The sequence below is a fragment of the Castellaniella sp. genome, from assembly GCF_049671645.1.
GTDB lineage: Bacteria > Pseudomonadota > Gammaproteobacteria > Burkholderiales > Burkholderiaceae_B > Castellaniella.
In genome coordinates this window covers 54,929-112,599 of sequence record NZ_JBATVG010000028.1, presented here as the reverse complement: position 1 = coordinate 112,599, position 57,671 = coordinate 54,929, and the positions used below count along the sequence as shown (strand labels likewise).

Annotated in this window: 43 protein-coding genes and 1 pseudogene (2 of these 44 running past the window's edge); 21 read left to right on the top strand and 23 right to left on the bottom strand. The window is 64.8% G+C overall.

Going from position 1 to position 57,671, the window contains the following annotated elements:
• Both WBG56_RS15915 and WBG56_RS15910 read left to right on the top strand, forming a co-directional pair.
• On the top strand, positions 1-531 hold the 3' portion of the coding sequence (locus tag WBG56_RS15915) for a DMT family transporter (RefSeq protein ID WP_424270090.1). The gene continues 378 nt to the left of window position 1, outside the view; 531 of the gene's 909 nt are visible here — the last part of the coding sequence; the start codon falls outside the window, past its left edge; the stop codon is at positions 529-531.
• Complete coding sequence (locus tag WBG56_RS15910) at positions 528-1,448, top strand: DMT family transporter (protein WP_424270088.1); 921 nt, start codon at positions 528-530, stop codon at positions 1,446-1,448. Before WBG56_RS15915 ends, WBG56_RS15910 begins: the two co-directional genes overlap by 4 nt.
• A gap of 9 nt (positions 1,449-1,457) precedes the next feature.
• On the opposite strand, the gene recJ is transcribed toward WBG56_RS15910, so the two are convergent.
• Both recJ and WBG56_RS15900 read right to left on the bottom strand, forming a co-directional pair.
• Positions 1,458-3,158, bottom strand: coding sequence for a single-stranded-DNA-specific exonuclease RecJ (recJ, locus tag WBG56_RS15905; protein WP_424270086.1), 1,701 nt, complete (start codon positions 3,156-3,158; stop codon positions 1,458-1,460).
• A complete protein-coding gene (locus WBG56_RS15900) occupies positions 3,143-4,054 on the bottom strand; it encodes a hypothetical protein (RefSeq protein WP_424270084.1) in 912 nt (303 codons plus the stop codon). The genes recJ and WBG56_RS15900 overlap by 16 nt, the downstream gene beginning before the upstream one ends.
• A gap of 40 nt (positions 4,055-4,094) precedes the next feature.
• Here WBG56_RS15900 and WBG56_RS15895 point away from each other — a divergent pair, with 40 nt between their 5' ends.
• From WBG56_RS15895 to WBG56_RS15875, 5 genes are all read left to right on the top strand, one after another.
• Positions 4,095-5,366 carry a lipoprotein-releasing ABC transporter permease subunit gene (locus tag WBG56_RS15895; protein ID WP_424270082.1) on the top strand — a complete coding sequence of 424 codons (1,272 nt, stop codon included), beginning with the start codon at positions 4,095-4,097 and terminating at the stop codon, positions 5,364-5,366.
• A complete protein-coding gene (locus WBG56_RS15890) occupies positions 5,359-6,057 on the top strand; it encodes an ABC transporter ATP-binding protein (RefSeq protein WP_424270080.1) in 699 nt (232 codons plus the stop codon). The genes WBG56_RS15895 and WBG56_RS15890 overlap by 8 nt, the downstream gene beginning before the upstream one ends.
• 158 nt (positions 6,058-6,215) lie before the next feature.
• Complete coding sequence (locus WBG56_RS15885; protein WP_424270078.1) at positions 6,216-7,046, top strand: TatD family hydrolase; 831 nt, start codon at positions 6,216-6,218, stop codon at positions 7,044-7,046.
• 148 nt (positions 7,047-7,194) lie between these two features.
• The gene (locus WBG56_RS15880) at positions 7,195-8,070 is read left to right on the top strand and encodes an alpha/beta hydrolase (protein ID WP_424270076.1); all 876 of its coding nucleotides are present in this window, start codon (positions 7,195-7,197) and stop codon (positions 8,068-8,070) included.
• Between the two features lie 136 nt (positions 8,071-8,206).
• Positions 8,207-10,981 (top strand): ComEC/Rec2 family competence protein, encoded by a 2,775-nt coding sequence (locus WBG56_RS15875; RefSeq protein ID WP_424270074.1) that lies wholly within the window; start codon positions 8,207-8,209, stop codon positions 10,979-10,981.
• 26 nt (positions 10,982-11,007) lie between these two features.
• Here WBG56_RS15875 and WBG56_RS15870 read toward each other — a convergent pair whose 3' ends face one another.
• From WBG56_RS15870 to zorA, 4 genes are read right to left on the bottom strand one after another with little or no spacing between them, the layout of a single operon-like run.
• Positions 11,008-14,739, bottom strand: coding sequence for an SNF2-related protein (locus WBG56_RS15870; RefSeq protein ID WP_424270072.1), 3,732 nt, complete (start codon positions 14,737-14,739; stop codon positions 11,008-11,010).
• Between the two features lie 9 nt (positions 14,740-14,748).
• Entirely contained in the window at positions 14,749-16,437 is a 1,689-nt protein-coding gene (locus WBG56_RS15865) for an EH signature domain-containing protein (protein ID WP_424270070.1), read from the bottom strand.
• Positions 16,434-17,147, bottom strand: coding sequence for an OmpA family protein (locus WBG56_RS15860; protein ID WP_424270068.1), 714 nt, complete (start codon positions 17,145-17,147; stop codon positions 16,434-16,436). Before WBG56_RS15860 ends, WBG56_RS15865 begins: the two co-directional genes overlap by 4 nt.
• Before the next feature lie 3 nt (positions 17,148-17,150).
• Positions 17,151-19,184 (bottom strand): anti-phage ZorAB system protein ZorA, encoded by a 2,034-nt coding sequence (gene zorA, locus WBG56_RS15855; RefSeq protein WP_424270066.1) that lies wholly within the window; start codon positions 19,182-19,184, stop codon positions 17,151-17,153.
• A gap of 812 nt (positions 19,185-19,996) precedes the next feature.
• Here zorA and WBG56_RS15850 point away from each other — a divergent pair.
• The 10 genes and pseudogenes from WBG56_RS15850 to purL form a co-directional block, all read left to right on the top strand.
• Positions 19,997-20,110: pseudogene (locus tag WBG56_RS15850) on the top strand (ComEC/Rec2 family competence protein); the annotation flags it as partial.
• Positions 20,111-20,114: 4 nt separating this feature from the next.
• Complete coding sequence (locus WBG56_RS15845) at positions 20,115-20,705, top strand: ComEC/Rec2 family competence protein (protein WP_424270116.1); 591 nt, start codon at positions 20,115-20,117, stop codon at positions 20,703-20,705.
• Positions 20,706-20,819: 114 nt separating this feature from the next.
• Positions 20,820-22,052 carry a 3-methyl-2-oxobutanoate dehydrogenase (2-methylpropanoyl-transferring) subunit alpha gene (locus tag WBG56_RS15840; RefSeq protein WP_424270064.1) on the top strand — a complete coding sequence of 411 codons (1,233 nt, stop codon included), beginning with the start codon at positions 20,820-20,822 and terminating at the stop codon, positions 22,050-22,052.
• 2 nt (positions 22,053-22,054) lie between these two features.
• The gene (locus WBG56_RS15835) at positions 22,055-23,092 is read left to right on the top strand and encodes an alpha-ketoacid dehydrogenase subunit beta (RefSeq protein ID WP_424270062.1); all 1,038 of its coding nucleotides are present in this window, start codon (positions 22,055-22,057) and stop codon (positions 23,090-23,092) included.
• A complete protein-coding gene (locus tag WBG56_RS15830; RefSeq protein ID WP_424270060.1) occupies positions 23,092-24,474 on the top strand; it encodes a dihydrolipoamide acetyltransferase family protein in 1,383 nt (460 codons plus the stop codon). The genes WBG56_RS15835 and WBG56_RS15830 overlap by 1 nt, the downstream gene beginning before the upstream one ends.
• A gap of 5 nt (positions 24,475-24,479) precedes the next feature.
• Positions 24,480-25,892: a dihydrolipoyl dehydrogenase gene (gene lpdA / locus WBG56_RS15825; RefSeq protein ID WP_424270058.1), complete on the top strand. Its 1,413-nt coding sequence runs from the start codon at positions 24,480-24,482 to the stop codon at positions 25,890-25,892.
• 119 nt (positions 25,893-26,011) lie between these two features.
• Positions 26,012-26,956: an alpha/beta fold hydrolase gene (locus WBG56_RS15820; RefSeq protein WP_424270056.1), complete on the top strand. Its 945-nt coding sequence runs from the start codon at positions 26,012-26,014 to the stop codon at positions 26,954-26,956.
• A 48-nt stretch (positions 26,957-27,004) separates the two neighbouring features.
• On the top strand, positions 27,005-27,853 hold the full coding sequence (locus WBG56_RS15815) for a PHP domain-containing protein (protein WP_424270054.1): 849 nt from the start codon (positions 27,005-27,007) through the stop codon (positions 27,851-27,853).
• A gap of 2 nt (positions 27,854-27,855) precedes the next feature.
• Complete coding sequence (gene greB, locus WBG56_RS15810; RefSeq protein ID WP_424270052.1) at positions 27,856-28,416, top strand: transcription elongation factor GreB; 561 nt, start codon at positions 27,856-27,858, stop codon at positions 28,414-28,416.
• A 163-nt stretch (positions 28,417-28,579) separates the two neighbouring features.
• Positions 28,580-32,626 carry a phosphoribosylformylglycinamidine synthase gene (gene purL, locus WBG56_RS15805; RefSeq protein WP_424270050.1) on the top strand — a complete coding sequence of 1,349 codons (4,047 nt, stop codon included), beginning with the start codon at positions 28,580-28,582 and terminating at the stop codon, positions 32,624-32,626.
• A 134-nt stretch (positions 32,627-32,760) separates the two neighbouring features.
• Here the strand turns inward: purL and WBG56_RS15800 are convergent, their stop codons facing one another.
• From WBG56_RS15800 to WBG56_RS15775, 6 genes are all read right to left on the bottom strand, one after another.
• On the bottom strand, positions 32,761-35,097 hold the full coding sequence (locus tag WBG56_RS15800) for an acyl-CoA dehydrogenase (RefSeq protein ID WP_424270048.1): 2,337 nt from the start codon (positions 35,095-35,097) through the stop codon (positions 32,761-32,763).
• Between the two features lie 104 nt (positions 35,098-35,201).
• Positions 35,202-36,281: an ABC transporter ATP-binding protein gene (locus tag WBG56_RS15795; RefSeq protein WP_424270046.1), complete on the bottom strand. Its 1,080-nt coding sequence runs from the start codon at positions 36,279-36,281 to the stop codon at positions 35,202-35,204.
• The gene (locus tag WBG56_RS15790) at positions 36,274-38,043 is read right to left on the bottom strand and encodes an ABC transporter permease (RefSeq protein ID WP_424270044.1); all 1,770 of its coding nucleotides are present in this window, start codon (positions 38,041-38,043) and stop codon (positions 36,274-36,276) included. The genes WBG56_RS15795 and WBG56_RS15790 overlap by 8 nt, the downstream gene beginning before the upstream one ends.
• An 87-nt stretch (positions 38,044-38,130) precedes the next feature.
• A complete protein-coding gene (locus WBG56_RS15785; RefSeq protein WP_424270042.1) occupies positions 38,131-39,231 on the bottom strand; it encodes an ABC transporter substrate-binding protein in 1,101 nt (366 codons plus the stop codon).
• Positions 39,232-39,310: 79 nt separating this feature from the next.
• Complete coding sequence (locus tag WBG56_RS15780) at positions 39,311-41,821, bottom strand: extracellular solute-binding protein (RefSeq protein WP_424270040.1); 2,511 nt, start codon at positions 41,819-41,821, stop codon at positions 39,311-39,313.
• Positions 41,811-42,482, bottom strand: a complete 672-nt coding sequence (locus WBG56_RS15775; protein WP_424270038.1) for a response regulator transcription factor — start codon at positions 42,480-42,482, stop codon at positions 41,811-41,813. The genes WBG56_RS15780 and WBG56_RS15775 overlap by 11 nt, the downstream gene beginning before the upstream one ends.
• A 90-nt stretch (positions 42,483-42,572) precedes the next feature.
• On the opposite strand from WBG56_RS15775, the gene guaB reads away from it, so the two are divergent.
• The gene (gene guaB / locus WBG56_RS15770; protein WP_424270036.1) at positions 42,573-44,033 is read left to right on the top strand and encodes an IMP dehydrogenase; all 1,461 of its coding nucleotides are present in this window, start codon (positions 42,573-42,575) and stop codon (positions 44,031-44,033) included.
• A 3-nt stretch (positions 44,034-44,036) separates the two neighbouring features.
• Positions 44,037-45,254, top strand: coding sequence for a M20 aminoacylase family protein (locus WBG56_RS15765; protein WP_424270034.1), 1,218 nt, complete (start codon positions 44,037-44,039; stop codon positions 45,252-45,254).
• Here the strand turns inward: WBG56_RS15765 and WBG56_RS15760 are convergent.
• From WBG56_RS15760 to WBG56_RS15710, 11 genes are all read right to left on the bottom strand, one after another.
• The gene (locus WBG56_RS15760; RefSeq protein WP_424270032.1) at positions 45,209-45,937 is read right to left on the bottom strand and encodes an alpha/beta fold hydrolase; all 729 of its coding nucleotides are present in this window, start codon (positions 45,935-45,937) and stop codon (positions 45,209-45,211) included. The genes WBG56_RS15765 and WBG56_RS15760 overlap by 46 nt on opposite strands.
• The gene (locus tag WBG56_RS15755) at positions 45,934-47,211 is read right to left on the bottom strand and encodes a YbfB/YjiJ family MFS transporter (protein WP_424270030.1); all 1,278 of its coding nucleotides are present in this window, start codon (positions 47,209-47,211) and stop codon (positions 45,934-45,936) included. Before WBG56_RS15755 ends, WBG56_RS15760 begins: the two co-directional genes overlap by 4 nt.
• A gap of 90 nt (positions 47,212-47,301) precedes the next feature.
• On the bottom strand, positions 47,302-48,498 hold the full coding sequence (locus WBG56_RS15750; protein WP_424270028.1) for an ABC transporter substrate-binding protein: 1,197 nt from the start codon (positions 48,496-48,498) through the stop codon (positions 47,302-47,304).
• 29 nt (positions 48,499-48,527) lie between these two features.
• Positions 48,528-49,226 (bottom strand): ABC transporter ATP-binding protein, encoded by a 699-nt coding sequence (locus tag WBG56_RS15745; RefSeq protein ID WP_424270026.1) that lies wholly within the window; start codon positions 49,224-49,226, stop codon positions 48,528-48,530.
• Complete coding sequence (locus tag WBG56_RS15740) at positions 49,223-49,948, bottom strand: ABC transporter ATP-binding protein (protein ID WP_424270024.1); 726 nt, start codon at positions 49,946-49,948, stop codon at positions 49,223-49,225. Before WBG56_RS15740 ends, WBG56_RS15745 begins: the two co-directional genes overlap by 4 nt.
• A gap of 9 nt (positions 49,949-49,957) precedes the next feature.
• On the bottom strand, positions 49,958-50,959 hold the full coding sequence (locus tag WBG56_RS15735) for a branched-chain amino acid ABC transporter permease (protein ID WP_424270022.1): 1,002 nt from the start codon (positions 50,957-50,959) through the stop codon (positions 49,958-49,960).
• The gene (locus WBG56_RS15730) at positions 50,956-51,807 is read right to left on the bottom strand and encodes a branched-chain amino acid ABC transporter permease (protein ID WP_424270020.1); all 852 of its coding nucleotides are present in this window, start codon (positions 51,805-51,807) and stop codon (positions 50,956-50,958) included. Before WBG56_RS15730 ends, WBG56_RS15735 begins: the two co-directional genes overlap by 4 nt.
• A 25-nt stretch (positions 51,808-51,832) precedes the next feature.
• Positions 51,833-52,615, bottom strand: a complete 783-nt coding sequence (locus WBG56_RS15725) for an SDR family NAD(P)-dependent oxidoreductase (protein ID WP_424270018.1) — start codon at positions 52,613-52,615, stop codon at positions 51,833-51,835.
• Positions 52,612-52,959 (bottom strand): NIPSNAP family protein, encoded by a 348-nt coding sequence (locus tag WBG56_RS15720; protein ID WP_424270016.1) that lies wholly within the window; start codon positions 52,957-52,959, stop codon positions 52,612-52,614. The genes WBG56_RS15725 and WBG56_RS15720 overlap by 4 nt, the downstream gene beginning before the upstream one ends.
• Positions 52,960-52,998: 39 nt before the next feature.
• On the bottom strand, positions 52,999-54,711 hold the full coding sequence (locus WBG56_RS15715) for an FAD-dependent oxidoreductase (RefSeq protein WP_424270014.1): 1,713 nt from the start codon (positions 54,709-54,711) through the stop codon (positions 52,999-53,001).
• 8 nt (positions 54,712-54,719) lie between these two features.
• Positions 54,720-55,535: an SDR family NAD(P)-dependent oxidoreductase gene (locus WBG56_RS15710; protein ID WP_424270012.1), complete on the bottom strand. Its 816-nt coding sequence runs from the start codon at positions 55,533-55,535 to the stop codon at positions 54,720-54,722.
• A 99-nt stretch (positions 55,536-55,634) separates the two neighbouring features.
• Here WBG56_RS15710 and WBG56_RS15705 point away from each other — a divergent pair, with 99 nt between their 5' ends.
• Positions 55,635-56,630, top strand: coding sequence for a helix-turn-helix domain-containing protein (locus tag WBG56_RS15705; RefSeq protein WP_424270010.1), 996 nt, complete (start codon positions 55,635-55,637; stop codon positions 56,628-56,630).
• 73 nt (positions 56,631-56,703) lie between these two features.
• Positions 56,704-57,671, top strand: partial view of a glutamine-hydrolyzing GMP synthase gene (guaA, locus tag WBG56_RS15700; RefSeq protein WP_424270114.1) — the 5' portion only. The gene runs 625 nt beyond the window's last position; only the first 968 of its 1,593 coding nucleotides appear in the window; its start codon is at positions 56,704-56,706; its stop codon lies off the right edge, out of view.

Here is a 57,671-nt window from a genome sequence, read left to right as displayed (position 1 = left end):
CTTCTGGGGTCCGTGTTGTCCCTGGTCGGGGTCGCCCTGGTGCTGTCCCATGGCGAATGGGCGCAATTGCGGGCTTTGCACTTTGTGGCCGGAGACCTGCTGATGGTGCTGGCCACCATCATCTGGGCGTTTTACAGCTGGCAGTTGACGCGGGTGCCGGCCGACGCCCCGATCCGCGCGCATTGGGCAGGGTTTCTGCTGGGGCAGGTGCTGTACGGGGCGGCTTGGTCGGGGCTGTTCGCCGCCCTGGAATGGGGATTGGGCGAGCAGCGGATCGTCTGGGGCTGGCCTTTGGCGATGACGGTGGCCTTTGTCGCCATCGGTCCGGCGATCATCGCCTTCCGCTGCTGGGGCGCCGGGGTCCAGCGGGTCGGGCCGACGCTGGCGGGTTTTTTCAATAATCTGACCCCCCTGATCGCCGCGCTGCTGTCCCTGGGGCTGCTGGGAGAGTATCCGCACGGGTATCACGCTCTGGCGTTCATGCTGATCATCGGCGGGATCGTGCTGTCGTCGCGCCGGGGGCGCGCATGACGCGCGGCGGCGCGGATCCGCATCCGGGGTTGGCGTATCTCTGCCTGGGTTCCAGCATGTTCGTGGTCGGGGCCTATGTGGCCTTGAGCAAGCCGCTGGCGGCGATCTTTCCCGTCTTCCTGCTGGGGTGCCTGCGTTTCGGCATCGGGGGGCTGGCGGTGCTGCATTGGTTGCGCAAACCGGCTGCGGAAGCTCCGCTGACGCGCCGCGTGCGCTGGCTGGTTTTCCTGGAGTCCTTCATCGGCAGCTTTCTGTTCACGGTGTTCATGGTGCTGGGCGTCAGCTACAGCAGCGCCGTGGCGGCCGGGATCATCATGTCGGCCATTCCGGCCGCCATCGCGGTGCTCAGCCGCCTGGTGCTGCGCGAGGCGATCCGGCCGCAGGTGCTGGCCGCCATCGCCTGCGCCGCATGCGGAATCGCATTGCTGGCTTTGGCGCAACCGGTCGATGACGGACTGACGCCGGAGCCGGCGACCCGGTGGCTGGGATACGGGCTGCTGGGGGGCGCGGTCCTCTGCGAGGCAGCCTATGCCGTCATCGGCAAGCAGCTGACCGGGGTCTTGTCGGCCAAGCGGATCAGCGTGTTGATGAATGCCTGGGGTTTTGTCCTGATGCTGCCGGCCGGCGCCTACGCGGCCTGGCATTTCGATTTTGCGGCGATCACCGCTCCGGTCTGGGGCCTGTTGCTGTTCTACGGCCTGGCGGCCAGCGGCACCATCTGGCTCTGGATGACGGGATTGCGCCGGGTGCCGGCGTCCCGGGCAGGGGTGTTCACCGTGCTGCTGCCCGTGGGGGCGGCCTGCGTCGGGGTGGGGGTATTGGGGGAATCCTTCAGCCGGCTGCATGCCTTGGCGTTTGCGGCCGCCTTGCTGGGCCTGATGCTGGCGGTCTGGCCGGGGCGCCCGGCCCGGGCCTGATCACCGCCTTCAGGCAGGCTGGGCGTGTTCGATCAGCAGTTGCACGCTGGTTTGCCCGCCCCAGGTGTTGTTGTCCAGTCGATAGACCGCCATGATTTGCGCGGGCAAGGGCTCGGCGTGGTTGAACCAGATGGCGTCGATGCGCCGGCCGTCCCGTTCCAGAAAGAGTTTCAGGTGGCGCTCCTTCAGCACCCGCTGGTGCACGACCTGGAAATGATCCTGGAACAGCGGCGCCGGGAATCCCGCGCCCCAGATCTGTTCCGCCAGCAGCGCGGCCGTGTCGGCCGTGGTGTAGAGCGGTTCCAGGGATCCGTCCGTTTCCAGGCAGGGTTCGAATCCGTCCCGGCCGCTGATCGTGCGCACGGCGGCGTCGAACTGCTGCGCGAAGTCGTCGAATGCCGCCTGGCGCAACGTCAATCCGGCCGCCATGGCATGGCCGCCGAACTGCAGGATGGCGCCGGGCAGGCGCTTGCTGACCAGATCCAGCGCATCGCGCAGGTGGACCTCGGGAATCGAGCGTCCTGAACCGCGCAATGTGTCCGCAGCATCCGGCGCGAACGCCAGGGCCGGGCGCCAGTAGGTTTCCTTCAGCCGCGAGGCCACCAGGCCGATGACGCCCGGATGCCAGCCCGCCTGCCAGACGCAGACGCTGGCTGCCTGGGCGAGGGGCTGGCTGTCCAGGTGGGCCAGGGCCTCGTCGCGCATTTCCGTTTCGCGGCTGCGCCGTTCTCGGTTGATGTCGTCCAGGGCCTGCGCCAGGGCGCGGGCGCGGGCGGGGTCGTCTTCCAGCAGGCAGTGGATGCCCAGGCTCATGTCGGCCATGCGGCCGGCTGCGTTGATGCGCGGCCCCAGGGCGAATCCCAGGTCGTTCGTGCCCGCCTGTCGCGGGTCGCGCCCGGCCACTTCGAACAGGGCCGCGATCCCGGCCTGCATGCGCCCCTGGCGGATGCGTTTGAGCCCCTGCGCGACCAGCAGCCGGTTGTTGGCGTCCAGGCGGACGACGTCCGCCACGGTGCCCAGGGCCACCAGGTCGCTCAAATGGTCCAGACGAGGGCCGCCCTGGGGGGGCACGGCGCCCCGTTCGCGGAACACGGCCCGCAAGGCCAGCAGGACGTAGAAGATCACGCCCACCCCCGCCAGGTGTTTGGAGGGAAAACCGCAACCCGTCTGATTCGGGTTGACGATAGCCAGCGCGGCGGGCAGGTCTTCGCCGGGCAGGTGGTGATCGGTGACGATGACCTGCATGCCTGCGGCCCGGGCGGCGGCTACCCCGTCGATGCTGGCGATGCCGTTGTCCACGGTGATCAGCAAATCCGGCCGGCCCGCGGGGTGCCGGAGGGCCAGCTCCACGACGGCGGGCGACAGGCCGTAGCCGGTTTCGAAGCGGTTGGGCACCAGGAAGTCCACCCGGGCGCCGAAGGCCCGCAGCCCGCGCACTGCCACGGCGCAGGCGGTGGCGCCGTCGCAGTCGTAGTCGGCCACGATCAGCAGCCTTTGTCCCGCGGCAATGGCATCGGCCAGCAGGCGGGCCGCGTCGCTCACGTGCGTCAGTCGGGCGGGCGGGATCAGGGCGGACCAGTCCGTCGGTGTGGATTGCGCCAGGCCCCGGGCCGCCCAGAGCCGGGCCAGCAGGGGATGGATGCCGGCTTCGGCCAGGGCCTGGGCGCGCTGCCGGTTGGCGCTGCGAGGGCGGATCAGCGGCTGCACCACCAGCGCCTCCAGTCCTGGGCGCGCAGCTTTGCGAGCCAGCCGCCCCGGGGGGCCACAGTGACGTAGCGGTCGCGGCCGGTCAGCACCAGCGTCGGCTGTTGCCGGGCCAGGGGGGCGAGGCTGTGCTGTTCCAGCGCGGCCAGCGCCTCGATCCAGTCGCCCCAGTTCTGCGTGACGGCCGCATTCTGCAGCGAGGCGTCGATGCGCAGATCGGCGGGCGCGGCGCGGGTCAGTTGCGAAGGCCGGGCGCCGCCGTACAGCCAGAGGCTGTTGAGCGGGGGCAGGCCGTTTTCCTGGCGGGCCTGGTTGACCGGATGCTCGAACCAGGCCATCTGCAGGGTATTGATCAGGCGGCGCCAGGGGCGTGCCGCCGGATCCTGAGGCCACCAGTCGTTGACCGCGCTGGTCGCCACCAGCGCGGGGCTGGCGCAGGACAGCCGGATGGCCTCGGGCCAGCGCACGCGCCAGGTGCCGGGGCTCATGAATTCCAGTTGCAGGCCGCTGTCGTCCAGGTATTCCCGGGCCGTGTTCAGCAAGGCGGCGGACTGTTCCTCCGTGATGTCCAGCGTGGCGGCGGGCAGCAGCGCGGCGCCGTCGCGCGAGGGCGCCATGTGGATCACTTCGGCCAGCCAGACGGGGTCGTCGTCGGCCGTATCGGCGCGCAGGGGGCCCAGACCTGCGCTAATATGCTCGGCTTGTGCGGCAACAAAACCCCGCGCCTGCAAACACCAGTGTTCCAGGGGCGTGCACCAGGTCTCGGCGGCCGGGCTGGGGGTCGGGACGGCCCGGCCGCGGCTCAGCCAGCGGGCCAGGGTGGGGGCGCGCTGCGCCAGATGGGGCGCCAGTTCGGCGGCCACTTCAGGATCGGGCCAAGCCCCGGAAATCACGATATGCATGTCGGAATTGTAGAGTCAAACAGATCAAAGGGCGGTTCACATGGCCTATGAATGGTGGATCGGCGCGCGGTATGCCGGCCTGGCCCGCGTCGGACGCGGCGGGCGCCGGGGCGACCGTTTCGTCTCCTTCGTGGCGGCCAGTTCCATGGCGGGCATCGGCCTGGGGGTGGCGGCCCTGATCATCGTCCTGTCCGTCATGAACGGTTTTCAGACGCAGGTGCGCGACCGCATGTTGTCGGTGCTGCCGCACATCGAACTCTACGTGCCGGGCGGAAGCCACGAGCAGGTGCTGGAACATTGGCAGGACTTGGCCAAAGCGGCCGAGGCCGACCCCGAGGTCCGAGGGGCCGCGCCCTTCGTGGCGGCCCAGGCCATGCTGGCGCGCGGCCAGTCGCTCAGCGGCGTCCAGGTCCGGGGCATCGACCCCGCCATCGAACCGCAGGTTTCCGATTTGAAGGGGCAGCTGGAATCCGGGTCGCTGGACAGTCTGTCGCCCGGGTCTTTTCGCGTCATCATCGGCAGCCAGATCGCCCAGACCCTGGGCTTGTCGGTCGGCGATACCGTGCTGATGCTGGCCCCTCAGGGGTCGATTTCACCGGCGGGCTTCGCGCCGCGCATGCGGCAATTCACGGTGTCGGGCGTCTTTGCGACGGGCTATTACGAATATGACGCCACCCTGGCGTTCGTGAACGTGCAGGATGCCGCCCGGGTCTTTCGCGACAGCGGCGTCAGCGGGGTGCGCCTGCGGATCGCCGACATGCAGCAGGCCCCGCAGGTGGCCCGGCAACTGCTGGACCTGATGCCGCAAGGGGTGCGCGCCATGGACTGGACGCAGAACAATCGCACCTGGTTTGCGGCTGTGCAGACGGAAAAGCGCATGATGTTCCTGATCCTGACCCTGATCGTCGCCGTGGCGGCCTTCAACCTGCTGTCGTCCCTGGTGATGGCGGTCAAGGACAAGCAGTCGGACATCGCCATCCTGCGCACCTTGGGGGCGACACCGGCGGAAGTCGCCCGGATCTTCCTGGTGCAGGGGGCCCTGATCGGTGTCGTCGGCACGGCAGCCGGGGTGCTGCTGGGGACGCTGGCCGCCTACAACATCGACGTCATCGTGCCCTGGATCGAGCGTCTGTTCGGCATTCATTTCCTGCCCCAGCAGATCTACTTCATCAGTGAACTGCCTTCCAATCCGCAGGTGGGCGACATCACCGTCATCGGCGTGACGTCGCTGGTCCTGTCCTTGCTGGCAACCCTCTATCCCAGCTGGCGGGCATCCCGCCTGCAACCTGCCCAGGTGCTGCGCCATGATTGATGCGGTGAATGATGCCCAGACGGTGCTGCGCGCCGAGCATCTCGTCAAGACCTACGACGAAGGCGCGGGCCGTGTGGACGTTCTGCAGGATGTGAGCCTGTCGGTGCGGGCGCACGAGATGGTGGCCGTCGTCGGCGCGTCCGGCTCGGGCAAGAGCACGCTGCTGCACGTCCTGGGCTTGCTGGATCAACCGGACAGCGGGAAATTATGGGTCGCCGGCGAGGCCGCCGGCGGCCTGAACGAACGCAAGCGCAGCCAGTTGCGCAACCGGGCGCTGGGCTTCGTCTATCAGTTTCACCATTTGCTGCCGGAATTTTCCGCCCTGGACAATGTCGCGATGCCGCTGATCGTGCGCCGCCTGGGGCGCAATCAGGCTCGTGAACAGGCGCACGGTCTGCTGGAGCAGGTCGGCCTGGGGAATCGCGCCACCCATTTCCCCGGGCAGTTGTCCGGCGGCGAGCGTCAGCGGGTCGCCCTGGCCCGCGCGCTGGTGACCCAGCCCGCTTGCGTGCTGGCGGACGAGCCTACGGGCAATCTGGACCGCCACACGGCGGATGTCATGTTTGACCTGCTGCGCAGCATCAACCAGAATCTGGGCACGGCCTTCGTCATCGTGACGCACGATCCGGCCCTGGCGGCGCTGGCGCATCGTCAGCTGCACATGCAGGCGGGGCTGTTGTCCGAAGGCTGAGCGGCGTAGCCGCACGAGGATAGAGCGGCGGGGCCGCAGCGCCCTGCGGCCCGCGCAGGATGTGTCGACGGGCCGCAGCGGCCGGCCGCTCCGGCCCGTCGGTCCGAATCCGCGCGGAGCGCGTGTCGCGGGGTTGTGCTGCTTGGACGGAGACGCTGATGCTTGTTGACACGCATTGCCACCTGGATGCTTCCGAGTTCGATGCGGATCGGCCGGACGTCATCCGCCGGGCGCGGCAGGCCGGCGTCCAGGGCATTGTCATCCCGGCCGTCTGCCGGAGCAATTTCCAGACTGTCCGGGACCTGGCCGCATCGTTGCCGGGCGGCGCCTATGCGCTGGGCATCCACCCCCTGTATGTGCCGCAGGCCGACGAGGACGATCTGGCCGCCCTGGAAGATCGCCTGCATGCCTGGCGGGGCGATCCGCGCCTAGTGGCCATCGGCGAGATCGGCCTGGATTTCTTCGTGCCCGAGGTCAGCGCCCCGGCGCTGCGGGTGCGGCAGGAACGGTTCTACACCCGCCAACTGGATCTGGCGCGGCAGTTCGGTCTGCCCGTGCTGTTGCATGTGCGCAAATCACAGGATGTGCTGCTGAAACATCTGCGGCGGCGCCCGCCGATCGGCGGCATCGCCCACGCCTTCAACGGCAGCGCTCAGCAAGCCGGGCAGTTCCTGGGGCAGGGGTTCGCCCTGGGGGTGGGCGGGGCCATGACCTTCGATCGCGCCCTGCAGATCCGCCGCCTGGCCGCGCAGATGCCGGCGACGGCGCTGGTGCTGGAAACCGACGCCCCTGATATTCCGCCTGCCTGGCTGGGGCGCGATGCGGCCGGCCGGCCGCAGTCCGCCCGCAACGAACCGGCCGAAGTCGCCCGGATCGCCGACAGCCTGGCCGCGCTGCGCGCGGAGCCCCGGGATGCGGTGATTGCGCAGTGCGGCCGCAATGCGATGCGGGTCCTGCCGAAGCTGGAAGCGCTGCTGTCGTCTTCCTGATCGAGGCCGGATCGGCGCGGTTGACGGGTTTCGGTACGCCCCGGTGCTGCCGGGGCTCCGGCGGCGTCCCGGTGCCATAATGGGCTCGGAGGCCTGGTCCGCGGTGTCCGTCGCGGCGGGGCCCGATCAATCATACCGAGAGGAAGACATGCCAAAACATACTTTGCGCCTGGCCGCCGCCGTCGTGGCCGCCGCCTTGGCCGGTGCGCCCGCCCTGGCCAGCGAGATCGTGCAGGCCTCGTTCACCTCGCCCACGCTGGGCCGTGACCTCAAGATGGAGATCTATCTGCCCGACGGGTATCAGGACGCCCAGGAGAAGCTGCCGGTGATCTACATGTTGCACGGGGCTGGGGCCGACGAGACCGCCTGGGTCGTCAATGGCGGCATCAAGGTGACTGCCGACCAGCTGATCGCCCGGCACGAACTGCGCCGTTCCGTCATCGTGATGCCGACCACCGGTCCTGAATCCTGGTACGCGGACGCCAATGCGGTCAAGGCCGAGACCGCCTTCATCAAGGACGTCATCCCCTACGCCGAGCAGCACTACAAGATCCGCACCGACCGCGCCGGGCGTTCGATCGGCGGCCTGTCAATGGGGGGATACGGGGCTTTGAACCTGAGCCTGTCCCATCCGGACCTGTTCTGCGCCGCCGGGGTCTTGAGCCCCGCCATCTACGATCCGTTCCCGCCGCCCACTTCGGCATCACGCAAGACGCCGCAGTTTGCCAAGGACGGAAAATTCGACGAAGCCGCCTGGACGAATTCGCTGTATCCCGCCAGATTGGCGGCGTATCACAAGGCGAACACCATCGTGCCGATGTGGATCGAGTCCGGTGACCATGACCGTTTCGGTATTGTGCTGGCGGCCGCCAAACTGTACTGGACGCTGCACGCGACGCAGCCTGACGATGTCGAGTATCGGGTGATCGACGGGGATCACGATTGGCTCGTGTTCCGGGAATCCTCCGTGCGCGCGTTGCCCTACATGAGCAAGAAATGCGAGGCGCTGGACCGGAAGTCCTGATGTGAGATCGCAGGCCCGGGCGCGTCCGGCGTGCCTGCGGCCGGCCGAGCGGGTGTGACAGAACTGGCCCAGGGTCCTGGTTTTGTCACGCCCGCGCCGCTTAGCCTTTCCTCTCCAAGGCATTCAGGGGTGGGGCATGATCGGGCGGCTGGCGGTGGTGGCGGGACTGTTGGGGGCCGGGGGCGCGCATCAGTTGCCCGAGCTGCCGGCATGGCCCTGGACGGCAACCGTGGTGCTGATCCCGGCCGTCATGCTGGGTCTGGCTGGATTTCTGAGGTGTCGGGTCGGCTTTCGTGAGGTGGGCGTCCTGCCTGCGGATGATGCCTCTTCCCGGGAAGGCGATTCCGTGCGGGAAGGCGGTTCGCCGCAAGGAGGCTGCTCATCGCGGGAAGGCGGTTCGTTGTCGGGCCGGGCGCCGGTTTTGGTCCGCGCATCATGCATCCTGGCGCTGTGGCTGCTGGCCGCCAGCCTGGCTTTTTCAGTCACCGTCTTCCAGGCGCAGCAGCGGCTCGCCCAGGTCCTGGAGGACGGCAATGTGGACCGGGTGTCGCGGGTCACGCTGCGCGTCCAGGGTCTGCCGCGCCTGCAGCCGGACCGGATCCGCTTCGAGGCGGACGTGCTGGATTCGCACCCGGCGGGGGTGCCGCGACGGATCCTGGTCAACTGGCCGGCGTCGGGCTGGCGCAGCCCTTATGCGGCGGCGCGGCCCGCCGACCCGCCGTTTCCGGTCGTGCGGGCGGGCCACGTGTGGCGCATGGCGCTGGTCCTGAGGCCCGTCCAGGCGGCGCGAAACGCCGCCGCCTTCGATTACGAGGGCCATGCGTTCGCCGCCGGCATCCGGGCGACAGGCACGGTGCGCGGCGCGCCGGAACACCTGCGGGACGAAGACTGGCACGGCATCTCCGTCGTGGCCGACCGGGCGCGGCACCGGATCCGCCAGGCCATGGCCCCGCATCTGGACGGCACGCGCTACGGCGCCGTGCTGCGGGCCCTGGCCATCGGCGATCAGGATGGGATGGACGATGCCGACTGGCGCATCTTCAACCGTACCGGCCTGACGCACCTCGTGTCGATCTCCGGGTCCCACATCACGATGCTGGCGGGTGTGGCGGCGCTGGCCGCGCGCTGGCTGTGGTGCCGCCTGTCCTGGCGCGGCCGCGTGCTGGCCGAATACTGGCCGGCCCGGCGGGCGGCCGCCTGCGCCGCCCTGATCACGGCCTGGCTGTATTGCCTGCTGGCGGGCTGGGGCGTGCCCGCCCGCCGCACCTTCATGATGCTGGCGGTGGTGGCGGGCGCCCAGGCCCTACAGCTGCGCTTGAGCGGTTCCCGGGTGCTGGCGCTGGCCGCCGCCGTCGTCGTGGCGCTGGACCCCTGGTCCCTGCTGGCCAGCGGTTTCTGGCTGTCGTTCGCCGCCGTGGCGGTGCTGCTGGCGGTGGGGCATGGTGCGTCTCAGCAGACGCAGCCAGCTTCGGGCTCTGTGTCGCGCACAGGTCGCTGGCTGCGGGGCCTGAAACTGGCGGCGCGCCTGCAGTGGGCCATCACCCTGGCGCTGGTGCCCGCGCTGGCCTGGGTGTTCCACGAGGTGTCCCTGGTGTCCCCGGCGGCCAATGCCTACGCCATTCCCCTGATCGAACTGTGCGTCACGCCGCTTTCGCTGATGCTGGCGGCCGTGTCCCTGGCGTCGGGCCTGGACTGGGCCGCCGCCGGCCTGGCATGGCTGGCCCACGGCGTGCTGGCGCTGATGATGCAGCCAACCGAATGGCTGGCCGGTTTGCCGACCTGGCCGGTGGCGGCTGGCCCCGCCTGGCTGTACCTGCTGGCGGCGGCCGGGGCGGCCTGCGCCTTGTGGCCGGATGGCGCCCGGCTGGGTTGTCGTCGTTCAGGCGCGGGGTTCGAGGCGTCCGGCACTCCGGGCCGCGGCGTTGCCCGGTGTACGCCTTTCCCCGTTTCCGCCGGGTCCGGTCGAGCGCAAGCGGCATGGGCGTCGCGCGGCCGCCAGGCGGCCGCAATGCTGTGGCGCCGGCGCCGCTGGGCCTGGCTGGCCCTGCTGCCCATGGCATTGTGGACGCCGCCGCGTCCGGGCGAGGGCGAATGGGACCTGCATGCTCTGGACGTGGGGCAGGGCAGCGCTTTGCTGTTGCGCACCGCTGGGCACGATATCGTCTTCGACGCCGGGGCTCGCCATGCGCGGGATGCGGACGAGGGCGCCCGGACGGTCGCGCCCGCCCTGCGGGCGCTGGGGGTGCGGCGCCTGGACGCCCTGATCCTGTCCCATGCCGACCTGGATCATGCGGGCGGCGCGCGCAGCATCCTGGAAGCCGTGCGGGTGGAGCAGGCTTTCAGTTCCTTCGACCTGGACCGCTGGCTGGACCGGGAATCCCGGCTGCTGCAGGCGCCGCCCGCCTCGCGCCCGCTGGCCGCCAGCCCCTGCCGGTTCGGCGGGCGCTGGCGGATCGACGGCGTCAGTTTCGAATTTCTCTGGCCCCTGGACGTGCGCCGCGAGCGCAAGGGCGCCCAGGCCAATGCCGGCAGCTGCGTGCTGCGGGTGCGCGGCCAGTATCACAGCCTGCTGCTGACCGGCGACATCGAAGCCCGCACCGAGGCGGCCCTGGTGCGGCGCGGCCTGACCTCCGCCGACGTCGTGGTGGCCGCGCATCACGGTTCGCGCACCTCTTCGTCGGCGCCCTTCGTCCAGGCCGTGGCCGCCCGGCACGTCATCGTGCAGGTGGGCCGCTGGAACCGCCACGGCCATCCTGACGGGACCGTGCTGGACCGCTGGCGCCGGTCCGGCGCGACGATCTGGCGCACGGACTGGCAGGGCGGGGTAAATGCCCAGTCGCGCGGCACCGGCCTGTCGTTGTACAGTGTTCTTGAGTCGTCCCGTCGTTATTGGCACGGACGGCGCCCGTAGTGAATTGCTGGCGACCCTTTATCGATTCATCTCCACTCTGTATAAAGCATTTTATCGAGTTCGAGCATCGTCGTCGGATATTGCAATAACAGGTTCGCCAACTCGGTTTGGTCTATGAGCAGAACGTCATTAAGTGCGGCCTGTTCATATGCCTGACCGTTGAAGAATTGGTTGGTGACGCAGGCCTTTTGGAAGTCTACGCTTTGGTGCTTCCGTTGATAGAAAGCTTCACCCGCAACTACTTCCTTAACCGCGTCCCAGCCAAGTGTCTTGCCTTCTGTGGTTGACGTTTTTGCTTGGATGAGTACGCCCTTTCCAGCGTGAGTTGCTACGACGTCCACTCCATGGTCTCCGGACTGAGGAGTGCAATAGCATTTATATCCTTGCTTGCTCCAGAGGACAGCCATGAGCCCTTCAAAGTGACGCGGCTCCATACTGAGTGCGTGGCTTAAGGTGATGCTCTCGTTGAGGTCCTCTCTAGCTGCGGGCGGAACCACATCATCGACGTCAAAATCGCCAGGACGGACGTCCCCAGAACCATTTAGCATGTCACCGGCCAGTTCCCGTTTACGCGTCAAAAGCTGGTCTAGCCTGATGTCAAATGTTGAGAAGTCGTCAGCCCGTACGACTGGATAGTAGACGTACACGTCCTTTTTTTGCCCAATGCGGTAAGCTCGGTCTGTAGCTTGGTCCTCTTTGGCTGGGTTCCACGTTCTGGTGTAATGGACAACGTGATTGGCTGCCTGGATATTTACGCCAAAGCCGACGGCAACTGGAGATAGGATGATGACCCCGAAGCCTGGTGCCTCTTGGAACCGTTTAATCTGCCGCTGGCGACTATCTGCCCGGCCCGTAGTGGCGCTAGTGTCACCGTTGATGATAGGCGGAGAAATCTTGAATGTTTCCTCAATGTAGTATTTCAACAGGCGTTGAATATTACGAAACTCACAGAAGACGATGACCTTTTCATCTTTCCCTCTGATGGATTCCAACTGCTCAAGCAGCCAGTTCAGCTTAGGAGCTTTATCCCGGTACTGCTTCAGGGGTTCTGGGTTGGCAGCTGTTAGACCGTAGCGGCGTGGGTCTGTGCAGATGAGCCTCAGGTATTGCAGAAGCCCCAGCGTATTCTTAAAAGGAGTGACTGAGCCGCTGTCCTTCCTTGTCTTGAAGCCCTCGATGGCCGAGGCATAGAGCTTGCGCTGCTCTTGCGACAGCGGAAGATGTCGACATTCCTCTACGATGATTTTCTGAGGTAGGTCTTTGGCGACTTCTGCCTTTGTCCGCCGCAGAATCTGGGGCTTGACTCGGGCTCTCAGCTCTTCGACACGTGCTTGTCCCTCATCGTCCTTTGCATCAATTTCGATTGGCTTTTGATACCGAGTCCCAAAGTCGTTCAAGGCTCCGAGTAAGCCTGGCTGAACAAAATCGAATAGACACCACAGGTCAGTCAGAGTGTTCTCTACCGGAGTCCCTGTGCAGGCAATCTTGAAATCGACGTTTTGTTTCTTGGCAGCCCGAGTAACCATTGCGGCTGGGTTCTTGATGCGTTGTGCCTCGTCGCAGACCATGAGAGACCAGTGTTCCGCCGCAAACGAGAATTCGAGGTCCCGGAGCGTTTCGTAGGTGGTCAGAACCACCTTGGCGGAACCAACCCAGCCTGGTTTGAGGAATCGAACCAAGCCATCTTCTGCTTGCAATCGTTCTTCGATATCCTCTCGGGGCACACGCAGGCCTGCCAGTGAGTCACCGTAAGCTGTCAGAATCGGCAAGGTGCCTGGCTGTATGAACTTGTCGGCTTCTTCGGCCCAGTTTTCGAGCAGTGATACTGGAGCTACGACCAATATCGGGTCGACGTTTGGGTTGCGCTCGACAAGCCAGGCCATCAAGGATAGAAGTTGTAATGTCTTCCCGAGACCCATGTCATCGGCCAGGATGGCGCCGCGAACCTCATGGTCTGTGCGAGATTTGTACAAATGCTGAAGCCAAACGAGACCGTGCTGCTGGTGCGGCAGTAGTGGCAGGCTTGGGTTAAGGGAGCGCGGTAGCTCCGCGGCTGTAGGTAGCGCGAGCAGAGCTTCTCGCCGCGCCTCTTCGTAGTCTACGGCCTCAATATTGGGGCGCAGTATGAGCGTCTTGCGTGGCGCTGCAGGCGGCCCTGTTCTCTTTGAACGCTCGGTTGGGTTCTTGCCCTGCCTGATATCCTCTAAAGCCCCTTTAATGGTTGCGAGGATGTCACGAGCCTCGGCCAGGGGTATGTCCTTCGAAAGGCCAGGAATCTTGACGGAGGTGCTCCCTTTGGCCTCAGCTTGAGATATTGCTCTTTGTAGTGTCTCGAGAGTCTCCTTGGTAGCAGGTATCCCTTCCACACCGCCTTCGTCATCAGGCCCGGAGGCAATGATGACCAAAATGTTGTCCGGAACCCAGCCGCCATCGTTCTTTTTCGCGATGTAGGGAGAGTAGTATGGCTTCTCAAACCCTATCCCTTCAATGCGAGAAGAGTATGCACTGAGGTCATGGACTTGGTCGTAGGTGACCAGAGAGTAGCCTTGCTGGCGCTGCTGCAAGGCCGCTTGGAGTTGAGCAAGGTAGTCTGGAGCTTCGCCAAGTAGCTCGAGGTCATAGCCGCGCCAGCCAAGTAGCTGAAAGTTTTTGGCGAGAGCAGCCTTCAGTCGAGCAGTAAATTCAGCGAGCGCGTCGTCATTGAGTTCAATACTTTCGGATGAACAAGGGCCTTCCGCACTGACAGACTCTATCAGCAGGCTGACCTTATTGGGATAACCGGTGGAGTCTAGCTCAATCTGTGGGGTGAACCGCTCGTATAGGAGACCCGCCTGTTCTCTGGCTTGTTCGAATTGCTCTTCGTCTATGACGTCTTGGGCATCCTGCCCCAGTGTGGCGTAAGGATTGAGAGCAAATGCCTGGGCCCGAGACCCCGAGACGCGTCGAAGGGGTAGCCGTTTAATCTCCTGCAGGACTGTCTTGACCTGCGGAGTAATCAGAACCTGAAGGATGCCGTCGGAGGTCGTTATGTCGTAGCGGTCAGGGACGGTCCGGTGAGCGTCAAATCGTTCCAGCCAGTCTTCTGGCGCGCCCTCAAAGGAAGGGGCGATTTCAATGACGTTATCCTCTGCGATAACCGTTTTTCGGAGCCCAATATTTAGCCGCTCGGGCGTGAGTACCACGGAGCGGCGAAGAAAGTCATCAAGCCGGGCATCAGCAGCCAACGCCAGAGCTCGAATCCGTCCCCACGCCTGACGATGCCCAGTGTCATTGCGGGCTTCGGGGGGACGGCGAGAAAAGACAATGACTTCCTTAATGACCTGCCAGTGCTCTGGTTTTACGAGTTCATCGCCGTCGGTGCCAGAAAGGACGGGGCCATCTACCTTGATGTCATGGGTCCGTCCACTTTCATCTTGCCAGCCAGCTAAAAGGATGGAGAAATCTTCGTCTGTTAGGGCGTTACGGCTTTGCAGTATGGGGCGCTTCGTGGTGAAAGGCGGGAGCCTCAATACGTCAGCCAGTTCAGCGTAATCAGGACGCTCCAATGCAGTAAAGGCAGCGTCCCATGGAATCTCTACGCTTTGTTCTGCTTCCGTCGCCAAGCCATCGTCAATGAGTTGCGCCAAGTAACCCACTAGTAGGGGCGATTCCAACGGCTTCCCGCCCTGAGTCTGGTGAATCAGGATTCCCTTGGATGATAGGGTCTGTCGCCAGACTCTCGAAGAGTGGCTTGCTTTCTTGAAGAACTTGAATGCCATGGGTCTACCTTATTTCCACCAACCTTTCCCAGCCTTGTACTGGAAGCCCCAGTCTTGAAAGAGCTGTATTAGTTCAGGGTCGTTGCTGTCTGTATACGCCCATATGTTGCCACCCTTGCTTTGGCGGTCAGCAATATCAAAACGTCTGAATTTTGACAAAGCCTTAAGCTTGTAAGGGGCAAAGCTTCCGTATTTCTCGCTGAGTGTGGCGGGTGTCGATTTTGTTGGCGCGGCAGCATGTGCGGTCTGATTGAGGGCAATGTCCGGAAGAAGATTGAAGTTCTTCTTCAGCGTCGCCTCGAACATATCTTCCCATCGCTGCCATCCATGAATGTTGTCTTGGTGCTGCAGCCAAAGCACGCTTTGATTCTTGTTCTTTAGTGAATTGCTCGCACGGCTTGAGAGGCGTAGGGGCTCCGCTGAATCGAAGACAAATGGCAGCGTATCTTTCTCGTACCCATATAGCGCATTCCCCATGGCACTGAACTCTACGGCAACTAGGTTCCCTAGCGTCATGATGAACGCGTTGTTCGCACTGTTAGTGTCCTTTAGCTCCGTGTGCAGCCCCTTCATCTTTCTCAATAAGACTGCGAAGTCGCGATTAGGCGAGTTCAATGCATGTGAGCCCAGTGCGAACTGGACATTCGTCATGGACTTTACATAGCGCAGCCAGAAATTGGCTCGTCGACGGTCACCAACGCCGTCTTCTGCAAGCGTGGTGAAGAATGCCTCGATGAACTCGCCGCGAAGCCATTCTGCAACCATTTCTCTGGCTTTATCTGTGACGCCACCCCATTGCGCGGCCGTGGAGGGAAGCCACGGATTTCCCCACCATTCGACGGCGGTGTCTCGTAGCCTCTCGTGAATGACGGGTGAGGGAGTTTGAGTGTATGTGTCGAGGATGAGCGTTAAGCTTTGATTCCTGATTTTTACCCCATGCTGCGCCAAGTTGGTCAGCATAGTAAGGAGGTTTGGAATCAGGGCTTTAAATTCTTCAGGCGGCAACGAAATTGCGTGACGAACTTGGGAATGAATCAATGCGCTAGTGAACCAAGAGTTGTCTGTGATGCCGAGCTGCTCTTGGATGCGCTCGACGGTGGACGTGTCTCCGGCGAGCATCGATTCGGCATAAGGTGTGCAAGGGTTCTGTGAGAACAGGTTTTTGTTTTCGTTGGTGGTGATGACCCAGTCCGGATTCTGCCGTTTGGTGTCGACAATTTTTGGAGACCTATCGTGCAAGTAGTCCCGCAGCTTTCGCCAATTCCTGCGGCCTTCTTCCGGTGCGACGTTTCCCTTAGAGTTGTCGTAACTGAAATAGCTGCGAACCAGACCTTGATAGCAGCGACGGAACCATCTGGGCTCATCCACCCATTGTTCAACGCCTGTGTCGCTGCTTAGGATGGCCTGAAACCGTTCCCCATCCTCCATGATGCAGGGTCCCCCGGGGCGGTTGGGTAAGCACATCCCGAAGGAAACGAGCCTGGCATCCTTTAGGTTATCGACGCTGTGTGCCTCCCAAAATTTGCGTACAGCCTTGGCCTGGAGGTCTTCCGGTTCATACGGGCTTGAACCTGCACGGATATGCTGTTGCAGTGCTGCTAAATGCTTATCAAGACTGCTTTCGCCCGTGGCCAGTCTAGTTTTGATGTCAAAACTGCTGTGCAGCTTGTTTGCCAGAAGTTGGAGGGCGGTAGTCATCGCAGAGCACAGTCCCCAAAGTTGTTATCCATATCGACTGGCGAGGCACTACGCTTTTCATCAACACCTAGGAACTCAAGGCGCATTTCGACTCGCCGGCTTTCTTCATCGCTCTCCTTAGCAGCATTGAAGGAATACCCACCAACGAAAAATAAGTTTCTGACGTCAGATTTTTGAGAGTCATCCAGCAAGTTGGGCCCGGTGGTGGCAAACATTGTGCACAGCACCTTTTGGCTTCGCTGGAGGCTTAGGTTCAGATTAGCTAGGTAGGAACCCTTTTTGTCGGTGTAGCCCTCTATGACGATTCGCTTGAGTACACTTTTCCCAAGGTCATCATTGGCCAGCGTCAGAATTTCCGGAACGAATTGACGCAGCACTTGCTCCTGCTGTGCATTAAGCCTCCAGTCGCCAAACGCGAAACGCGCCCGCTGACCAAAGTCGATAACCTGGCGGTTCTTATGGACAGAGATGCCATCGTATTTTTTTGCTGCATCCTCAAAGCGTTGAAGAATCAGTTCAATATTCTTCTGGCGCTCCGCCACCTTCCGGTCATGCTCGGAGACCGTCTTGGTGACAGCCAGCAGTGCAACTCCCATGACCACCAAAAACAACACCATCAGGGCAGTCATCAGGTCAGCGAAAGAAATCCAGAACGGTTTCTCCGCCTCATCTTTGGCACCGCGCTTTACGACGATTCTTGCTCCGAGCATGGTTTATCGCCTATCGGGAGCAGCAATGGTGCCTAGGCTGCTCTCGAGTTCCTGAATGGCTCCCGCGAGTAATCCAACTGCAGAGCCGAGTTCGTCGTGGAATTTGTTATTGACCTTAGCCAAGGTCGATACCACGGCTTCCCTGAAGGAGTCTGAGGATTGTTCCAGAACTTGATTGACTCCGTCCAAGTACTCGTCTGCAGCTTTTTGGGCCGTGGCAAGCTTAGTTGTTGAGGCCTCAATGCGGTGCAAGGCATCAGCTGTGATGCTGGCTTCTTTGCGGGCAAGCTCAATGGTTTCTCGTACCTCGGATAGGAGGCTTGCCAGTGTTTCGCGTTGGGTCCTGTAGTCCCGCAGCGCTTCTTGCAGCGAGCTTGAACTTGCAGTGAGGGAACCGGAAGCCTCGGCCAATTTGTTGCTAGTCTCTGTGACTTGGGCCATGACTCCGGTGACACGCTCGCCTGCAGCAGCAAATGATGACGCGGCTACTCCAAGGCGCTCGGCGCCGGCGTTCATCTTATCTACGGAAGATGTGGTAGCTGAAGATAGTGCAGCAACGCTCTGACTCATTGCCTTGGACGCAGTGCTGATTTCCTGTATGGCGGCTTCGACGCTACTCGTCATTTGGTTCACGGCGCTTGATGCGCGGTCTGCCATCTCTTGCTCACGGGCCTGATTGTTGGCAAAGGCTTGGGCCTGGGATGTACTGAGCGTCCCCAGGATGGAAGTCATCTGTTCCCCGATAGTTTCCAATGTGCTCTGGAGCTTGTGCTGGGTTTCCGTTTGGGAACTCTCTACCAACTCACGAATTTGGCCTACAAACTCTTGGGTCTGTGCGTTGATGCTTGCTTGCCGTTCTTCCATCGACTGAATTGCCGCAGCCATCTTCGTGGCCATCTCGTCGGTGGCGCGTTTGCCGCTATTTTCGAGATTCCCGAGCAGAGTATTTAGAGAAGCCACAGCATCTTGCATGCTCTGCGCCGTCTGCTTGTTCAGCTCGTTGATGTTATTGATTTGGCCACCGAAAAGGTCGTTTAGGCGTTGGCTGAAATGAACCATGACATCGTTGAGCATGTCGATGGCTGCCTTACTCTGGTCGCCAGAGGCGCTCTTAACAGAGGCAGCAATTTCATCCAGCGGGGCTTTCAGGCTTTTTTCTATGCTGGTAGAAATGACCTCTCCGAGCGATTGATTGCCTTCTTTTGTGGCCGCGAGCTGTTGGTTATGGAGAGTCCTCCCGGCTTCAATTTGCGACTGGGTGAGTTCTTGCAGTACCTGCTTCAGGTCATTGACGAGTGAGTCTTTCAGAATTTTTGCTTGGCTGGCAGATGCTTCGGATGCGTTGACCAGCCGAGATAGGTATTCTTCGCCCGCACCAGATTCAAAGTGTGAATCGATCACGTGGGAGATAGCTTCGGTCTTTCGATAGAGCGACGCTAGAATTGCTTTTTCAATGATGGTGTAGACCATCGCTAGTGCAATAGCACTGCCTGAAAGCAGAAATGCGTGTCCCACTGAGTGCATGAGCGACTCAAGGCTTTGGCGTACGGTCTCAGCGTTTTCAGTCACCTGAAACTGTTCCAAACCCTCAATGATGCCCCCGAAGGTACCGACGATGCCAAGCCCTGTGAAGATGCCAGGTAGATGCTTGAAAAACTCCGTTCCTAGGTAACTATCGACCACATATTGGTCGTTGAAATACATCTCAGCCGGGGTGGTAGAGCGTATCGCGGATACCTGTCGTTGTCCGTCTTGCTCCTCGTATTGTGCGTGAAGGGTCTCGTCGTATTCTTTCCATAAATGGCGCAGGTGCTTCGTAGGAAAGATTGCCTGTATTGCCTCTCGACTAGTCTTGGGGTTTATTGCACGTAATTTTTTTAGCATGCTGCCCAAGCGAACCCGGTAGACCAGTGCCCACAGGAAGAAGAGTACGGAGAGTAGGGATAGGATACCCAGAAAATGAGGGATATAGGCTGCAAATACCAGTAGGCCTTTGACTGCCCAAGCTCCAAGTTCGACCAAAAGCTCTTGAATCATGCTGTCTGTATTCCGACGGTTATTTTTCTGGAGTCGGCATGCTTAGTTATTATCTATTGATAAAATTACTTCAATAGAAAAATCACAACAAATAGACAAAAGCACTGCACGGAGAGACCCCGGGAGAGTTATCACAATATAACTGTTTTCAGAAGGTTACAAAATCCTAGAAAAACCTTACTAGGCATGTGGATAAGCTGCCCTTTAGCCTTTTGAGAGAGGGCCTCACCTAGCGGCAGAGACGATGCTTTGGGGTCTTTGCAGACCGATGGTCTGTCTCTTGCACGCTTGGCGAGCAGGGGCTCTTGGCGTATCTCGGTAGCTATACGAGGGAAGTAGGCGGTGAAGAAATCGTCTGTCGCACCCCTTCAAAGGGGGTTTTTGCGGGTGATGGCTTGGTGGTGTTTTTTGGACTTTGGGGCCGCGTTTCCAGAGTCTCCTGCTGCTAGTTAAGGCCGCTTTTTCCCCTCGTCAGTTCTTACGCCTCGCGTAATTGCCTCTGAATTGGGCAGATTTACGCGAGGCGTTGTCGTTTTCAGCACTTCACGACTACTTGTGCGAAGTGCATTTCCGCTCCACGACTACTTGTGCAAAACGGCCTTTTGGGGCCGTTTTCAGCGTTTGGTCGGAAGTGAGAGATGAAATGCGGGACGGACGAGTGAGTGGTAACTGGATAACGGGCAGATGTTGTCGCGGGGTAGGGGATGTAAAAAGTTCATGTAAGTGGCTGAAAAATCTATTTAATGTGTGTTTTCTTCACGACTTAAGGCCCGCATATAAACCGTGGTTACTTCACGACTAGTTGTGTAAAGGTGGGTACTTCACGACTTACTTGTACAGCCACAGATGATGCCGACTGGCGCATCTTCAACCGCACCGGCCTGACGCACCTGGTCTCTATCTCCGGATCCCATATCACGATGCTGGCCAGTGTCGCGGCCCTGGCCATGCGTTGGCTGTGGTGTCGCCTGCCCTGGCGCGGCCGGCTGCTGGCGGAATACTGGCCGGCCCGCCTCGCGCCCGCTGGCCGCCAGCCCTTGCCGGTTCGGAGGGCGCTGGCGGATCGACGGCGTCAGCTTTGAATTTCTATGGCCCCTGGACGCGCGCCCCGAGCGCAAGGGCGTCCAGGCCAATGCCGGCAGCTGCGTGTTGCGGGTGCGCGGCCAGTATCACAGCCTGCTGCTGACCGGCGACATCGGGGCCCGCACCGAAGCGTCCCTGGTCCGGCGCGGCCTGACCCCCGCCGATATTGTGGTGGCCGCGCATCATGGCTCGCGCACCTCGTCGTCGGCGCCTTTCGTCCAGGCGGCTGCCGCCCGGCACGTCATCGTGCAGGTGGGCCGCTGGAACCGTCACGGCCACCCGAACGGCGCTGTCCTGGATCGCTGGCGCCGGTCCGGCGCGACGATCTGGCGCACGGACTGGCAGGGCGGGGTAAATGCCCAGTCGCGCAGCACCGGTCTGTCGTTGTACAGTGTTCTTGAGTCGTCTCGTCGGTATTGGCACGGACGGCGCCCGTAATGGTTTACGCGATCTTGCGCAGCAGGGCAGGATCGGCGATGATGCGGCAGCCGTCCACAAGACGACTATTGCCCGCCAACGGGTTAATGGCAAATCCAAAAGATTTCTGCGACCATGACACAGACACCGCTGAAGTTCTATGTCCCCGAACCCTCGGGGCGTCCCGGTCAAGCGACCGATTTTTCCTATCTGCGGCTGCAGCCGGCTGGCGCCGCCCGCAAACCTCCCGTCGATACCATTCCCTACGATACGCGCGATCTGGCCCTGGGCCTGATCCGGGTGCTGGACGATGACGGCCAGGCGGTCGGCCCCTGGGCCGAAGACCTGCCCGACGATGCCATCCTGCGCCGGGGCATGCAGGCGATGATCAAGACGCGCGTCTTCGATGCCCGCATGGTCATCGCTCAACGCCAGAAGAAGACCTCCTTCTACATGCAGTGCCTGGGAGAGGAGGCCATCGCCATCGGCCAGTCGCTGGCGCTGCGGGACGGCGACATGCATTTCCCGTCCTACCGCCAGCAGGGGCTGCTGATCGCCCAGGACTACCCGCTGTTCGACATGATGTGCCAGATCTTTTCGAACGACAAAGATCCGCTGAAAGGCCGCCAGTTGCCGGTGTTGTATTCCGTGCCGGAAAAGGGCTTCTTCACCTTGTCGGGCAACCTGGGCACGCAGATGCCGCAGGCCGTGGGCTGGGCCATGGCGTCCGCCATCAAGGGCGATACCCGCATCGCCTGCGGCTGGATCGGCGATGGCGCTACCGCCGAATCCGATTACCAGACGGCGCTGCTGTTCGCCAACGTCTACCGCGCGCCGGTGATCCTGAACGTGATCAACAATCAATGGGCCATTTCCACCTTCCAGTCGGTGGCGGGCGGCGAGGGCATCACCCTGGCGGCGCGCGGCATCGGGTCCAATGTGGCGTCCCTGCGGGTGGATGGCAACGATTTCCTGGCGGTCTACGCCGCCTCGCGCTGGGCGGCGGACCGCGCTCGCGGCAATTGCGGCGCCACGCTGATCGAATGGGTCAGCTACCGCGCCGGGCCGCACTCCACGTCCGACGACCCGTCCAAGTACCGGCCGGCCGATGACTGGTCCCGCTTCCCCCTGGGCGACCCGATCGACCGCCTGAAGCAGTACCTGATCGGGCGCGGCATCTGGTCCGAACAGGAACATCAGGATACCCAGAAGGCCTGCGAGGCCGAAGTCGTCGCAGCCCAGAAAAAAGCGGAAGCCCACGGCACGCTGGCCACGGGACGCACGTCCAGCGTGGCCACCATGTTCGAGGACGTCTACAAGGAAATGCCGGAACACCTGCGCCGGCAACGCCAGGAACTGGGGGTGTGACCATGGCACAGGACAATCTGAAAACGCGCCCCATGACCATGATCCAGGCCTTGCGTTCGGCCATGGACATCATGCTGGATCGCGACGACAACGTCGTCATCTTCGGCGAGGACGTGGGCTATTTCGGCGGCGTGTTCCGCTGCACCGAAGGCCTGCAGACCAAATACGGCCAGTCTCGGGTGTTCGACGCGCCCATTTCCGAAAGCGGCATCGTGGCGGCCGCAGTGGGCATGGGGGCCTATGGCCTGCGTCCCGTGGTGGAAATCCAGTTCGCCGACTATTTCTACCCGGCCGCCGACCAGATCTTTTCGGAGGCCGCCCGCCTGCGGTACCGCTCGGCGGGCGGCTTCACGGCGCCGCTGACCATCCGCATGCCCTGCGGCGGCGGCATCTTCGGCGGACAGACCCATAGCCAAAGCCCGGAAGCCCTGTTCACGCACGTGTCGGGACTGCGCACGGTCATGCCGTCCAATCCCTACGATGCCAAGGGCCTGCTGATCAGCTCCATCGAAAACGACGACCCCGTCATCTTCCTGGAACCGAAACGCTTGTACAACGGGCCGTTCGACGGCCATCACGACCAGCCGGTCGTGCCCTGGTCCAAGCACCCGCTGGGCAATGTGCCCGAAGGCTATTACAGCGTGCCGCTGGACAAGGCCGCGCTTTACCGCGAAGGCCGCGAACTGACCGTGCTGACCTACGGCACCATGGTTTACGTGGCGGAAGTCGCCGCCCGGGATGCGGGCATCGAGGCCGACATCATCGACCTGCGCAGCCTGTGGCCGCTGGATCTGGACACCATTCTGGCCTCGGTGCGCAAGACCGGCCGCTGCGTGGTGCTGCACGAGGCTACCCGCACCAGCGGCTTTGGCGCCGAACTGTGCGCCTTGGTCCAGGAACATTGTTTCTATCATCTCGAAGCCCCGATCGAACGCATCACGGGGTGGGATACGCCGTATCCGCATTCCCATGAATGGGCGTATTTCCCCGGCCCCAAACGGGTGGCCGAGGCATTCAAACGTGCGTTCCGGGAGGCATAATGGGTATTCATATCATCAAGATGCCTGACATCGGCGAAGGCATCGCGGAAGTCGAATTGGTCGAATGGCACGTCCAGCCGGGCGATGCTGTGGTCGAGGACCAGATCCTGGCCGATGTCATGACCGACAAGGCCACCGTGCAGGTGCCGTCCCCCGTGCATGGGCAGGTCGTTTCCTTGGGCGGCGCCGTTGGCCAGGTCATGGCGGTGGGGTCCGAACTGATCCGCCTCGAAGTCGAGGGCGAGGGCAACGAGCACACCTTCAAGACTCGCGCCGCGTCGGCTGAGCCGCCGGCATCGGCCGAATCCTCTTTGGCCAGCGCCGCGGCGCAGGGTGGCGGCGCGCGGGCAACGTCCGCGCCCCAGGCTGCGGATGCCGCTCCGGCGGCGCCCGAAGCGCCTGTGGCCCGCGCCGCGCCGGCGGTCGCAACACCTGCAGCGCCTGCCGCCCACGCCGTCCAGGCGCCGCATGCGACCACCCACGCGCCGGCGCGGCCCGAGGGCCAGCGGCCCCTGGCCTCGCCCGCCGTGCGCCGCCGCGCCTGGGATCTGGGCATCACCTTGCAGTACGTGCCGGGCAGCGGTCCGGCCGGCCGCATCACGCAAGGGGACCTGGACGCCTGGCTGGCCCGCGATCGCAATGACACCTCGCATCGCACCACGGGATCGCTGTACCAGGCCCACGACGAGGAAACCGCGATTCCCGTCATCGGCCTGCGGCGCAAGATCGCGCAGAAAATGCAGGAATCCAAGCGGCGCATCCCGCACTTCACCTATGTCGAGGAAATCGACGTCACCGAGCTGGAGTCCTTGCGCGGGCGGCTCAATGCCCGCTACAGCACGGAACGCGGCAAACTGACCCTGCTGCCGTTCCTGGCGCGGGCCATGGTGCTGGCCCTGCGCGAATTTCCGCAGATCAATGCGCGCTTCGACGACGATGCCGGCGTGGTGACCCAGTTCGGCGCCGTGCACCTGGGGGTGGCGGCGCAGACGCCGTCGGGCCTGATGGTGCCGGTGGTCCATCATGCCGAGACGCTGGACCTCTGGTCCTGCGCGTCCGAAATCGTCCGCTTGGCCGAAGCCGCCCGCCAAGGCAAGGCGGCCCGGGACGAACTGACCGGCTCGACCATCACCATCACCAGCCTGGGGCCGCTGGGCGGTATCGTGTCCACCCCGGTGATCAACCACCCCGAAGTCGCCATCGTGGGCGTCAATCGGGTGGTCGAGCGCCCGGTCTTCCAGGAAGGCCGGGTCGTGGCGCGCAAGCTCATGAACCTGTCCTCGTCCTTTGATCATCGCGTGGTCGACGGCATGCACGCCGCCGAGTTCATCCAGTGCATCCGGCGCTATCTGGAATGCCCGGCGCTTCTGTTCGTGGAGTAAGCAGCATGTCCAATCCCATCAATACGACCTTGCTGATCATCGGCGGCGGCCCCGGCGGCTACGTGGCCGCCATCCGGGCGGGCCAATTGGGCATTCCCACCGTGCTGGTCGAAGGCGCCACCCTGGGCGGCACCTGCCTGAACATCGGCTGCATTCCGTCCAAGGCCTTGATCCACGTCGCGGAACAATTCCACGCCCTGCAAGGCTATGCGGGGGATTCCCCCCTGGGCATCCGCGCCCAGGCGCCCGAACTGGACCTGGATCGCAGCATCGCCTGGAAGGACGGCATCGTCAAAAAACTGACCGGCGGAATCGGGGCCTTGCTGAAAAAGCACAAGGTCACGGTCGTCCAGGGCTGGGCGCGCATCGTCGACGGCAAGACCGTGGACGTGGACCCTGTGGCCAAGGGCAAGGCGGGAGCCCCCCAGCGCATCCGCTGCGAGCATCTGCTGCTGGCGACCGGATCCGAACCCGCCGCCTTGCCCTTCATGCCGTTCGGCGGCCCGGTGATCTCATCCACCGAGGCCCTGTCGCCTGAAAAACTGCCGAAATCGCTGGCCATCGTGGGCGCGGGGTACATCGGACTGGAACTGGGCACCGTCTACCGCAAGCTGGGCGTCAAGGTCGACGTCATCGAGGCCCAGGACCGCATCCTGCCCGCCTATGACGCCGAACTGGTCAAGCCCGTGCACAAGGCCCTGAAATCCTTGGGTGTCAACCTGCACCTGCAGACCCAGGTGCTGGGGCTGACGGAAGACGGCAAGGGCCTGCGCATCCAGCCGCCCAAAGCGGATGAACAGGTGCTGCCCGCCCAGCAGGTTCTGGTGGCCGTGGGCCGCCGGCCCCGCAGCCGGGGCTTCGGCCTCAGTTCCCTGATGCTGGACATGGACGGCCTGGCCGTCCGGGTGGACGAGCGCTGCCGCACCTCCATGAACGGCGTGTGGGCGATCGGCGACCTGACCGGGGAGCCCATGCTGGCTCATCGCGCCATGGCGCAAGGCGAATGCGTGGCCGAGCAGATCGCGGGTCATGTCCGGCGCTTCGTGCCGGCCGCGATTCCGGCGGTGTGCTTCACGGATCCGGAAGTGGTGACGGCCGGGCTGTCGCCGCAACAGGCGGCGGCCGCCGGCATCGACGCCCTGGACGGCGTCTTTCCGTTGGCGGCCAACGGCAGGGCCATGACGCTGGAATCCACGGATGGCTTCGTGCGCGTCGTGGCGCGGCGCGACAACCACCTGATCCTGGGCTGGCAGGCCGTAGGGCGGGGTGTGTCCGAGTTCGCCGCCGCGTTCGGCCAGTCCATCGAAATGGGCGCGTGCCTGGAAGACGTCGCTCATACCATCCATGCTCATCCCACCCAGGGCGAGGCCATCCAGGAAGCGGCGCTGCGGGCCTTGGGCCAGGCGCTGCACATATAGGGCGTGGGGGCTGCGGCCGGCAGGCCCGCCCTCGGCGGATGAGGGCGGGCTCGGCGCCAGGCGGGAACGGGCGGGCCGACTACAATCGGGATATCGTCTTTTAGCCAAAGGCTGTGCCCATGTCAGCGACTGTCCATTCGGCCACCGAGCCCCGCCTCGATTTCGTCACCTGCGCCAGCCCCGCCGGCCTGCACCGCATGGCGTACTGGGAATGGGGCGACCCGCGCAATGACCGGGTGCTGTTGTGCGTGCATGGACTGACGCGCACGGGGCGCGATTTCGACCTGTTGGCCCAGGCGCTGCAGGATGATTATCGGGTGGTGTGCCCGGATGTCGTGGGCCGCGGGCGGTCCGACTGGCTGATCGATCCCTCGGGCTATGTGGTGCCGCAGTATGTGGCCGATATGGTGACGCTGATCGCCCGCCTGGCGCCCGGCCAACTGGACTGGGTGGGCACTTCGATGGGCGGGCTGATCGGCCTGGGCCTGGCCGGCGCGGCGATGGTGTCGCCGGCGCTGCGCCCCGGCAGGGGCGCCTGGGGTTTGGGCTCTGCGCCGGATATTCCCCTGGGCCGCATGGTGTTCAACGATATCGGCCCCGCTTTGAACTCGGGCGGCCTGTCGCGCATCGGCGGCTATGTGGGCCAGGACATCCGGTTCGCATCGTTTCAGCAGGCAGTGGATTACGTCCAGGCCGTGTCCCAGGGATTTGGCCCGCACGATGCCGCTGGCTGGGCCGCGCTGACCGAGCACGTCTTCCATGAGCAGGACGGCGAGTGGGTCAAGCATTACGATCTGCGCATCGCGCAGCCCTTCGCCCTGCAGACTCCAGAGGCCACCGCGGCCGCCGAGGCGCTGCTGTGGCGGGCCTGGGACCACCTGCCCATGCCGCTCCTGGTCCTGCGGGGCGCCCAGTCCGATATCCTGTCGGCCGAGACCGCGCAGCGGATGGTCAGCCGCAATGCCAACGCCCGCTGCGTGGAGTTCCTGGGGGTGGGGCATGCGCCCACCCTGCGGTCCGAGGATCAGATCGCGGCAGTGCGGCGTTTCCTGCAGGACGCGTGATACGGCACGATACGGCAAGATACGGCACGGTCGTGTACAGTTGGACGGATGAGCTTGAATATTGATTTACATAGCCATTCCCGGCAGTCGGATGGCGTCCTGTCGCCGGCGGATGTCGCGGCAAGGGCCCACGCCAACGGCGTGGATTGGTGGGCGCTGTCGGACCACGATGAAACCAGCGGCCTGAGCGAGGCCGCGCAGGCCGCCCGCGATCTGGGCATGGGCTTCATTCCGGGGGTGGAGATCTCCGTTACCTTTTGCGGCAAGACGGTCCATATCGTCGGCTTGCGGATCGATCCCGCCGACGCCGCCCTGGCCGCCGGTCTGGCCGATATTCGCCGCAGCCGCTTCGACCGGGCCCGGCTGATGGCCGAATGCCTGGCCGGGTGCGGTATCGCAGGCGCCTTCGAGGGCGCCCTGCGCCACGTGGACAATCCCGATCTGATCAGCCGCGTGCATTTTGCCCGCCATCTGCTTGAACAGGGGCATGTCAAATCCTTGCAACAGGCCTTCGACCGCTATCTGGGCGAAAACAAGCGGGCGTTCGTGCCGATTCAGTGGGCCAGCCTGGAACAGGCCGTGGGCTGGATTCATGGGGCGGGCGGCAAGGCCGTCATTGCGCATCCCGGGCGCTACAAATACACCCCCCAGCAGCGCAGCGCCCTGTTCCAGACCTTTAAGGATCTGGGCGGGCAGGGTATCGAGGTCGTCACCGGCAGTCACACGCCGGCGCAGTATGAGCAGTATGCCCGCCTGGCGGCGGAATATGGGTTTCAGGCGTCGCGCGGGTCGGATTTCCACGCTCCGGGCGTGGGACGCGTCGATCTGGGGCGCATGCCGGATCTGCCCGGCAGCCTGGTTCCTGTCTGGCGGGACTGGATTCAAGAGGAACACTGAACATGAACAAGGCCTTCGTCAAAGAGTCGGACGGGGATGATGACGATGATCTGCCCGACGCCCGGACGCTGCCCGCCGGCACGAAAAACTATATGACCACGGCCGGCTACCGGACTTTGAAAGATGAACTGATGCATCTGATGAACGTGGAGCGGCCGGAGGTGGTGCAGGTGGTGTCCTGGGCAGCGTCCAATGGCGACCGGTCGGAAAACGGCGACTATATCTATGGCAAGAAACGCCTGCGGGAGATCGATCGCCGCATCCGTTTCCTGACGCGGCGCCTGGAGTCTGCCGAGGTCGTCGATCCGTCGCAGCAGCCCAACCGCGATCAGGTGTTCTTTGGCGCGACGGTGCATTACTGCGACAGCCAGGGCCAGGAGTTCACCGTCACCATTGTCGGCGTGGACGAGGCCGAGCCCCTGGTCGGACGCATCAGTTGGGTATCGCCCGTAGCCCGCGCCCTGATCAAGGCGCGCGAAGGCGATACCGTGACCTTGCGCACCCCGGTCGGGATCGAGGAACTGGACATTCTGGACGTCAGCTACCCCGCTGCGCCGGACTGAAGCGATCCGAGCCCGGCGCGGGCAGCTCTACGGGCCGGGGACACAGCCGCGCGCGGGCGATCGGGCAAGCCGTCGGGACGGTGGCAGGGGCATGGGCCTGCTCTTGGCCCGATCCCGGTAAAATGGAAGATTCTTCCTTTCGTTTGCCTTGGGCCTTTCTGCCGTGACCTCCGTATTGATCATTCCCGGTTCCGCCGCTTTGTCCGATTTTCGCCGGCAGCGCCTGCTGCAAACACTGACAGGGCAGGGCCTGCCGGTGGCTTCGGTCGCGGCCCGGTCCTGCTATTTCGTCGGGGTCGACGGGGCGCTGTCCGATGCCGATCGGGCGCGGCTCGATGCGCTGCTGGACGATGGCCGGCGCGAAACAGCGCAGGCCGACCGGCATGCCGCGCAGTTCATGGTGGTGCCGCGTCTGGGCACGATTTCCCCCTGGGCCAGCAAGGCCACCGACATCGCCCGGCATTGCGGTCTGCCGCAGGTTCACCGGATCGAGCGCGGGGTGCGGTATATCGTCACGCCCGAACGCCGCCTGCTGGGCGCGCAGAAATTCACCGACTCGCAGATCCAGGCCATCGCCGCCTGCCTGCACGACCGCATGACCGAAGCCGTGATGCCGGCGGATTTCGACGGGCAGGCTCTGTTTGCCCCGGTATCCGGCCAGCCGGTGCGGGCGGTGCCGGTCATGGAGCAGGGCCGCGCGGCCCTGGACGACTGCAATGCGCGTCTGGGCCTGGCGCTGTCGGCCGACGAAATCGAATATCTGTTGCGCGCCTATCGCGACCTGGGGCGCGACCCCACCGACGTCGAACTGATGATGTTCGCCCAGGCCAATAGCGAACACTGCCGCCACAAGATCTTCAATGCGCACTGGACGCTGGATGGCCAGGCGCAGCCCCAGACGCTGTTCGACATGATCCGCGCCACCCATGCGGCCCAGCCGGAAGGCACGGTCGTGGCCTACTCCGACAACGCGGCCGTCATGGCGGGCGGTCCGGCGTCGGCCTTTCACGCGGGGGATGCGGTCGACACCGTCTACCGCCGCCACGACATCACCTCGCACATCCTGATGAAGGTGGAAACCCACAACCACCCCACGGCGATTGCGCCGTTTCCAGGGGCTGCCACGGGGGCCGGCGGGGAAATCCGCGACGAGGGCGCCACCGGGCGCGGCTCCAAGCCCAAGGCGGGCCTGACGGGTTTCACGGTGTCCGACCTGCGGGCGGGCGATGCCCTGGAGCCCTGGGAAGACCCGGCCAGCGCGCCGGATCGCATCGCCACGCCGCTGGACATCATGATCGAAGGCCCTATCGGCGGCGCAGCTTTCAACAATGAATTCGGCCGGCCCAATCTGCTGGGCTATTTCCGCAGCTTCGAACAGACCGTGGCCGGGGTGCGGTGGGGCTATCACAAGCCCATCATGCTGGCGGGCGGCCTGGGCCAGATCGATGCCCGGCTGACACACAAAGACCCTCTGCCCCCCGGAGCGCTGCTGGTGCAGCTGGGCGGGCCGGGCATGCGCATCGGCATGGGCGGGGGGGCGGCGTCCAGCATGGGCGCGGGCACCAATCAGGCGGACCTGGACTTCGATTCCGTGCAGCGCGGCAATCCGGAGATGCAGCGCCGCGCCCAGGAAGTCATCGACCGCTGCTGGCAGCAGGGGGACGGCAACCCGGTCCTGGCCATCCACGACGTGGGCGCGGGCGGCTTGTCCAATGCCTTCCCCGAACTGGTCAATGATGCCGGGCGGGGCGCGGAATTCGAATTGCAGCGCGTGCCTCTGGAAGAATCCGGTCTCTCGCCCGCCGAAATCTGGAGCAACGAATCCCAGGAACGCTATGTGCTGGCCATCCTGCCGGCCGATCTGGACCGCTTCGCGCGGATTGCCGATCGCGAGCGCTGTCCCTACGCCGTCGTGGGCGTGGCGACCGAGGAACGCCGCCTGCGCGTGACCCTGGGCGAGGGCCTGCCGGGCCTGGATCGCCCGGAGGGCGAACTGCCCGCCACCGCCTTGCGGCCTGTGGATGTGCCCGTGGACGTGATCCTGGGCAAGCCGCCGCGCATGCAGCGCGACGCTCGCCGGGTCGACCTGGACGGCGTTCCGCTGGACCTGGCCGATATCGAACTGCCCGATGCCGTGGAACGGGTGCTGCGTCATCCGACGGTGGCCAGCAAATCCTTCCTGATCACCATCGGCGACCGCACGGTGGGCGGCCTGACGGCCCGCGACCAGATGGTGGGGCCGTGGCAGGTTCCCGTCGCGGATTGCGCCGTCACCCTGCGCGACTACGAAGGGGTTGCCGGCGAAGCCATGGCGCTGGGCGAACGCAGCCCGATCGCCGTGCTGAATCCGGCGGCATCCGGCCGTATGGCCGTGACCGAGGCCCTGACCAATCTGGCGGCCGCCGGGGTGGCCCGCCTGGAAGACGTCAAGCTGTCCGCCAACTGGATGGCGGCCTGCGGTGCGCCGGGCCAGGATGCCGCCTTGTTCGATACCGTGGCCGCTGTCAGCGACTGGTGCCAGACGCTGGGCCTGTCGATTCCCGTGGGCAAGGATTCCCTGTCCATGCGCACCGCCTGGCAGGACGACGCGGGCGATCATCAAGTCGTTTCTCCGGTGTCGCTGGTGGTCACGGCCTTCGCGCCGGTGGCCGATGTGCGCGCCACCGTCACCCCGCAGCTGCGCACCGATGCCGGCGATTCCGTGCTGCTGCTGATCGATCTGGGCGAAGGGCGCCAGCGCATGGGCGGTTCGGTCCTGGGGCAGGTCTTCCGTGGCCTGGGCGCCGAAACGCCCGACATGCAGGATGGCAATCTGCTGCGCACGGCCTTCCTGACCGTGCGTGAACTGGTCGCGCGCGGCTGGGTGCTGGCCTGCCACGACCGCTCCGATGGCGGCCTGCTGGCCGCGGCCGCCGAAATGGCCTTCGCCGGCCACGTGGGCGTGTCCCTGAACCTGGACATGCTGACCATCGATCCGCACACGGCCGATGCCGGCGACTACAAGATCCGCAACGATCAGGTGGCGGTCCTGCACCACGAGCACAATCTGACGGCGCTCTTCAACGAGGAGGCCGGCTGGCTGCTGCAGGTGCCGCGCGCCCATCGCGACGAGATCCTGCAGTTCCTGCGCCAGGCCGGCCTATCGGCCGTCACGCAGGTGGTCGGCATGTTGAACGCCAAGCAGGAACTGCAGGTGTTCCGCGATGGCGCCATCCTGTATCAACGGCCCCTGGCCGAATTGGGGCAGATCTGGAGCGAAACCACCCGCCGCATCATGGCGCGGCGCGACCATCCCGATTGCGCCCAGGCCGAATACGATACCTGGCTGGACACGGAGAATCCGGGGCTGGCGCCTCGGGTGGATTTCGACCCGCAGAAAGACGTGGCGGCGCCCTTCATCGCCGCCGGCGCCCGTCCCCGGGTCGCCATTTTGCGCGAGCAGGGCTGCAACAGTCAGGTGGAAATGGCCTGGGCCTTCGACGTGGCGGGCTTCCAGGCGGTGGACGTGCACATGACCGACCTGCTGGCCGGGCGCATCCGCCTGGAAGACATGCAGGGCCTGGTCGCCGTGGGCGGCTTCAGCTATGGCGACGTGCTGGGCGCGGGCGAAGGCTGGGCCCGCACGATCCGCTTCAACGCAGCGCTGGCCGACCAGTTCGGCGGCTTCTTCGCCCGCCCTGACGTCTTCGCCCTGGGCGTGTGCAATGGCTGCCAGATGCTGGCCGCGCTGGCCGACATGATTCCGGGCGCGCAGCACTGGCCGCGCTTCACTCGCAACGTTTCGGAAAAATACGAGGCCCGGCTGTCTCTGGTCGAGATCCTGGATTCGCCGTCCCTGTTCTTTGCCGGCATGGCCGGAACGCGTGCGCCCATCGCCGTGGCGCACGGCGAAGGCTACGCCAATTTCAGCCAGCAGGGCGATGCCCGGCAGGTGCTGGCGGCGGCCGCTTTCGTGGACAATCGCGGCACGCGCACCCAGGCCTATCCCGCCAATCCCAACGGCAGTCCGGACGGCCTGACCGCCGTCACCACGGCCGATGGCCGCTTTACCGCCATGATGCCGCACCCGGAACGGGTCACGCGCAACGTCGCCATGTCCTGGCGACCGGCCCGCTGGGGGACGGCGGACCAGGGCGGAGACGGCACGATCCACGGCGGCTATACCCCCTGGATGCGGATGTTCCGCAACGCGCGGACCTTTTTGGGATGAGACAGGACTGAAAATGGTCCCTGTGAACTGACCCTCAAAGGTTGGATCGGTGTCCAACTTTTTGGGTGCAGTTCACTGCGGACCCTTCTGTGCCGATCGAATCCGAGCGGCCTGCAGACCGCGAGGTGGGGGGATCAGCCCCGCGTCTGCGCTCCCGACGGCCCCTGGAAGTCCGGGGCGAAGTCGTCCACGGCGATCACCCTGTCGCACAAGGCGTTGCGGGTGCGCAGGCGTTCGTATTCCTCGTCCGTCAGTCCTCCGGCGGCGTGGACGGCCTCGGCGATGTCGCGCACATTGGCGCGCGGGTCGCCTGCGGGAAGTCGTCCTGATTTTTCGAACTCACGCACGCGGGCATCCAGCGGCTGCGTGGCCAGCACGGCCTGCAACGCGGCTTCCAGGGCTCCCACCGGTTCTTCCTGGGCGGCGGGCACGTAGGCCAGGCGGGTCAGGCGGTTCCGGGTGTCGCCCGGGGTGCAGAGCGCGTCCGCCACGGCCGCGGACAGCGTGTCCGAAGGTGCTGAGAAACTGCGGCCCCAGGGGAACAGCAGCACCCGCAGGGCGCAGGCCAGGAACCGGTTGGGGAAGTTGCTCAGTACCCCTTCGATGGCTTCCTGGGTCCGGCAGAACGCATCCTGGATGGCCCAGTGCGCCAGCGGAGCATCGGCGGCCTGGCGGCCCTCGTCTTCGAAACGCTTGAGCGTGGCGGAAATCAGGTAGAGCTGCGACAGCACGTCGCCCAGCCGCGCGGAGATCGATTCGCGCCGCTTCAGCGAGCCGCCCAGCACCAGCATGGAAGCATCCGCCAGCGTGGCGAATGCGGCTGAAAATCGCGTCAACTGCCGGTAATAGCGTGCCATGCCGGGGGCGACGTCGGTATCGGGGCGGGCCAGCAGGGCGCCTGTCCAGCCATGCCCGATCGCGCGCAATTTATTGGCGGCCGCGTGGCGCATATGCCCCCAGAACGCCACGTCGAAATCCGCCAGGCCCTGTTCCGGATCGCTGGCCTGCGCGGCGCGCATTTCCGCCAGCACGAACGGATGGCAGCGGATGGCGCCCTGGCCGAAGATGATCAGACTGCGGGTGAGGATGTTCGCGCCTTCGACGGTGATGCCCACGGGGATCTGCTGGTAGGCGCGTCCCAGGAAATTCTGCGGCCCCAGGATGATGCCCTTGCCGCCGATGATGTCCATGCCGTCGTTGACCACGGCGCGGCCGCGTTCGGTGACGTGATATTTGGCGATGGCGGACAGTACGGCGGGTTTTTCGCCCAGGTCGACGGCGCCGGCCGTCATGGATCGCGCGGCATCCATCAGGTAGGTATTCGCGCCGATGCGGGCCAGCGGCTCGATGACCCCCTCGAATTTGTGGATGCGGGTGCGGAACTGATTGCGGACCACGCTGTAGGCGCCGACCGCTCGCGCGGTCAGCTGCGCCATGCCGGCGTAGGACGAAGGCAAGGAGATCGAGCGTCCCGCCGCCAGGCATTCCATCAGCATGCGCCAACCCTGGCCCGCCTGTTCCGGGCCGCCGATGATGAAGTCCAGCGGCATGAACACGTCGCGCCCCCGCGTGGGGCCGTTCATGAACATGGCGTCCAGCGGAAAATGGCGCCGGCCGATCTCGACCCCGGGGTGATCGCGCGGCACCAGGGCGCAGGTGATGCCGATATCAGGTTCGTCGCCCAGCAGGCCGTCCGGATCGTAGAGCCGGAATGCCAGCCCCAGCACCGTGCAGACCGGTCCCAGCGTGATGTAGCGCTTGTCCCAGGTGACTCGCATGCCCAGGACCTCCTGGCCCTGCCACGTGCCTTGGCAGACGATGCCGTGGTCCGGGATGGCGGCGGCGTCCGATCCCGCCCAGGGGCTGGTCAGGCCGAAGGCGGGGATGTCCTCGCCGCGCGCCAGGCGGGGCAGGTAATGGTCTTTCTGCGCCTGCGTGCCGTAGCGCAGCAGCAGTTCCGCCGGGCCTAGCGAGTTCGGGACCATGACGGTGGCCGACAGCGCTGAATTACGCGATGCCAACCGGGTCACGACGGCCGAATGGGCGCTGGCGGAAAACCCCAGCCCGCCGTATTCCTTCGGGATGATCATGCCGAAGAAGCGGTGTGTCTTGATGTAATCCCAAGCCTGCGGGGGCAGGTCCAGATCCTGGCGCGTCACCTGCCAGTCGTGCACCATGGCGCACAGCGTTTCGACTTCCCGGTCCAGGAAGGATTGCTCTTCTTCCGACAGCCGGGGGGCGGGGATGGCATGCAGGGCGCGGGCGCTGGGCCGGCCGGAAAACAGGGCGCCGTCCCACCAGACCGTGCCGGCTTCCAGGGCCTCGCGTTCGGTGTCCGACATGCGGGGCAGGATGCGCCGGAACAGCTTGTACAGGGGACGGCTCAGGAATTTCAGGCGCCAGTCCCGCTGCGTCAGCACGATGGCCGATGCTGCCAGGACGAGCACGATCAGGATCAGCACAACGGTCATGACGCGACTCCAGGTTCAGGCTCTGAGTCATGATACCGCCTGGGCGGGCGGCAGCGGCCGACCGGGGCTCGCCCGTTCCCGTGCGACGGGCCGCCGCCGGCGGTTCAGGCCGGGAAAATCCAGACCGCTTCCGGGGGCATGCTCAGATAGCAGGGATCGGGCGTTCTTTCCTGGCGTCCATAGGCGCGCAGGGTCAGGCCCTCCGGGTCGTGCGCGCCGGCCTGGCGAAACAGGTATTCCCATTTGTCGCCCAGGTACATGCTGGCCGACACCGGCATGCGGATGCTGTTGGGCGTGGCGTCCTGGCTGAGCGCCACCTGTTCCAGGCGGATGATGGCCACGGCATCCTGTCCGCTGGACAGCGGCGCCATCGCCGTGCCCGAAATCGACCAGTCCGCGCCTTGCAGCGTGGCCCGCTGGTTGTCCGCCTGAATGACCTTGCCCTGCAGGCTGTTGTTGCTGCCCATGAATTCGGCGCAGAACCGCGTCCTGGGCGAGGCGTACATTTCCTGCGGCGTGCCCTGCTGTTCGATCTGGCCGTTGTGCAGCAGCAGGATGCGGTCGGCGATCGCCATGGCTTCCGCCTGGTCGTGCGTCACCATGATGGCCGACAGGCCCAGGCGCAGGATCAGCTCGCGCAGGAAGGCGCGGGCTTCTTCCCTCAGCTTGGCGTCCAGATTGGATAGAGGTTCGTCCAGCAGCAGCACGGGCGGGTTGTAGACCAACGCCCGGCCGATGGCCACGCGCTGCTGCTGCCCGCCGGACAGCTCGTTGGGGTAGCGTTTGCCCAGCTTGCCCATGCCCAATTGGTCCAGAATCTCCTGGACGCGGGTGTGCTGTTCGGCGGTCTTGACCTTGCGCAGCTTCAGGGGGTAGGCGATGTTTTCTTCCACGGTCTTGTGCGGCCAGAGCGCGTAGGACTGGAAGACGATGCCCAGGTCGCGGTGTTCGGCCGGCATTTCGGTGCGGGAGTCGCCGTCGAACAGCACGCGTTCGTTCATGGTGATGCGGCCCTGGCTGGCCTGTTCCAGCCCGGCGATGGCTCGCAGCAGCGTGGTCTTGCCGCTGCCCGACGAGCCCAGCAGGGCCACGACTTCGCCGCGCTGCAGTTCCAGCGAGACGCCTTTGAGCACCGGATTGGTCCCGTAATTCAGGTACAGGTCCTGGACAGTGAGTTCAATCATGAAGCTTGACTCCGAAACGTAGTGCGACACCCATGCCGATGACGACCAGCAGGATATTGATGAAGGACAGCGCGGCGACGATGTCGATGGCGCCGGTGGCCCACAGGGACACCAGCATCGAGCCGATGGTTTCCGTGCCCGGCGTCAACAGATAGACCCCGGTGGAGTATTCGCGCTCGAAGATCAGGAACATCAGCAGCCAGGAACCGATCAGGCCGTAGCGGGCCAGCGGCACCGTGATGTGGCGGGTGACCTGGGATTGCCGGGCGCCGGTGCTGCGTGCGGCTTCTTCGAGTTCCGGCGACACCTGCAGCAGGGTGGCGGAAATCAGGCGCAGGCCATAGGCCATCCAGACCACGGAGTAGGCCAGCCAGACGCTGAAGATGGTGGACCTCAGGCCGCGCAACGGCTCGATCAGGTGGTCCTGCATCCACAGGGCGCCGGGCAGCACCGACAGCCAGCCGTCGGCCAGGGAATTCTTCAACCACATCGGCACGAACAGGAAGATCCACAGGAATGCCAGGCCGGCCAGCAGCCCGGGCACGGCGCGGGGCACCAGCACGCTGTAGTCCAGGAACCGCGTCACGTGGTCCTGCTTGCGGTGCCCGGCCAGGGCGATGGCGGTATAGCAGGCCACGGCCAGAGCCCCGCCGATCACGCCGATCAGGATGGAGTTCCAGATGGCGCGCATCAGGGTGGGCTGTTCCCAGATCGTCTGGAAGGCATGGATGGACAGCACGTCGGTCAGGGAGATGCCGATGCCCCAGTTGGTGACGAAGGCCCGCAGCACCACGCCCGTCAGCGGCACGATGATGGCCACGAACAGCCACAGGCCGACGACGGCCCCGGCCGCGCCGCGCCATTTGCCCAGCGGCAGCACGCGGGGGCGGGTGACCTTGCCCTTGACGGTGGCGTAGCGGGCGGCGCTGGCCAGCAGCCGTCTTTGCAGCATCACCAGGGGGATGGTGAAGGCGATCAGCACGATGGCCACCGCCGCCATCAGGTGGTAGGACGGGATCCCCAGCTTGTTGGTCAGTTTGTACAGGTAGGTGGACAGCACCAGGTGGCCTTCCGGGTCGCCCAGCACCAGCATCAGGCCGAAGACTTCCAGCCCCAGGAAGAACAGCAGGACCGAGGCGTAGGACAGCGCCGGGCGCACCATGGGCAGGCTGACGGCCGTCATCACCTGCAGGGGGGAGGCGCCGGTGCTGCGGGCGGCCTCTTCCACGTCCGAGCCCAGGCTGTGCAGGGCCGACGAGATGTACAGGTAGGCGTAGGGCACGTGCGTCAGCCCGGCGATGACGATGATGGCCGGCAGCGAATAGATGTTCCAGGGCACGAAGCCCAGCAGATTCTGGGCCCAGGTCGAAAAGAAGCCCACCGGGCCGGCCGCCACCACGTAGCCGAAGCCCAGCACCATGGGCGAGACGAACACCGGCACCAGGATCAGCGGCTGGATCCAGCGGCGTCCCGGCAGATCGGTGCGCGATACCAGGAAGGCCAGGATGCCGCCCAGCGGCACGGCGATCACGACCAGGCCGCCGGCCAGCGCGAAGCCGCTTTTCAGCGCCTCGTAGAAATCGGGGTCGGCGAAAATGAAGCGGAAGGCATCCAGTCCGACGTGCTTGTCGGGCATGAAGAAGGGTTCCGACAGGAAACTCTGGACAATGATGAACGACAGCGGCAGATAGATCGCCAGTGCGGTCAGCGCCACCACCAGGCCGCGCGGCAGAGATTGCCGCCGTATGCGCAGGAACGACATGAGGGCATCCTGTTGCAGTGGAAGGCCCCGCCCGCGCCCTTTGGAAGCGGGCGCGGGTCAGGGGGGGCGGAAGGAAAGGCCGGCGACTTACTTGCCGGTGTCCTTGCGCCACATCTTGATGAACTCCAGGCGCTTGGTCTGATCCAGGTAGTCCAGCAGGGACTTGTTGACCGGGATGGGCTTGAGCGCCTTGCCCAGTTTCTTGGTCATGCCGTCGACGTCATTGTCGCCGTCGATGTCCGTGCGCACCGAAGCCAGGTCGGCTTTGTTGGCCATCACGTTCTGTCCGCGCTGGGACAGCAGGTAGTCCATCCAGAGCTTGGAGGCGTTGGGATGCTGGGTCGCCTTGCTGATGAAGGCCACGCGCGAGAGCACCAGGGCGTAGTCGGTCGGATAGGCCACCCCCAGGCTGGGGTCGGATTTCGCCCGGGTTTCCGCATAGGAGCCCAGGATGTTGTAGCCCAGCAGGTTTTCGCCGGAAGACACCCGCTCCATCATGGTGCCGGTCGAGGACTGCACCACCAGGCCCGCTTTGCTGGAACCCGTCAGGAAGCTTTCATAGTTGGGATCATTGAGCTTGTCCTGCACGGCCAGCATGAAGCCCACGGCGGACTTTTCCACGTCGTAGGTCGTGACCTTGTTCTTGAAGCGGGCTGTGTCGCTGGACACCAGCTTGGCGAAATCGGCGTGGGTCTTGGGGACCTCGCCGGATTTGACCAGGCGCTTGTTGTAGATGAATACGGCCGGTTCATAGGTCGTGCCGTAGGCTTTCTTTTCCCAGACCGACCAGTCCGGCAGATGGGAGATCTCGACCGAGGGATAGGTCATGGCGTAGCTGACGGCCAGTTTCATCGTCGCGTCCATGGCGGAGCTCCAGACGACGTCGCCGCTGTTGCTGCCCGAGGCCTGTTCGCTGAGGTAGCGGCTGTACAGTTCGGTGCTGTTCATGTCGTTGTATTCGACCTTGACGCCCGGGTACATTTTTTCGAAATCCTGGATGACCGGGTTGGCGGCCTTGGTGTCGGTCGTGGAATAGACGATGACCTTGCCTTCCTTTTTCGCCCCGTCGATGATCTGCTGGTAGCTGGCCGGGTAGCCTTGCGGTACGGCTTGCGCGATGGCCGCCGTGGCCATCAAGCCCGACAGGATGGCGGTAGCCAGGGCGGTGCGCGTGACTGAGTGTCGCATGACGGATGTCTCCTTTGTTGTGATGGACTGGCGCCGGTTGCGGGCCGGCCCATGGAGAACATCTTAGGCAGCGAAGCTGTCACCGTCCTGTCGTGGCGGGAGCGGCATTCGGGGTGTCCGTGACCAGGCGCCGCCAGTTCTGCAGGAAGCGGGCATGGCGCTGCTGATCCAGTCCCACCAACAACGCCGGGTTCAGCGCAATCGGCTGGATGATGCTGGGCGCGTGGGGGGCGTCGTCGTTGCCGTCCGGCGGGGCGGCGTCCGCGTCCGCGCGCAGTTCGGGCAGGGCGCCCAGGCCCGCGTCCCGGTCGATGACGGCCTGGCCATCGGGCGACAGCAGCCAGTCGATGAAGGCCTCGGCGGCCCGCGGCTCCTTGGCCGTGCGCAGGATCAGGGCGGAGCGGGTCAGCATCAGCTGGTAGTCGTCGGGGATGATGACGCCCAGCCGGGTGTAGCGCGTGCGGTAGGCCCGCACGTAGGAGCCCAGCACGTTGTAGCCCAGGTCCAGCCGGCCCGCTTCGATCTGGTCCAGGATGTCCCGGGTGTCGGCCGACAGCCGCACGCCCACGCGGCCCAGCGCATTGGTCATCCCCCAGAAGTTCGAGGAGATCATCTCGTCCTGGGTGGCCAGCAGATGGCCGACGCTGCTGCGCGTGATGTCGTAGGTGCCGATCCGGGCATGAGGGCCCTGGCGTTCCAGGGTGCGCAGCAGTTCGGTGCGCGAGCGGGGGGCCGTGTCCGCCGTGTAGTGGTCGGTGTTGTAGACCATCACGATGGGTTCGAAGGTGAAGCCGAAGACCTCGGAATGCCAGCTGGCCCAGGCCGGCAGCCGTTGGGTGTCGGGGGATTCGTAGCGCCGTGCGTAGCCGTCGTTGGCCAGGCGCAGTTGCAGGTCTTCGGCCGAACTGATCAGCAGATCGCTGGGGGGCAGGGCGCCCGATACGGTCTGTTCGTACAGTTCCAGGCTGCCGACCTCGTGGTAGACGATGGCGACGTCGGGACGGCTGCGCTGGAAGGCCTGCGCCAGCACCGCGAAGATCGGCGTATCGGTCGGGCCGGCGATGGTCAGGGTGACGGTGGGTGCGTGCGGCGCCGGGTAGCGGGTGGTCTGTACCTGGGCCTGGACGGGGGCGGGCAGGGCGCCGAGCGCCAGTCCCAGCATCAGGGCCGCACCGCAGCAGGCGCTGATCAATGGCGTCGATCCGGGCGTCGGTCCGGATGTGTCCAGGGGCAGGTTGACGCAGGCCAGCAGTCCGCCGCCGGGGCGATTGCGCAGGACCATCGTGCCGTCGTGGCTGCGCACCACCGATTCGACGATGGCCAGACCCAGACCCGACCCCGGGGTGGCCTGGGCCGCGGCGCCGCGCACGAAGCGTTTCAACACGGCGTCTTTTTCGTCGTCCGGGATGCCGGGGCCGCGGTCCGCCACTTGCAGGATCAGACGCTGTTCGGGGGCGAGATCGACGCTGAGTTCCACCGGACTGTCAGGGGCGTGACGCAAGGCGTTGTCGATCAGGTTGAGCAGCATTTCACGCAGCGCCACCCGGTCGCCGCGCAGGCGGGCGCGGCGCAGTCTGGGCGGCACTGAAATCCGCAGCCGGGCGGTGTCCCGCAGGCTGACGCGCAGACGGACTTCCTCGATCACGTCGGCCAGCGCCACGGGCGCGCTGCTGCGGGCCCCCAGGCGATGGGTGATGGTGGCGTCCATCAATAATTGATTGACCAGCAGGCTGGCGCTGCCGGCATTGCGGAAAATGCGCTGCAGCCGCTCGTGCAGCCGCCGCGGATCGGTTTCTTCCAGGGCGACTTCGGCCTGCGCCCGCAAAGAGGCCAGCGGCGTGCGCACCTGATGGGCCGCATCGGCGACCAGGTTGTGCAGCATGTCCAGCATGGCCTGCAGGCGCTGCATGAAATCATTGACCGCATCCACCAGATGGGTGACTTCGCGCGGAGCAGGGCTGGCCAGAGGTTCCAGGTCTTCCGGCTGGCGGCGCCGCAGTTCCTGTTCCAGCCCGCGCAGCGGGGAAAAGGCGCGGCTGATGCCGAACCACAGCAGGATCAGCGCCACGGCGGCCATGATGGGCAGCGGCATGGCGCCGCGCTGCAGGATCTCCGCGGCCAGGGCATCGCGGGATTCCCGGGTTTCCGCCACGCGGATCGTCACCCAGCGGGCCTGGCGGTTGAAGCTGATCAGCCTCCCCAGCGTGGCCACGCGCAGCATGTCGCCGTGGTAGGGGCGATCGACGAACGTCGGGGCGGCGGCATCGGCCAGGGGCATGCCCGTGTCCAGGTCCTCGTAGCCGGTCACCAGACCGCCCTGGGTGTCGCGGACGGTGTAGAACACCCGCTGCTGGCTCGACAGCATGGCCAGCGCCGCATAGGGCAGCTCCGCCGTGATCCGGTTGTCTTCCAGGCTGATGGCCCCGGCAATGGACAGGGCCGACGCGGCCAGGACCCGGTCGAAGGCCTGGTCCGAGGCCCGGTGGGCGTAGTCCCGCAGGAACAGGAACAGGCCCAGGGACGACAGCAGCAGCACCAGGATGGCGGCCGTGGTGATGCGCTGCCGGATCGAAAACGGCTTACGGGGCATCGCTGTCCGCCTGGTAGCCGATGCCGCGCACGGTCGTGATGCGGATGGGCGTGTGGGCCAGCTTTTTGCGCAGGCGCGAAATCTGCAGTTCCAGCGCGTTCAGGGAGACGTCCTCGTCCAGGGAGAACAACTGGTTCATCAGGCGTTCCTTGTCCACCGTCTGGCCCAGCCGCGACAGCAGGATCTCCAGCAGCCGGAATTCGCGCCGCCCCAGTTCCAGCGGGTTGCCGTCCAGGGTCGCGCAGCGGTTGCTGCTGTCCAGGGCCAGGGGCCCGTAGTGGGTCAGGCTGGAACTGTGGCCGGCCGCGCGGCGCAGCAGCGCCCGCAGGCGGGCTTCCAGCTCGCGCAGGTCGAAGGGCTTGACCATGTAGTCGTCGGCGCCCAGGTCCAGCATGCTGACCCTGTCCTCGATCTCGGCGCGGGCGGTGACGACCAGCACCTGCGTCTCCATATTGGCCTCGCGCAGTTCCTGCAGGATGGCGAAGCCGTCCTTGCCGGGCAGCATGATGTCCAGCACCACGGCGTCCCAGTCGCCGTTCTTCAGCCAGCGCGATGCCGCCAGGCCGTCTCGCGCCCATTCGACGCTGTGGCCGCTGATCCGCAGTTTGGTCTCGATCGCGTCGCCCAGGTCAGGGTTGTCTTCAATCAGCAATATGCGCAAGCCTGTCTCCTGCCTGCCGGTTTCTTCTAGGGGTTTATCCGGGGGGCCCTACGGCGTATAATCCTGCTTTGCCCGGAGTCTACACAGTTTATGCGTCTCATCAAAAAAGCGCTCACCTTCGACGACGTTCTCCTGGTGCCCGCATTTTCCCAGGTTCTGCCGCGCGACACGCGCCTGACTACGCAACTGACGCGTGGCATTCAGTTGAACATCCCCCTGGTGTCCGCCGCCATGGATACCGTGACCGAATCCCGCCTGGCCATCGCCATGGCGCAGGAAGGCGGCATCGGGATCATTCACAAGAATCTCAGCGCCGACGAACAGGCCCGCGAGGTCGCCCGCGTCAAGCGCCACGAATTCGGCATCGTCATCGATCCCGTCACCGTGACCCCCACGATGAAGGTCCGCGACGCCATCGAATTGCAGCGTCTGCACGGTATTTCCGGCCTGCCGGTGGTCGAAAGCGGCAAGCTGGTGGGTATCGTCACCAACCGCGACCTGCGCTTCGAAGACCGCCTGGATGTGTCGCTGCGTGAAGTCATGACGCCGCAAGACCGCCTGGTCACGCTGCGCGAAGGCGCCACGCTGGAAGAAGCCCAGTCCCTGATGCACAAACATCGCCTGGAACGCGTGCTGATCGTCAACGGCAAATTCCAGCTGCGCGGTCTGGCCACGGTCAAGGACATCGTCAAGAACACCGAACACCCCATGGCCAGCAAAGACGCCCAGGGTCAGTTGCGTGTAGGCGCCGCCGTCGGCGTGGGCGATGGCACCGACGAACGCGTGGAAAAACTGGCGGCGGCGGGCGTGGACGTCATCGTGGTCGATACGGCGCACGGCCATTCGGCCGGCGTCATCGAACGCGTGCGCTGGGTCAAGAAGCATTACCCCAACATCCAGGTCGTGGGCGGCAACATCGCCACGGCGGCCGCGGCTCTCGCCTTGGTCGAGGCCGGCGCCGACGCGGTCAAGGTCGGCATCGGCCCGGGCTCCATCTGCACCACCCGCATCGTGGCCGGCGTGGGCGTGCCCCAGATCACCGCCATCGCCGACGTGGCCCAGGCCCTGGAAGGCACGGGCGTGCCGCTGATCGCCGACGGCGGCATCCGCTATTCGGGCGACGTGTCCAAGGCCCTGGCGGCTGGCGCATCCACCTGCATGATGGGCGGCATGTTCGCCGGCACCGAAGAAGCTCCCGGCGAGGTCGTCCTGTTCCAGGGCCGGTCCTACAAGTCGTACCGGGGCATGGGCAGCCTGGGCGCCATGGCGGACGGTTCCGCCGACCGTTATTTCCAGGACCCGAACAACAACGTCGACAAACTGGTTCCCGAAGGCATCGAGGCTCGCGTCCCCTACAAGGGCAGCGTCATCGCCATCATCTTCCAGTTGGTGGGCGGTATCCGGGCGTCCATGGGCTACTGCGGCAGCGCCAGCATCGCCGCCTTGCATGCCCAGGCCGAATTCGTGGAAATCACGGCGGCCGGGGTGCGTGAATCGCACGTCCACGACGTGCAGATCACGAAGGAAGCCCCCAACTACCGGGCTGATTGATCGGTGCCGGCCGCTGTCGCGCATACGGTCGCCCTGGCGGGCGCGCGGATCGGCGATGATCTGGCGCAGGCCATGCGCGGCTGGCGGCGCGACTTCCACCGGTACCCGGAATTGGGCCACCAGGAACACCGTACGGCCACCCGGGTGGCCGAGCTGCTGCGCGGCTGGGGCATCGTCGTCCATGAAGGCTATGGCGGCACCACCGGGGTGATCGGCGTCCTGGACGGACGCCTGGGATCGGGCCCGACGCTGGGATTGCGGGCGGATATGGATGCCTTGCCCATGCAGGACCAGGGCGGGCATGAACATCAGTCCCGGCACGATGGCGTGGCCCATGCCTGCGGGCATGACGGCCATACCGCCATCCTGCTGGGCGCCGCTTGCCATCTGGCGGCCCATCCGGACTTCGCCGGGCGCGTCGTGTTCATCTTCCAGCCCGCTGAAGAACCCCTGACCGGCGCCCAGGCGCTGGTGGATGCGGGTCTGTTCCGGGATTTCCCCTGCGATGAGCTCTACGGCCTGCACAACAACAACTGTATCGGTCCGGGCCAGGTCGGCGTGCGTGTCGGGGCCATCCTGTCGGCCTGCGACCTGTTCGAAATCCACATCCAGGGGGTGGGCGGCCATGCCGCCATGCCGCATCAGGCCAACGACCCCATCGTGGTCGGCGCCGCTCTGGTGCAGTCCCTGCAGTCCGTGGTCAGCCGCAACATCAGCCCCTTCGAGACGGCGGTGCTCAGCATCTGCCAGTTCCAGGCGGGCAGCGCCATCAATGTCATTGCCGATCACGCCGTGCTGCGCGGCACGGTCCGCACGCTCTCGCGCGAGGCCCAGGCCCGCACGCTGGAACGTCTGCGCGATCTGTGCGAAGGCGCGGCGCAGGGCTATGGCTGCCGCATCGAGTTCCGCCATCTGCTCAGTTCCCCGCCGACCATCAACCAGGCAGGGCCGGTGGATCATGTGAAACGCGCCGCCGCCGCCGTGCTGGGCGCGGATCAGGTCATCGATCCGGTCACGCCGTTGATGGCGTCCGAGGACTTCGCCTATCTGTTGGACCACTGCCCGGGGGCGTATTTCTTCCTGGGGCATGACGGCCTGACCTGCCATCACCCCGAATTCGATTTCGATGATGCGCTGTTGCCCCAAGGGGCGGCGATCTTCGCCACCCTGGCGTATCAGCGGCTGGCGGACTCGGTGTCCAGCAAGGCCTCGGCCACCTGATCAGGCGCGCTGATCATCGCGTCATGGCCGCAGTCCAGGTCCTGCCAGGACCAGCGGGCGCCATACGTTTCACGCACCCATGCATAGGCCTGCGCGACGGCCTGGAAGGGCGGCTGGACGCAGCGCAGGTACGTGACCGGCAAGCCATTGCCCAGCGGATGCTCCAGGCGCAGCGGTTCGCGATAGGAGCCGATCGGCTGCGGCGTCAATCGGTCACGCACGGCGTCGATGTCGGCGGGCCGCGTCAGGCCCAGGCTTTCAGGCCGGGGCGGCGCGATGCCGCCGGTGCCGGCGGCGCTATGTTCCAGCCGCTGGACGACGGCCTCGGGCAGAGTGTCGAAAGTCGATTGGCCGGGCGGCAGCAGAAAGGCATCCAGGTAGACCAGGCGCCGGATGCGGCCGGGCAGGCGGTCGGCCACGCCGGAGATCACCAGCCCGCCAAAACTGTGGCCCACCAGGACGACCTCGCGCAGGTCCTCTTCGGTCAGATAGCGCTCCACATCCCGGATGAAAGTGTCCAGTGTGATGTCCGGCCCCAGCAGATGGCTGCGTTCCCCCAGTCCCGGTAGGGTGGGGGTATCGACGCGGCGCCCTGCTCGTCGCAATCTTTCCGCCACGGCCGACCAGCACCAAGCGCCGTGCCAGGCGCCGTGAACGAGCACGTAAGGATGGGGAGGGCTCATGAGCGGGTCTCCGTCGGGACGGCGGCTTTGTCGCCCGCGTGCAGCCGCAAGATGGGCAGCGCGCCCGCGATCAGGCCCAGGGTGCCCAGAACCAGGGCGAATTCAAGCGGCGCGCCGAACAAGGCGTGCGTCAGACTGAAGAACAGCGGACCGATCAATTGGCCCATGGCGAAGGATGCCGTCATCGCCGCCATCTGCCGTTTGGCGCCGGCATGGCCGACGGCCGCCTGGGCCTCTTGCAGGCCCACCATGGTGATCACCATGAAGGTGCTGCCGACGCACAGGGCGGCCAGCAGGATGGCGGCCAGCGAATGCCACAGGGCCGGCAGCAGCACGCCGATGGCCATCAGGATCTGCGCGCCTGCCCAGATCTGCTGGCGGCTGAAGCGTCGCGCCAGACGGCTTGCGATCAGGGTGGATACCGCGCTCGCCAGTCCGAAGACCGGCCAGGCCAGGCTGAACAGCCAGGGATCGGGCACCAGCAATCGCGCCTGGGCGGGCAGGAAAGTGGCGGGAAGGATATAGCCGAAACCATACACCCCGTAGCACAGGATCAGTCCCCAGTGCAGCGGCGGCGGGCTGAGGGCAGGCGTGGCCATGGTCGGGTCCGACTCGGCCGCGTCGAGTGGCTGCGCGGCCTGCGGAGCCGGTGCCGTCATGTCTGTCGTATCGGTTTCCCGGGGCGCGGCCGCTGGCGCCGGATCAGCCTGGCCCGGCGATCGCCACAGCATGGACGCCCCTATCAGCCCCAGCAGGGCCGCGGCCGCCAGCCACAGCCAGGCGTGCGACGAGGTCGTGCCCAGCAGTGTCAGCCCCATGCAGGCCAGTCCCGCGAATGTGATTCCGCAGCCCACGCCGGCGAAGACGATGCCGCTGTGCCGTTCCTTGCCTTGCGCGTTCAGGCGGGCGATGCACAGCGATGCCGTTCCGATCATGACCCAGGCGCTGGCCACGCCCGCCAGCAGGCGCCAGGCCAGCCAGCCGGCCCAGTGGCCGTCCAGCCCCATGGCGGCCGTCATCAGCACGACCAGCCATAGCCCGCGGCGCAGCAGCGTAGCGGGCGGCCAGCTCATGTGCGTGACCATCAGGGCGCCCAGCAGATAACCCAGGTAGTTGGCGCTGGCCAGCCATCCCCCTTGGGAGAGCGACAGCCCCAGATCGGCCTGCATCATGGGCAGGATCGGCGTGAAGGCGAAGCGGCCGATGCCCATGGCGACCGCGAGGGCCAGCAGTCCGGCGATCGGCAGGGGGATAGTGCGGGAACGGGATCCCATCGTTTTTTCTCCTTGATCCCGTTAATGTAACCTTCCCGCAAGAGCCGGGCCAAGCAGGGAGACTGCCGGCCCGACCGGTTTTTCCGGCGCTTACTGCTTCAGCTTGCATTCCCCGGAAGGGCCCGGCACCAGAGAGGCGGGGTAGGTGTGGGTGATGACGGGCCGCAGCACGCCGTCCACTTCCTGGACCTGGCCGATGTAGTTGGGGATGACGAGCTGGTGGTCTTCCGCCCGCATGGTGGCTTCGCCGTAGATGGTGTCGTAGGTCAGCCCTTCCAGCGCCTTGGAGACGTCGCGCGCCTTGACGCTGTCGGCTTTCTTCACGCCGGCGAAGATGGCCTGCACGCCGTTGTACGCCGAGCCTTCGTTATCCGTGGGCACGCGACCGAACTTGGCCTGCCAGGCCGTCACCAGCGCTTTGTTCAGGGGCGTGTCGATTTCCGCCCCGTATTCCATGTTGCCCTGTATGCCCTTGGTCGCGTTGTCCGTCGCGTTCACGACGAAGTTCATGATCATGGCGTGGCCCAGCGTGGTCTTGGCGTTCAAGCCGAAGCTTTCCGCTTGTTTGACATAGGCGATCAGGTCGCGCCCGACCAGCGCCACCCAGACGCCCTCGATGTCCGGGTTGGACTTGATCTGGGAAATATAGGGTGCGAAGTCCTTGGTTCCCAGGGGCGGGAACAGCGTGAGGGAAACTTTTTTCCCCTGAGCCTCGGCGGCCTTGGTGAAGGCCTGGGCCGAATCGTGCCCCCAGGTGTAATCCGCCGCGATGACGGCGAAATTCTTGGGTTTGATGTCCTTCATCCATTCCTTGAACATGGCGATATCCATGGTGTCGGAATGGTTCGTGCGGAACATCCCCGGCTTGCAGCTGTCGCCGGTGATCTTGTCGCTCTTGCTGACGACGGCCATCAGCATGGCGTTCCAGCGGTTCAGGTTCTGGCCGACGGTCATGGTGATCGAGGAGGCGATGGGGCCGATCAGCAGCTTGTACCCGTCGCGCGCGAGTTTCTCCGCCGCGTGCAGGCCTTCCTTCGGCGTGCTTTCGTCGTCTCCCGTCTTCAGCAATACCTTGCGGCCGTCCACGCCGCCTTTGGCGTTGGCCTCATCCACGGCGAACTGGATGCCGCGCATCACTTCTTCGCCCTGTTGCGCGAAGACGCCGGAAATCGAGGTGACCGCGCCGATGCGGATGGGTTCTTTCTCGGCGGCCTGGCTGGCGGTCATTGCCAGGCATGACGCGGCCAATACCGCCATGCAGGAACGTTTGAGGGAGTAGGGGGCCATGATTTGTCTCCTTGGTGGATGAAATTCGCTCAAGCGGCGATGTGGCGGTGCAGATCCGAGGTGTTGTCTGGATCCACAGGGCCGGAAGCGGCTACCGCGCCTTTTTCGACGGCGTAGTAGCGGGTTGTGGTGCGGGCGACGAGCCCCAGGTTCTGTTCGATCAGCAAAATGGCGGTGCCTTGCCGGCAAATCAGGTTCAGCGTGTCGGCCAGCTGGTCCACGATGACCGGCGCCAGGCCTTCGGTGGGCTCATCCAGGATCATGAGCTTGGGGTTGGCCATCAGCGCCCGCCCGATGGCGAGCATCTGCTGCTGGCCGCCCGACAATGCCGTGCCCGGGGTATGGGCGCGCTCCTTCAGGATGGGGAACAGGCGGTAGACGGCCGCCAGGTCCCACGATCCGGAGCGCCTGACCGCCGAGCCGATGAGCAGGTTCTCTTCTATGCTCAGGTTCGGGATGATGCAGCGCCCCTGGGGGACAATCGCAAGGCCGGCCTGGGCAGGGGTGTAGGCGGATGGCCTGGCGACCGGGCGGCCTTCCAGCAGGATGCCGCCCGATGCGACGCGGGCGATTCCCATCAGCGCGTTCACGGTCGTGGTCTTGCCCATTCCATTGCGCCCGATCAGGGCGACTTGTTCTCCCTGCGAGATCTCCAGGCTCAGGCCGTGCAAGATGTGGGCGGCGCCGTAATAGGCGTGTATGTCGCGGATTTCGAGCAGCGGATTCATGCGGCGCTCCCCAGATAAGCCTGTTTCACCCGAGGGTGGGTCCGGACCGCCTCGGGGCTGCCGTTGGCGATGACGCGCCCCAGCTCGAAGACGGTGACGGTGTCGGAGATATCGAACAGGATGTCCGTATCGTGTTCCACCAGCAGGACGGACACGTCCCAGTCGCGGGTGAGCTGGAGCAGGTGCTCGGCCAGTTCCCGGGATTCCTGGGGTGACAGGCCGGCCATGGGTTCATCGAGCAGCAGCACCATGGGCCGCCCGACGAGGGCCAGCGCGAGATCCAGGCGCCGTTGCTGTCCATAGCCCAGGTCTTTCGCGGGAACGTGGGCCACGCTCAGCAGATCCAGCTGCTCCATGACTTCGAGCGCTTCCGGTTCGGGCGCATCGGCGCCCACCTTGTGGGCGGCCAGCACGACTTGCTCGCGCACGTCCAGGTTGGCGAAGATGCTGGTGCGCTGGAAGGATCGGGCAAGCCCTCTGCGGCGCCGCTGGATGATGTCCAGCTCGCTGATGTCCTGGTCGGCCAGACGGACCGAGCCGCGCGTCAGTTTCCTGCGGCCGGTGATCGCGTCGATGACGGTGGACTTGCCGGCGCCATTGGGGCCGATCAGTCCATGGATTTCCCCTTTCCTGAGCTGGAACGACACGCCGTCCAGCGCTTTGACGCCGCCGTAGTGGATGGCGATGTCCCGGGCTTCGAGAATGATCGATTCTGCATTCATCTCGTTCTCCTAGTGGGTCGTGGTTTGCCGCCCGGCGCCGCGCGGCCGGCGCAGGCGGTCGGTCAGTTTCTGGAGCGCGCCGCTCAATCCGTTGTCCGTGAAGACCACGACGATAATGAGCACGAGCCCGAACAGGGACAGCCAGTGCGTCGAGAAATCGCCGATCAGGTCCTTGGCCACGATGAAGACGACCGCGCCCAGGGCGGGGCCCGGGATGCGCCAGTAGCCTCCCACGACGACCATCATCAGCGCCGTGCCCGATACGCTCCAGTGCATGCTCTCCGGGGAGATGAAGCCTGTGTTCAGGGCCGCCAGGATGCCAGCCAGTCCGGTCAGGACCGCCGACAGGGTGAAAATCAGGACGCGGGGCGCCATCGGACGTATCCCGATGAACATGGCGCGTTCCGGGTTGTCGCGGATGGCCTCGGTCGTCCGGCCGAACTGGCTGCGCTGGAGCCAGCTCAGCAGGGCGATGCTGAGGATCAGGACGGTCCAGGTCGTCATGAACAGCGTGGCCGGCTCCAGCAGGGTCCCCAGGGGAATGCCGAAGAGCGTATCGGGCCAATCGATGCTGATGCCGTCCGCGCCGCCGGTCAGGGCGCGGGATTGGAGCGCTACCTGATAGAACAGCTGTCCGAGGGCGAGCGTCAGCATGGCAAACGCAATGCCCGGGATGCGGACGATGACGAAGCCCAGCAGCAGGGCGAACACCGCGATCCCCGCCAGGCTGATCAGGATGGCGGCTTCGGCCGAGATCCCGGTGTCCTGCAGCAGAATGGCGACGACATAGGCGCTCAGGCCGAAAAAGGCGGCGTGGCCGAAACTCACCATGCCGTTCTGGCGCAGCAAGACGCCCAGGCCCGTGGCGAAGACGGCATAGACGGCGGCCTGCGTCAGCAGGGACAGCACGATTTCGGAGCGGATGAACTGGCTGGCGGCCAGAACCAGCGCCAGCGCTGCCAGGGCGGTCGGCGCGATGCGGCCGCGCCGTTGGGAAATGGTGAGGGTCATGTGCGGTTTCCGGCGATTCCAGCCGGCCTCCAGATCAGGATGGCAATCATCAGGAGAAACGGCAGGGAAGCCGATATGTCGGGGAGATAGACGGCGCCCAGCGTCTGAACCTGTCCCAGGACGAGCGCGGCCAGGAACGCGCCGGGCAGGCTGCCGAGTCCGCCGATCACGACGACCATGAAGGAATCGATCAGGACGTCTCCGCCCATGGAGGGCGACAGCGACAGGAACGGGGCGGTGATGACGCCGGCGAAACCGGCCAGGGCGGTGCCCAGGCCAACCACGATGGCGCTCAGCCTGTCGGTGTTGACGCCTTGCATCGCCGTGGTCGCCGGGTCTGTGCTGGCCGCCCGGACAAACAGGCCCATCCGGGTTTTGCGCAGCCAGAGCGACAGACTGACGGCCACTGCGATGCCCACCAGGACGACGGCGAGGCGATAGGCCGGCAAGGTCATGCCCAGGATGCTGATGGAATGGCTCAGTTGCGCCGGTTCCGCCAGCGCCAGGTTGCTCTTGCCCCAGACGGTCTGGACGACATCTTCGATGATCAGCAGCAGGCCGAAGGTCACGAGGATGATGCTCAGCGGATCGTAATGTTGCAGGAGCCGCAGGCCGTAGCGGTCGAGCAGGGCGCCCAGCACGAACATGATGGCGGACGCGGCCGCCAGCGCGACCCAGAAGTTCGCATGGACGGACAAGGTGTAGCCCAGGTAGGCGCCCAGCATGTAGAGCGAGCCGTGCGCGAAATTGACCACGCGCCGCAGGCCGTAGATCAGCGCCAGGCCCGAAGCCACGATCGCCAGCAGCGCCCCGTAGACCAGTCCATTGATGATATTGATAGTCAACATGGTGTCGAGATCCTCGGTGACGTTTTCAGCGCGGCGGCGCCAACGAACTTTCCGGCGCGCCGAATGCTGTCCAGCCGCCGTCCACAGGCACGGTCGCGCCGGTGATGTAGCTGGCTTGCCCGGACGCCAGGAAAGCGATGACCTGTGCGATTTCGTCCGGCTCCGCCAGACGGCCCATGGGGGTTCGGGACATGATCCCGGAGGTGTCGAGCGCGCCGCGGGCCTCGAGCTTTTCGATCAGCTCGGTGCGGGTATAACCGGGGGCGACCGCGTTGACGCGCACATGGCGGCGCGCCCATTCGCAGGCCAGGGATCGGGTCATGGCTGAAATGCCCGCCTTGGCCGCCGCATACGCATTGCGTCCGGGGATGCCGCCGAAAGCCGCGATGGAGCTCAGGTTCACGATCGCGCCGCCGCCGCGTTCGATCATGTGCGCGCCGACGGCTTGGGACATCAGGAACGTGCCGCGCAGATGCGTGTCCAGGACTTTGCTGAAAAGGTCGGCGTCCTGTTCCAGCGTGGGAACGGGTTGATCCCCCACGCCGGCGTTGTTCACCAGCACGTCGATCCGTCCCAGTCGGCGGATCGCTTCGCCGACCGCTTGCCGCACGGATGCTTCGTCGCCGACGTCGCAGCCCAGGCCGATATGCCGCTCGCCGAGTTCCTGCGCGTGCGATGCGGCGGATTCCGCATTCAGGTCGAGCAGGCAAACGTCGTATTGCTGGCTGGCGAGCAGGCGGGCCGTGGCCAGGCCGATCCCCGCCGCTCCTCCGGTGACGAGGGCGGTTCCGATGGTTTTGGCGTTCATGGTTGAGGGCCTCCGCCGTAGAGCAGTTCGGCGCGGGTGAGCAAGCGGGTTTCCTGGGCGACGATCAAGTGGCCGGAGGCCGCGAGGTATGCCGGAAAGTCCGGGTGCGTGTCCCTGCGCAGGCAGCGTTCCTGATAATCGCTCAGGTCCTTGTAGGCCCACAGGTGCACGAACTGGTTCAGCGGGCCGACGTGGCTGGTATACAGACCGATCGGGTTGCCCAGGGTCTCTCTGAGCACCGGCATCGCCAGTTCGTTGAAGACGCCGAGGAATTCCGGCATTTTGCGTAAGGCGATGGTGTAGATGCGATGGTCGATCAAGGTCAATGAGTCATCGATGATCATGGGTTTCTCCTGGAAGGCGGGTGAGGGGCGCCGGGGCCGTCACCGCCCGGTTTCCGCGATGTGCCTGGCCGTGATGTAGCCGAAGGTCATGTTGGGCCCCAAGGTGATGCCCGCCGCGATGTAGTTGCCTCCGAAGATGCTGGCGCGATCGTTGCCCACGGCATAGAGGCCGGGGATGGCCTGGCCGGCCTGGTCCAGCACTTCTCCGGTCACGGCGGTCCGCAGGCCTTCGAATGTGCCCAGGTCGCCCATCAGCAGTTTCAAGGCGTAGAAGGGGCCGGTGGTGATGGGCGCGACGCAGGGGTTGGGCCGGTGTTCCGCATCGCCCAGGTAGCGGTTGAACGCGGTGGATCCGCGATGGAATGCCGGGTCCTCGCCGCGGACCGCGTGCTCATTGAAGGCGCGGACCGTCTCTTCCAGCCCTTCGGGGTCGATGCCGGCCGCTTGCGCGAGCGCCTTCAGCGTGGCGCCTTTCTGCACATAGCCGCGTTTGATCATGGGGCCCAGAGGCATGGGTGCGGGCTTGGCGTAGCCCAGGCCGTACTTGCGGATCGTCGGGTGATCGCAGATCAGCCACATCGCCGTTTCCTTGCTCCCTTCGCACGCCTTGATCATGGCCTGGCCGACGTCGTGGTATGAATTGGATTCGTTGGTGAAGCGCTTGCCGTTGCTCGTCACGCCGATCATGCCGGGTTTGTACCGGTCGATGAGGTGGGGGAACACGCCGTACCGGCCTCCGCCCAAAGGCACGTGCGATACGGGAATCCAGGCGGAGGCATTGGGAAAGTCCAGCTTGAGGCCGGCGCCCAGCTGTTCCGCGATGCGCACGCCGTCGCCCGTGTTTTCGGCCGGCGTCGGCGAGAGGTGCCGGCCGCCGCGCGCCACGTGGGGATAGGTCTGTCTCAGGCGGGCTTCGTCGTGCGGGAAACCGCCGGCGGCCAGTACGACGGCGCGGTCCGCATGGATATGGACGTCGTTTTGCCGATTGCGCACGACCGCGCCGGTGATCCGCTCTCCGTCCCGGATCAGGCGGGTGACCGGGCTTTCGGTATAAATGGGGATATTCAGATCCAGAGCCGTTTTGGCCAGCCGGGCCATCAGGGCGTTGCCGCTGGTCACGTTGATGCCGCGGCGATACAGGACCAGCTCTTTCAGGTGCTTGCTCAGCCGCCGGGTGACATACAGGAACGAGGCCAGCGATTTCGTGACATTGAAGAAGTGCTTGATGTCCGGGCTGGAGGAATTGAACATCATCCCGATGAAGGTGATGGTCTTCAGCGGGGGACGCAGCCGCTTCATGTCGGGCCCGAGGGCCCGGATGTCGAAAGGTTTCGCCAGGATCGAACGGCCTTGCTGGGCGGCGCCCACCTGGTCGGGGTGGTAGTCCGGATACTGCGTGGGAATGAATTTGACGTCCGTCTCGCGCTCGAAGAATTCCGCCATTTCCGGGCCTTTTTCCAGGAAGGCGTCGATGGCTTGCGGATCGAAGTTGCCGCCGGTCTCGTGCCGGATATAGTCCAGCGCGGCTTCCCGGGAGTCGAGGATGCCCGACTGTCTGGAGACATGGTTGCCGGGGATCCACAGGACGCCGCCGGAGAATGCGGCGGTGCCGCCGAAAACGGGCGCCTTCTCCACGACGACGGGGCGCAGCCCCTGCTTGGCCGCCACGATGGCCGTGGTGAGACCCGCGACGCCCGCGCCCACGATCAGCACGTCGCAGCGCATGTTGTCTTGTAAAGGTTGGGTATTCATGGCGTGACTCAATTTCCGTTGGACTGGTTGAAGCCGGGGCGGGGGACCATGTCCATCAACATGGCATCCATGCCGCCGTTCACGGCGATATCGGTCGCATTCACGTAGCCCGACCGGGGGCTCAGCAGAAAGGCCGCCGTATTGGCGATGTCTTCGGTTTCCCCCACGCGCCGGCTGGCCGTCATGGCCGCCCGGCGCGCTTCGAGGCCGGGTTCGGCATAGAAGGCGGTGGTCAGCGGGGTGCGGATCATGCCTGGGGAGATCGTGTTGCTGCGGATGTTGTCGGCGCTCCATTCGACTGCGATCTGGCGGGACAGCAGGCGCACGCCGGCCTTGCTGGCGCTGTAGGCGCCGCTTCGGGTCTGCGGGAAGCTGCCGGCGATCGAGGCGATGTGCACGATGCTGCCGCCGCCGTGGAAGCGCATCTGCCCATGGAAGGCGCGGGACACGCTCAGGTAGCCGGTCAGGTTCACTCCCAGGACCCGGTTCCACTCCTCGAGGCTGACGTCCTGCAGGGCGGCGGGCCGTAGAATGCCTGCGTTGTTGACCAGGCCGAAGCAGGGGCCGAGGGCTTTTTCCGCCGTTTCGGCAGCCCGGGATACGCTGTCCGGGTCGGATGTGTCGCAGGCAATGCCGATGGCGTCGAAGCCCTCCGCGCGCAGTGACGCGGCAGCCGCTTCGCAGCTCTCGCGGTCGTAGTCCAGCAGGGCGACCCGGGCGCCGGCGGCAGCCAATTGCCGCGCGATGCCCTGTCCGATGCCGTGTGCGGCTCCAGTGACGGCACAAGTTCGCCCCTGCAAGCCAAGCCAGTGCGGCTCTTGCATGATGTTCTCCTGGGTTGCTGATTGGAAAGCCGATCAAGCGCTGTTTGCGGATCGGCTTGTCGCACCGCTATGCTTGATTTGTGTCAAGACGAGGGTGCTTTGTTGCTTGCCATTATCTGGAAGTTGTGCTGGATCGTCATTGACAATTCCTGCCGTCAACAGGACAATTCGTGCATTTACGCCGCAAGAATGGTTGGTATGAGAGAAAACCCTAAGTACGGTTTATATGCGACCCAGGGCCTGGATCACTGGGTGGATTCCGTGCATATCGAAACCATACCGACGCGATCTTCTTTGAATAATTGGGTAATTAAGCCTCATCTGCATAAATCCTTCATACAGATTCTTTATCTGACTCGTGGCGGCGGCGTGATCGGGATGGATGACAAGATGCTGACTGTCACAGCACCGTGTATCTTGTCAATTCCAGAACAGATAATGCATTCCTTCCATTTCTCCGAGGACGTGGACGGCCCTGTGATCACGGCGGTTCAACACGTGCTGGAGCGGGTGGTCGGCGCGGCGGATCCGAATATGCTGTCTGTGGTGCGCGAGCCTTTCGCCATGGAATTCGAACCCGGCGACCCGGCTTTGGCGCCGATCGCCCCTTTGTTCGATTCCATACAGGATGAGTTCAGAAGCCATCGGGTGGGGCAGCCCGGCATCTGCGTGTCGTTGTTGGCGGCGCTGGCCTTGCGGGTCGGGCGGATACGCTACAGCCGCGGGCTGCCCTTGCGCGCCGGCAGTTCCCGCAAGGCGGTCCAGATCCAGAAATTCCGGGAGCTGGTGGACAAATATTATTGCGACCATGTGCCGCTCAGCGTCTACGCCAATGAGCTTGGCGTGACGGGCGGGCATCTGACGCGTCTGTGCCGCGATGTGCTCGGCATGTCGGCGACCGCGGTCATCAGTGAACGCCTGGTGCATGAGGCGCAGCGAAACCTGGTGTATACGTCGGACCCCGTCAAGTCCCTGGCGTGGCGGCTGGGATTCGATGATGAAGTCTATTTCAGCCGGTTCTTTCGCAAGCATACGGGCGTGAGCCCCGTGAAATTCAGGGAACAAGCCAGGAACCACGTGGAGCGCGCGCGTTGATGCGCAAGCGCCACTGAACGCCCGTGCGATGCGGTAAAGTTACACCCTGAACGTTTCTTTCCTCATGAGCATCATGCATCAGCGCATCCTTATTCTGGACTACGGTTCACAGGTCACCCAACTCATTGCCCGTCGCGTGCGCGACACCGGCGTCTACTGCGAGATCCACCCGGGCGACGTGGACGATGCTTTCATCCGCGATCAGATGGGGCAGGGCCTCAAGGGCATCATCCTGTCGGGCAGCCATGCATCGGCCTACGTCGACGAATCCCTGAAGGTTCCAGGCGCCGTTTTCCAGGCAGGCGTGCCGGTACTGGGCATCTGCTACGGCATGCAGTCCATGGCGATGCAATTGGGCGGCAAGGTCGAGTTTTCCGATCACCGCGAATTCGGCTATGCCGAGGTCCGCGCCCACGGCCACACCCGGCTGCTGAACGGCCTGCAGGATTTCGAAACCCCCGAAGGCCACGGCATGCTGAAAGTCTGGATGAGCCACGGGGACCGCGTCACAGCGCTGCCGCCAGGCTTCATCCGCATGGCTTCCACGCCCTCGTGCGAGATCGCCGGCATGGCTGACGAATCGCGCGGTTTCTACGCGGTGCAGTTCCATCCCGAAGTCACTCACACCGTGCAGGGCCAGGCCCTGCTGCAGCGCTTTGTCACGGAAATCTGCGGTTGCTCGCGAGACTGGAACATGCCCGATTACGTGACCGAAGCCGTCGCCCGCATCCGCGAGCAGGTCGGCTCGGACGAGGTCATCCTGGGCCTGTCCGGCGGCGTCGATTCGTCCGTGGCCGCAGCCCTGATCCACAAGGCCATCGGCGACCGGTTGACCTGCGTGTTCGTCGATCATGGCCTGCTGCGCCTGAACGAAGCCAAACAGGTGATGGACACCATGTCCCGCCATCTGGGCATCCGCGTCATCCACGTCGACGCCAGCGAACAGTTCATGGACAAGCTGGCCGGCGTCGCCGACCCGGAAGCCAAGCGCAAGATCATCGGCCGCGAATTCGTCGAGGTCTTCCAGGCGGAATCGGCCAA

Coding starts and splice junctions, on each gene's coding strand:
- WBG56_RS15910 (WP_424270088.1), top strand. CDS start 528: ATGACGCGCGGCGGCGCGGATCCGCATCCGGGGTTGGCGTATCTCTGC.
- WBG56_RS15900 (WP_424270084.1), bottom strand. CDS start 4,054: ATGCATATCGTGATTTCCGGGGCTTGGCCCGATCCTGAAGTGGCCGCC.
- WBG56_RS15895 (WP_424270082.1), top strand. CDS start 4,095: ATGGCCTATGAATGGTGGATCGGCGCGCGGTATGCCGGCCTGGCCCGC.
- WBG56_RS15890 (WP_424270080.1), top strand. CDS start 5,359: ATGATTGATGCGGTGAATGATGCCCAGACGGTGCTGCGCGCCGAGCAT.
- WBG56_RS15885 (WP_424270078.1), top strand. CDS start 6,216: ATGCTTGTTGACACGCATTGCCACCTGGATGCTTCCGAGTTCGATGCG.
- WBG56_RS15880 (WP_424270076.1), top strand. CDS start 7,195: ATGCCAAAACATACTTTGCGCCTGGCCGCCGCCGTCGTGGCCGCCGCC.
- WBG56_RS15875 (WP_424270074.1), top strand. CDS start 8,207: ATGATCGGGCGGCTGGCGGTGGTGGCGGGACTGTTGGGGGCCGGGGGC.
- WBG56_RS15870 (WP_424270072.1), bottom strand. CDS start 14,739: ATGGCATTCAAGTTCTTCAAGAAAGCAAGCCACTCTTCGAGAGTCTGG.
- WBG56_RS15865 (WP_424270070.1), bottom strand. CDS start 16,437: ATGACTACCGCCCTCCAACTTCTGGCAAACAAGCTGCACAGCAGTTTT.
- WBG56_RS15860 (WP_424270068.1), bottom strand. CDS start 17,147: ATGCTCGGAGCAAGAATCGTCGTAAAGCGCGGTGCCAAAGATGAGGCG.
- zorA (WP_424270066.1), bottom strand. CDS start 19,184: ATGATTCAAGAGCTTTTGGTCGAACTTGGAGCTTGGGCAGTCAAAGGC.
- WBG56_RS15840 (WP_424270064.1), top strand. CDS start 20,820: ATGACACAGACACCGCTGAAGTTCTATGTCCCCGAACCCTCGGGGCGT.
- WBG56_RS15835 (WP_424270062.1), top strand. CDS start 22,055: ATGGCACAGGACAATCTGAAAACGCGCCCCATGACCATGATCCAGGCC.
- WBG56_RS15830 (WP_424270060.1), top strand. CDS start 23,092: ATGGGTATTCATATCATCAAGATGCCTGACATCGGCGAAGGCATCGCG.
- lpdA (WP_424270058.1), top strand. CDS start 24,480: ATGTCCAATCCCATCAATACGACCTTGCTGATCATCGGCGGCGGCCCC.
- WBG56_RS15820 (WP_424270056.1), top strand. CDS start 26,012: ATGTCAGCGACTGTCCATTCGGCCACCGAGCCCCGCCTCGATTTCGTC.
- WBG56_RS15815 (WP_424270054.1), top strand. CDS start 27,005: ATGAGCTTGAATATTGATTTACATAGCCATTCCCGGCAGTCGGATGGC.
- greB (WP_424270052.1), top strand. CDS start 27,856: ATGAACAAGGCCTTCGTCAAAGAGTCGGACGGGGATGATGACGATGAT.
- WBG56_RS15800 (WP_424270048.1), bottom strand. CDS start 35,097: ATGACCGTTGTGCTGATCCTGATCGTGCTCGTCCTGGCAGCATCGGCC.
- WBG56_RS15795 (WP_424270046.1), bottom strand. CDS start 36,281: ATGATTGAACTCACTGTCCAGGACCTGTACCTGAATTACGGGACCAAT.
- WBG56_RS15790 (WP_424270044.1), bottom strand. CDS start 38,043: ATGTCGTTCCTGCGCATACGGCGGCAATCTCTGCCGCGCGGCCTGGTG.
- WBG56_RS15785 (WP_424270042.1), bottom strand. CDS start 39,231: ATGCGACACTCAGTCACGCGCACCGCCCTGGCTACCGCCATCCTGTCG.
- WBG56_RS15780 (WP_424270040.1), bottom strand. CDS start 41,821: ATGCCCCGTAAGCCGTTTTCGATCCGGCAGCGCATCACCACGGCCGCC.
- guaB (WP_424270036.1), top strand. CDS start 42,573: ATGCGTCTCATCAAAAAAGCGCTCACCTTCGACGACGTTCTCCTGGTG.
- WBG56_RS15760 (WP_424270032.1), bottom strand. CDS start 45,937: ATGAGCCCTCCCCATCCTTACGTGCTCGTTCACGGCGCCTGGCACGGC.
- WBG56_RS15755 (WP_424270030.1), bottom strand. CDS start 47,211: ATGGGATCCCGTTCCCGCACTATCCCCCTGCCGATCGCCGGACTGCTG.
- WBG56_RS15750 (WP_424270028.1), bottom strand. CDS start 48,498: ATGGCCCCCTACTCCCTCAAACGTTCCTGCATGGCGGTATTGGCCGCG.
- WBG56_RS15745 (WP_424270026.1), bottom strand. CDS start 49,226: ATGAATCCGCTGCTCGAAATCCGCGACATACACGCCTATTACGGCGCC.
- WBG56_RS15740 (WP_424270024.1), bottom strand. CDS start 49,948: ATGAATGCAGAATCGATCATTCTCGAAGCCCGGGACATCGCCATCCAC.
- WBG56_RS15735 (WP_424270022.1), bottom strand. CDS start 50,959: ATGACCCTCACCATTTCCCAACGGCGCGGCCGCATCGCGCCGACCGCC.
- WBG56_RS15730 (WP_424270020.1), bottom strand. CDS start 51,807: ATGTTGACTATCAATATCATCAATGGACTGGTCTACGGGGCGCTGCTG.
- WBG56_RS15725 (WP_424270018.1), bottom strand. CDS start 52,615: ATGAACGCCAAAACCATCGGAACCGCCCTCGTCACCGGAGGAGCGGCG.
- WBG56_RS15720 (WP_424270016.1), bottom strand. CDS start 52,959: ATGATCATCGATGACTCATTGACCTTGATCGACCATCGCATCTACACC.
- WBG56_RS15715 (WP_424270014.1), bottom strand. CDS start 54,711: ATGAATACCCAACCTTTACAAGACAACATGCGCTGCGACGTGCTGATC.
- WBG56_RS15710 (WP_424270012.1), bottom strand. CDS start 55,535: ATGCAAGAGCCGCACTGGCTTGGCTTGCAGGGGCGAACTTGTGCCGTC.